Origin of the sequence: Vibrio rumoiensis (genome assembly GCF_002218045.2) — a bacterium.
GTDB classification, from domain to species: domain Bacteria; phylum Pseudomonadota; class Gammaproteobacteria; order Enterobacterales; family Vibrionaceae; genus Vibrio; species Vibrio rumoiensis.
The window spans coordinates 860,809-918,479 of record NZ_AP018685.1; the positions used below are offsets into that span (position 1 = coordinate 860,809).

Genomic DNA, 57,671 nt, shown 5'->3' on the forward strand with positions numbered 1-57,671 from the left:
TTGCTCATACCGTGATGGTACTGCCGAATAAGATGAATCAAATATTAACGAGAGAACTTATTTACACTGGTGTGACGCGCGCCAAATCGCGTTTGGATTTATTTGCCAATCCAGCGGTTTTGGCGCAAGGTGTTCAAATAAAGACCCTACGTTCTAGCGGGTTAAGTGATAAACTGATGCAAGGTTGATCGGCCACTCGGCCTGAGTAATGAAAAATAATAACAAAAAGGTGAGATATGTTTTTTGGCAACGTTGAGCGCTTGGAGTGGAGTTCTATACTTCCGGAATCATTTTTAAGTTATATCCGCCAAGCGATTCTGATCGCTCAGGATAACGAAGAAAATGGTCGTTACGAGATTGATGGTGATAACGTTTTTTGTGTATTGATGACACCAGAAACGGAATATAAAGAAGATCGAAAAACTGAGATTCACCGTGACTACTTAGATATTCAAATCATTTTAGACGGCGAAGAAACTTTTGGTTATTCAATAGAGACACCACAAGCTTTGCTTGATAAGCCAGATTATACCAATGATGTACTGCTGTTTAATGAAGTGAGTAACGAAAGCTTTATTTCGCTGAGAAAGGGTGATTTTATTATCTTCTATCCAGGTGAATCACACCGCCCACAATGTGCGACTCGTGAACCTATGATGGTAAGAAAGGCGGTTGTGAAAGTGCATAGGGATTTGATATAAATTAGTTCCTAGTTCCTAGTTCCTAGTTCCTAGTTCCTAGGGGCGAGTTTCGAGGACACTACGTTCGGGAGCCGAAGAGCTTAATACTTTAAGTGATACGTATTGCTTGTAAGCTCTTTTCGCAACACGAAGCGAAGCGCTCCCGGATCTCGCAACCTTTCTCTTTGCCTTTCCTAGCAGCGCAGCGAATCTAGGGACTAGCCCCTAGAAACCTATTTATATCTTCAACACCAATATCTTCGACTTGCGCTGGTAGTTATACAAACCACGTTTTTCCATTGGCAGTGAATCCACGCCCACTTCTTCAAAACCTTGTTCACGAAACCAATGCAAACTGTGAGTCGTTAAGACAAACAGCTTATTGATTCCCATATTTTTGGCTTCTTGACTCATATGCTTTAATAATACGACGCCTCGATCGCCATCTCGGTAGTCTGGATGGACTGCCACGCAAGCCATTTCTGCCATTTTATCGTCGATATAAGGATAGAGCGCCGCACAACCAATGATTAAGCGGTCTTTTTCAATAATGGTGAATTTGTGGATCTCTTGTTCGAGTTGCTCTCGTGAGCGACGAACTAAGATTCCTTGCTCTTCTAAAGGATGAATTAAATCGAGAATACCGCCAATATCATGGATTTGAGCATGACGAGTTTGCTCGGCACTGGCCATCACGATTTGTGTGCCTATACCATCAAAAGAAAACAGTTCCTGCAGTAGTGCGCCATCTTCTTTGTAGCTAACGAGATGACAGCGAGGGACGCCAGCACGGCAAGCGGCTAATGCGCCACGTAAAAAGCGGAAAGTACCACTGGTATAGCCGCTTTGGGTGTCTTGTTCTTGCTCTATATCTTGTAATAATTTTTCCGCACAAGTCGGGAATAGTTCCGGTATGACTCGGCCATCTTGCGCTAAGATGCCTTGCTCAGAACAAAATCCAATCAATTTATACGCTTTTAAACGAATCGCAGTTTGTGTCGCCACATCTTCATACATCAAGTTAAAGCTTTCACCTGTTACTGAGCTTGCTATTGGGCCAACCACGACGATTGATCCCATATCAAGCATGCGATTAATGGCATCACTGTCGATACGTCTGACTTTGCCACTGTGACAATAATCCACACCATCATCGACTCCTAGTGGTTGGGCGATGACAAAATTACCACTGACGACGTTCAGTTGAGTCCCTTGCATTGGCGTATTATTTAAGCTCATAGAAAGGCGAGCGGTTAAGGCAAGTTGCAACCGACCAGCGGCTTGCATAGCAAGGTTTAAAGCCGATTCGTTGGTGATCCGAATACCTTTATGATATTGAGATTCACAATGGTTAGTTTCTAAGTTGTGGTTGATTTGTGGTCGAGCGCCATAAACCAACACAATGCGGACGCCTAAGCTGTGTAATAAAGCAATATCATTAATGATGTTATCGAAATTGGCATCGGTAAAGACTTCTCCGCCAAGCATGAATACCATGGTTTTGCCACGGTGAGCATTTAGGTAGGGGGCAGATTGACGAAATCCTTTTACTAAAGCTGTACTACGTAGTTTCACAACACCGACTCCTTGGTTTATTATGCTGAAATAATGACTAATAATTCACTTTATGGCAATAGCTATTTACTTAATGTTATCGCTAAATCGATTCTCTTGATTAATGACCGGGAATTTGTTGAAAAGCTGACAATTATTCTTGTCTCATCGGTATGCTGTTTGCTTGGTGATTTTTCTATTGAAGTCTTTATGTTGAAAGATGTTTCAATAGGTGGTTTTTGACTTGTATGGCATGATGATCTTTGTCATTCTTCGGTCGTTTCTTTCTATGTTAATTGGTGATTTTTCGTGTCTAACTCGCTTGCTGTTTTTCGTTCATTTTCTTCTTTTCAAGCTAAGCTCATTGTTACTCGAGCTTTAATGCTGGCATCGGCATTGATTTTATTTGGTTGTGCCCAGCCGACCGAACGAGGACAACAATATTTAGACGGCAAACTTGAAACGACACTAGAGCGCACCGATCATATCGAAACGGATGCCCCACGAGATTTTAATACTTTTTCAGCACAAGCCGAAAAGGTAGAAGAAACGTCACCATCACTGAAAGCTAAGTACCAAAACTTATATGCACAATTAAAAGTTTGGGCACAAGAAAGTGGTAATCCGAGTGAATTAGCTAAATATGGGGTGAATGTTGAACAATTAGCCGGCGCCGATCAAAAAGGCAATATCCTGTTTACGGGGTACTTTTCTCCGGTAATTGAAATGCGTCATACTCCTGACCATCTATTCAAATATCCTGTTTATGCAAAACCTCAATGTGGTGCAGTGTGTCCAACTCGCGCACAAATCTATGATGGTGCATTAAAAGGGAAAGGCTTAGAGCTCGGTTATGCATCGAACATGATCGACCCATTTTTGATGGAAGTACAAGGAAGCGGTTTTGTTCATTATGCTGATAACGATGAATTAGATTACTTTGCGTATGCAGGAAAAAATAACCACCCTTATGTCAGTATCGGGCGAATTCTGATTGAGCGTGGTCTTATTCCTAAAGAAAAAATGTCGATGAAAGCGATCAAAGAATGGGTGGCGGAAAATGATAGTGCAACAGTACAAGAAGTATTAGAGCAAAACCCTTCTTATGTTTTCTTTGAAAGCCAACCGGGCGCAGATGTCGTCGGGGCGGCGGGTATTCCATTATTACCTATGGCTGCGGTGGCGGGAGATAGAAGTATTTTCCCAATGGGGACACCAATTTTAGCCGAAGTACCTTTATTGGATGCCAATGGAAAATGGACCGGCGTGCATGTTCTTAAGTTATTGATTGTGCTTGATACTGGTGGTGCAGTAAAAGGTGGCCACTTAGATTTGTATCATGGCATGGGCGCACGTTCTGGTATTGCCGCAGGTCACTATCGTCACTTTGGTCGTGTATGGAAGTTAGATTTGACTGCGCCACCATTGCAGATTCCAGCGAATTAAGAGCGAAGCTCGGGCGTTTCACTGCTCGTTGCTCGACAACGGTAACGGGCGTGCTTTATTCTTTTTCGAGAAACGAGAAACGAGAAACGAGAAACGAGAAACGAGAAACGAGAAACGAGAAACGAGAAACGAAGCGCTCTAGCTCCGCGTATCCTTATCCTCTATAATGCGCGCTCTTTTTGATTGCGTTAATTAAGGTTCACCATGAATACTCTTCCTCCTGCTTCTGATAGCTACAACCAACGTTTTGGCGGTACTCGCCGTTTGTATGGTAATAGTGAAGTAGATATCTTACGTGCCGCTCATGTGTGCGTAGTCGGTATTGGCGGGGTAGGGTCATGGGCGGTAGAAGCGCTTGCTCGTACTGGTGTTGGTGAGCTGACCTTGATTGATATGGATGATGTGTGTGTCACCAATATTAACCGTCAAATCCATGCGTTAAATGGCACGGTTGGGCAGAGTAAAATTGAAGTGATGGCTGAGCGTGTCGCGCTGATTAACCCTGAATGTAAAGTTAACTTAGTCGACGACTTCATTACTCCGGATAATGTGAATCAGTACATCAGTAAAGATTTTGATTATGTGTTAGATGCGATTGATAGTATCAAACCGAAAGCGGCTCTGTTGGCGTATTGTCGTAGTAATAAGATAAAGGTAATCACCACCGGTGGCGCGGGCGGACAGACCGATCCAACCCAAATTCAAATTGCTGATTTGACCAAAACGATTCAAGATCCATTAGCCAAGAAATTAAAAGATACTTTGCGCCGTCATCATAATTTCAGTAAAAATCCACAACGTAAATTCGGCATTGATTGCGTGTTTTCCACCGAGCATCTCAAATACCCTCAAGCTGATGGTAGTGTCTGTGCGACCAAATCGACCGCGGAAGGTCCAAAGCGTATGGATTGTGCCAGTGGGTTTGGCGCGGCTACCGTCGTCACTGCAACCTTTGGTTTTGTGGCGGTATCAAGGATTGTTGAGAAGTTGATTCAGAAGTATAAAATAGTTCCTAGTTCCTAGGAGATCGACTCTCGTGGCTCGGGCGCTTCGCTTCTCGTATATCGAAAAAGCGGTCTGTGGTAGTTGACAGGTTAGCTAATCACATTAAAAATCACCTCGAGCAACGAGCAACGAGCAACGAGCAACGAGCAACGAGCAACGAGCAACGAGCAACGAGCAACGAGCAACGAGCAACGAGCAACGAGATCCCATTATGACTCACCCATTTGGCACCACCATGACCACTGAGCACATCATAGAAACCATGTCTGGCTTTTCGAGCTGGGAAGACCGTTATCGTCAAGTGATCATGTGGGGCAAGTTATTGCCTAAAATGGATGAAGCATTAAAGCAAGATCAGCTTCTTGTTTCGGGGTGTGAGAGCAAAGTATGGTTAGTGTCGGGGTTTGATGGTGAGTATTGGAGTTTTCATATTGATTCTGATGCGAGAATCGTGCGCGGTTTAATTGCTTTGGTGTTGGCGGCTTTTCATCACCAAACGACAGAGGCGATTAAAGCGTTTGATACTGAAGCGTATTTTGCACAACTAGGACTGATTGATCATTTAAGCCCATCACGTGGTAATGGGCTTAAAGCGATTGTGGATCAAATTCAGCAATTGGTTAAGTAAGAAAATCGACCTATTCAATCTCTGTTTTTCAAATCTTCTTACTTCAAACAAAATGATCCGAATTAAAGCAGGTCTATCGCTTTATTCAAAGCAGCTAAAAACGCTTCAATATCTTGCTCATTATTATAGATACCCAGCGACACCCTTACTGTCCCATTAATTCCTAGCGCATCCATTAAAGGGTGCGCGCAATGATGTCCCGAGCGTACGGCAATGCCTTGTTGATCCAGTAACGTTGCAATATCGTTATGGTGGATAGCTTCACCTTCTAAGTTCAAAGTGAAACTGACGACACTGGTATCAGGTTGTAATCCAATGATCTGAATACCTTCAATGTGATTGAGCCCATCAACTAACTTATCGAGAAGTTTTTTATAATGGGATTCAAGCTCATTCTTTTCGAAGCCTTGTAACCATTGAATAGCGGTTGCTAATGCCAGTGCCCCAGCAACGTTTGGGGTGCCGGCTTCAAATTTCCCTGGCAGGCCAGAAAATGAAGTGTGTTCAAAGCTGACTTTTTCGACCATTTTGCCACCGCCGTGCCATACCGGCATGAGGTTTAAAATCGCCTCTTTGCCATATAACACACCGATTCCGGCGGGAGCATACAATTTATGACCAGAGAAAATATAAAAATCACAATCTAGAGATTGAACGTCGACAGTTTCATGCACGATACCTTGCGCACCATCAATCACCGCGACAGCGCCTGCTTGATGGGCGCGGGTAATAATCTCTTCAATTGGCTGACGAGTCGCGGTGACATTAGTCATGTGTGCCGCGGCAACAATTTTGGTCTTCTCACTTAAAAGCGCTTGATAGGCTTGCATATCCCATTGGCAATCGGCGGTCATTGGTACCTTGATCACTTTAGCCCCGGTTTGCTGTGCGACGATCTGCCACGGTACGATATTGGCATGGTGCTCCATTTCGCCAACCAAAATTTCATCGCCCGATTGAAGGGTATCACGTGCATAGGTTTGAGCGATTAAGTTGATCGCTTCGGTTGCCCCTCGTGTCCAGATAACTTCTTTATTTGATGATGCATTGATAAAACGCTGTACGCATTCTCGTGCTTGTTCAAATTGGGTTGTCGCTTGGGCGGTAAGGCTGTGGCTACCACGGTGCACATTAGCATTTTGTTTGCCGTAATAGTGACTGATCGTATCAATGACGCATTGAGGTTTTTGCGTTGTGGCAGCACTATCAAGATACACCACGGAGCTATCGCCGTTCAGAAAAGGAAATTGTTGGCGAACTGCTTGAATGTCAAAAGTCGTTTGAGAAGACATTAAATAAACCTTGGTGCGTCAATGAAGTGGGCGAAGTATAGACCATATTAGAACGTGCTTAAACTCTCTCGTTTATACCTAAATAAACGATTCTTCTAATTGTTTTATTTTCTGGTAGAGCGCTTGATGATGCGGACAAGCAATTTGGTGTTGAGTCGATTTTTGTAATAAGAAGCCAGTGATGAAGTCAATTTCAGTAGTGCGTTGGTGGTGAATATCTTGATGCATGGATGAAAAATTATCGCCAGTGGCAAGCATCACTTGTTTAATGGTGGAGGATAATTCGCTTAACGATTGGTTTTGTCCAGCCGCTTGCATTACCTGATGGCACTCATTAATTAAGTTATCGACTTCTGTTTGGTATTGAGATTGCAGTAATTCACCGTTCTTGCAGTGGTAGATCGCGGTCATAGGGTTAATAACACAATTGATGGCTAACTTTTGCCATAGCGCGTCATTAATCTGCTTGTGCCAAACCACTTTAGGCAGGGCAGAATCTAACACTTGAATGATCGAGTCTAGTTGAGGTGTTAACTTCGTTTTTCGGTATGTTCCAATTAAGGTTTGCCCAATACCGGTATGTTTTACTTGTTGCTTGTTTGGCTTAAAAGCCGCATGAGTCGTCGTGGCTAAATATAAAGAATGTTGATTCCATTGCTCGCCAAGTTGGTCAAGCGCGCCCATTCCATTGTGAAGAAAGATAAGTGGTATGTTGGAGGGTAAGTATTCAAACAAAGGCTCTATGGCTTGTTTTACCTGAGTTGATTTCACTGTAATGATGATAGCTTGGCAACTGCTGAGTTGAGTAAAGTCATTGGCTGGAATCTCAAACTTTGCTTGCTGATCAAGTGTAATCGAAATGGATCGCTGTGAGTGATCACGGGTGATCGCGAGTACATCATGACCCGCTTGCCGTAGTTTAGTTGCCCACAATGAACCTAGTGCACCAATGCCAACAATACCAATCTTCATTTGTTTTCCATTTCTATTTGCTCTATCCGAAGCTTATACCCAAAGTAATTGGACTTGCAGTGAGGCGACAAGTGAATGAACGCTGTCAACAAAACTGCAGCTTCAAGTACGAAGGGTATAGTTTATCGTAAATAACAAAATGGCGCAGACTGAATATTCAATCTGCGCCATTAGCGTTTACTTATCATTCTAACTTATGCAACGTCAGCGTTGCGCTCGATTAGAACTTGTAAGTTACGTCGAAGTAGTGTGCAAAGCCACTTGATTGAAGCTCATCACCACCACCGATATCTAGGTTGTCTTTAATACCGTAAACGTTGTAGTAAGCTTTTAAACCGTAACCGACAGCAAAGTGTTCACTGTGCCAGTAGATACCGTTGAACATAGCACCACCATTGCTTGCAGTTGAGCCAGCTGATTCTTTCATACCAAATTGGTAATCGATGTAACCTTGGTAAGAAATAAAGGTACCATTACCAAAAGTGTAGAAAGGTTTAAACCAGTTAGTCGAGATTTGACCACCGTTCCACTCATTTGCATTTGAATCGTAAGTAGCGTATAGGTTTAAGCCCATTTTGCCAAACCAAGGCATATTGATATCAGAACCAAGGCCGACTTTTTGAGTATTAACACCACCGATACCGCCGTCCCACTCCATTAGAGTCGCAACATAAAGCTCTTGTACTGGACCAAATGATAAATCTTTACCTGTTAAAGCATCGATAGAAACGCGAGGGGCAAATTTCATAAAGATTTTTTGCGTTTCGCCATCTTTCTTATCATTTTCATCATTGTCATTACTTGTTAGGTTGAAGACATCAACGTAACCGTAAAGATCAAAAATTCCAGAACGACCACCAAATTCCATTTCTAAGTAATCATGACCTGAGTTACCCGCAGACTTTGGTTGTGGTTTCTCGTTTAATGCATACATTAGATTGAAGTTTACAAACTTATAGTCATTCTTATGAATGTCATCTGAATAGTCCGCAGCTAAAACAGGCGCTGAAGCAGCAACAAGACTAAGAGCTAAAAGTGTTTTACGCATGAGTGGGGGCTCTCTTTTTAATCTAAGTTAAATTTATAGGTACACCGATTAATGGTGTGGGCATTTCAAGTGGCGCAGATAATATCTGTTTCGCTCTCATTTGTAAGTGATAAAAGCTGCAAACTTGAATATTTATTGTGATTGTTATCACGTAAATGGGATCTTGGATGGAACTTGTTATTAAAATCTGTGCAGATTTCTGAATTTAGAACGAAAAACAGCCAAGGCAACCGCTTGCCTTGGCTGTTTTCTATTCGTGTTTTTATAGGGTTCTATTGTTGGTTTCGTGCTTTTTCAAGTAAGTCGTGAAAATAATGGCGTAATACATACAGCATAATCAGACTTGGGATCACCATGACAGCCGTGATAATGAAGAACAGTGGCCAGCTATTTAAGCTATCGGCGAGTTCACCACTAAACGATGACAGAGTGGTACGGCCGAAGTTACCTAATGATGCTAATAATGCATATTGAGTCGCTGAGAATGCTTGGCCAGTCAATACCGTTAAGAATGAGACAAATGCCACGGTTGAAAAGGCGGTGGTAAAGTTATCGACTAATACGGTAGCTAAAAGTAAATGTTCATTAGGTCCAACCGATGCAATCCAAGCAAACATTAAGTTACTGCTTGCCATGGCAATGCCGCCGATCATAAGCCCTTTAACAATACCAAATCGGACGTTGAACATGCTACCTACAAAGGTAAATAACATGGTTGCTCCCCATCCAATCAATTTAGAGTATTCGCCAATTTGTTCGTTGCTAAAGCCAATTTCTTTGTAAAACACAATCGACATTCGACCCAGAAAAGCTTCACCAATTTTAAATAGGAAGACAAACAACAATAAAGTAATGGCAACGCCAATACCATTGCGACGGAAGAAATCAAGGAAAGGCTCAACGACCGTTACCGTTAGCCAAGCGGCAACTTTTGAGTTAACCACTTTTTCGTGGCGTTTTTCGGCTTGATGTTGCAGTTCGTCTCGCTGAGTTTTTGGCTCGCCTGTGAGTAGTGTAAATAACATTAATAAGGCGATAACGAGCGTCATGCCGTAATACACGTTGTTCCAACCATAAGCATCAGCATTGGAAAAGGCTAGGTAACCTGGAAGTGAATAACCGGTCCACCAACCAATGACGGCCATGGCTGACGCCTGCGGCAGTTTACTGTTATTACTTTTAGGGAAGCTATCAATGCGGAAAGCATCAATCGCGATATCTTGAGTTGCAGAAGCGGTTGAAATAGCTAATGCAAACGCGGAGATTAAAATTAAGTTATTGGTTGGATTTAATTCAGCTAAGAAGAAAGTGCAGACTAGCATGATCGCTTGGCACAATAATATCCAGCTTCTTCGTTGGCCAAGCCATGAATGCAGTAGCGGAATTTTGACTCGGTCAATCAAAGGAGCCCACAAAAAATTGATAGCATACACCGCAAATACCGCCCCAAAATAGCCAATGGTTGAGCGATTTAAACCAGCATCACTTAGCCAACCCGACATATTGGAGCCAATTAGTACCCAAGGAAAGCCACTCGAACAACCTAACATGAAGACCCATAATAGACGCTTATCTAAGTAGGTTTGTATGGTTGCCTTCCAGGTCATAGAAGCCATGTTTTTCTCCTTGGTTACATAGGCTATGCAAAAAAAAGCTGCATAGAAAAGTCAGCCATCAAATTAAGATGGCTGCAATAAATATTATAAGTTGAAGTGGTAATCTAGACGGTAAGAGATTACTTCACCGTGACTTTGGTAATCATGATTGGCGTGACTGGAACATCTTGCATCGACCCCATAGAACGAGTCGGCTTTTGCGCCATCGCTCTGACAACATCAAAGCCTTTCGTTACTTTACCAAATACGGCGTAACCGGCAGAACTCCGTGAGTAGTTTAAAAAGTCATTGTCTTTTAAGTTAATAAAAAACTGGCGAGTTGCGGAGTTTGGATTGCTAGTACGGGCCATTGCGACGGTCGCGGTTAAATTTTCTAAACCATTGGTTGCTTCATTGCGGATAGGGGCATAAGAAGAACGTTCGTTCATGTCTTTATCAAAACCGCCACCTTGGGCCATGAAACCTGGGATCACACGATGAAATTGAGTGCCAACATAGCTCCCATCGTTGACATACTTTAGGAAGTTCTTCACGGTAATAGGCGCTTGCTGCTGGTTTAATTCAATCGTGAAATTACCAATAGAGGTTTCAAACTCAACCGTTGGGGCTGCAAAACTTGAAACGCTAAATAGCATCAGCAGCCCAAATAAGATTTTTTTCATTAAAAGTTATCCTTCATATATTTTGTTAATTCTGAATCTTTGGCAATGGTGGTTAACACTCGGCTTGATACGCGGTTAATCACTTCTTCTACATCGGTTTTATCGGCTGTGAATGAGCCTGATTTTGTGCCTGAGCCGGTGTAAGTTCTGACAAATTTGCCATTGGGGGTTTCAGCAGTGATTTTTAAGGTGACTTTACCTTCAATTCCGTATTTAACAGGCCCTTGGTTAACGGTTGCTAAGGCATCGACAACTTGAATATTCACAATATTGTTGCTGTTTTTAGTCATCGTAAAGCCTTGAGAGAAAAACTGCTGGTAAACCGCTGCTTCATAAGCTTTACGAACGTTTTGTTTCGCATGCATTGGTTGAACTTGTTCTTCATCATCACGTTTAATGACGGCAATGAATTGCGCACTACGAACATCTTGGCTAGTCAGAGTGAAAGCTAAGCCATCGACAGCCTTACTCGAGCTTAGGGTGGACGACGGAGTAAGGTTAATTAAATCGGTTTGAGAAACGCTGGCACAAGCCGTTAATACCAAAGCCGCGCATAACATAATCAGCTTCTTCATTTTTATATCCTTATTTAGTCTTTTTATTTAAGTCATTGTTTTTGATTGCTTCAATAATGACGAATTTATTATTTTCCGCCACAATTGTCACTTGTTGCTGACCAAACAAGCGAGATAACTTGGTTGGATACTCTAAGTGTCGATTTCCTACGACCAGCAATTTGCCATTATGGTTCAATGCATCTTTTGCATCGCAGAACATTTGCCAAGCGATGTGATCGGTAATAGTGTTGTTTTGATGAAAAGGGGGGTTACACAATACCAAATACGTACTGTTGTCTTTCATACCATCTAAGCAGTTATTGGCAATAACTTGAATATTTCTATCCGAACCCAGGTTTTTTTCTAAATTCTTTTGTGCCGAAGCGACAGCCATAAAGCTTTCATCGATACTGGTGATTCGAGCTTGAGGGTTTAATTGTCCTGCTTTAATTGATAGCACGCCATTACCACACCCTAGGTCAATGATGTGTCTTAATTCTTCATCTACTGGAATGTAATCAAGCATAAACCTTGCGCCCAGATCTAAGCTTTCACCTGAGTAAACATTGGCATAGTTGGATAAAGTGATATTCTGACCATCAACTTGCCATTCACATTCTGCTGGCACTGGAATGATCGGCTGACAATTGGCTTGTGAGAACACGAGACGATGTTTTTTCCAAGCTAATGAGGTTTTAGTTTCGCCTAGGTGCTTTTCAAATAAAGTAAGAGTAGATGTGTGGATTTCTTTGGCTTTATTTACGCCAATGATTGGGCACGTTTCGGAGAGTGATTCACGTAGTTTAGAAAGCTGCCAAGTAAGTAAGCGATTACTTTTTGGTAGTTGCATTAATACAAGATCAATGTGCTTAGGCATCTCTTGCAAGCAATTCAAAAATTGAATTTTAGGGCATTTATTACGCTGTAAATTTTTCAATGTACCTTTGTGAGAAATAAATGAATCGCTCATCATTGTGACGCTATGTTTTTCTGAGAACCAACATGAAAGCGCACCAAAATGGTCATTGAGAATCAGGATGTTTCGGCCTGAAGGGAGATCCATTTCTTCTACATGATTAATCAAATATTCATCACCCGCATCCCAAGCTTGTAATGTTTCATTGGCGCGTTTAGGGAAACGAGATAATGTTAAGGTGCGATCATATAAGGTTAGTTCAGTCTTCATATTTATCTTTTATCTGCATATTGAAGTCACTTGGACGTACATTGTCGCAGAAGGTGTTTGAACAAGATAGTAGAAACTCTGTGTTTAAATGTCATGATTTCAACGTATAAATTCAATTGAGTTTATTGCCGTTTTCATGGCATCTTGGTGGGATACTTAGAAGGTGAGCATTATGATTCAAGATTTAATCGAAAGAAAATTACAAGCCGAATTCAACCCTATCCATTTAGAGGTTCAGAATGAAAGTTACATGCATAACGTTCCGCCCGGTTCTGAAAGTCATTTTAAAGTGATTGTGGTGAGTGAGCAATTCGATGATAAAAGGCTGATTGCTCGTCATCGATCTATTAATGCAATCCTTAATGATGAGCTGGAAAACCATATTCATGCTTTATCTATCCATGCTTATACCGAATTGGAATGGCAAGAAGCGAATGGAGTGGCTCCTGCTTCGCCTAAATGTGCGGGTGGCGGAAAGTAATTCAGTGTTCAATCATGTCAATGTCAATTTTAACAAAATCAGGCTTAATACCACTTAAATAGTAAGGTTAATCGGTTACTTGGTTTGTTTCTTCCATATAAAATGGATTTTGATAATTGTGGTGTGCATCAAATATATACATTTTTGTATTTAATGGCGTTAACTTAGCTGCAAAAAAATAGCCGAATACTCCTAATGAGAATGGCAAGATATTCATAAAAGATGTTAGAATACGCGACCTAGAAGAGCTTATTGATAAAATTAGGCCTTTTTATACGGATGTTGCGATTCTGGTTTTTTTTACAAAATCAGAGCCGGACACAAAAAAGTCGTGTCTTTAAGTTACGCAATTAAAAGAATCTTATTTCCCTAAATAAAGTAGTGCAAGTGCGTATGATTACAATAAAAAAGGGCTTGGATCTTCCTATTGCTGGAGTTCCTGCTCAGGTGATTAATGATGGCAAGTCCATCAAAACAGTCGCCTTGCTTGGCGAAGAGTACGTGGGTATGCGTCCAACTATGCATGTTCGCGTTGATGATGAAGTGAAAAAAGGCCAAATTCTTTTTGTAGATAAAAAGAATCCTGGCGTTAAGTACACTTCACCTGCAAGCGGTAAAGTTATCGAAGTAAATCGTGGTGCAAAACGTGTTCTTCAATCGGTTGTGATTGAAGTATCAGGTGATGACCAAGTGACTTTCGAAAGCTACGCTGCCGATCAATTAGCAAAACTTGACCGTGAAGCGGTGAAGAATCAGCTAATTGAATCTGGTATGTGGACTGCATTGCGAACTCGTCCGTTCAGCAAGGTTCCAGCAATCGATTCGACCACTCAGGCGATCTTTGTGACAGCAATGGATACTAATCCATTAGCGGCAGATCCTGCTGTGATTATTAATGAACAAGCAGAAGCATTTACGGCTGGCTTAGATCTTTTATCTGTTCTAACAGATGGCAAGGTCTATGTATGTAAAGCCTCTACAACATTGCCACAATCTTCTCAATCTAATGTAGAAGAACATGTGTTTGCAGGTGTACACCCAGCTGGTTTGGCGGGGACTCACATGCATCACTTGTACCCAGTGAGCTTAGAAAATGTTGCTTGGAGCTTGAACTACCAAGACGTTATTGCATTTGGTCAGCTATTCCTTACTGGTGAAATTTACACAGATCGTGTGGTTTCATTAGCGGGTCCTGCAATCAAAGAGCCTCGTTTAGTTCGCACTTGTATTGGTGCAAATCTTGATGATTTAACTGAAGGTGAGATTCTACCGGGCGAAGCTCGCGTAATATCTGGCTCAGTATTGTCTGGTACCACGGCTTCAGGTCCTCACGCTTATCTTGGTCGTTACCATGCACAAGTGTCGGTTCTTCATGAAGGTCGTGAAAAAGAGTTTCTTGGTTGGGCTATGCCTGGCGCGCACAAGTTCTCTGTAACTCGTTCTTTCTTAAGCCACTTATTCCCAAGTCGTGTATTCAACATGACCACTACAACAAATGGTAGTGATCGTTCAATGGTGCCAATCGGTAACTATGAGCGTGTGATGCCATTAGATATCGAACCAACATTGTTGCTTCGTGATATCTGTGCTGGGGATTCTGATAGCGCACAACGTTTAGGCGTTTTAGAGCTGGATGAAGAAGATTTGGCGTTATGTACCTTTGTATGTCCTGGTAAATATGAATATGGCGATTTACTTCGCGATTGCCTAGACAAGATCGAGAAGGAAGGTTAATTCATGGGCCTTAAGAAATTTATAGAAGATATTGAACCGCATTTTGAACCTGGCGGGAAACATGAGCGTTGGTTTGCTTTGTATGAAGCTGCGGCGACTCTATTCTACACGCCGGGTACGGTAACAAAGCGCAGTTCTCATGTTCGTGATAGTGTTGATTTAAAACGTATCATGATCATGGTTTGGTTAGCGGTATTCCCAGCAATGTTTTGGGGGATGTATAACACTGGCCATCAAGCCATTGTTGCACTTAACCACATGTACTCTGGTGACCAACTTGCTTCAATCATTTCTGGTGATTGGCACTACTGGTTAACAGAAATGCTTGGTGGAACGCTTTCTGACCAAGCGGGTTGGGGCAGTATGATGCTGCTTGGTGCAACTTACTTCCTGCCTATCTACGCAGTTGTTTTCGCCGTAGGTGGTTTCTGGGAAGTATTGTTCTGTATGATTCGTAAGCATGAAGTTAACGAAGGTTTCTTTGTAACTTCTATCTTGTTTGCGTTAATCGTTCCGCCAACACTACCGCTATGGCAAGCCGCTTTAGGTATCACTTTCGGTGTGGTTGTCGCTAAAGAAATCTTTGGTGGTACAGGTCGTAACTTCCTAAACCCTGCATTAGCCGGTCGTGCTTTCTTGTTCTTTGCTTACCCAGCACAAATTTCTGGTGATGCAGTTTGGACAGCGGCAGATGGATTCTCTGGTGCTACGGCGCTTAGCCAGTGGGCTCAAGGTGGTCACGGTTCATTAGTGAATACGGTAACGGGTCATTCAATTTCTTGGATGGACGCTTTCATTGGTAATATCCCAGGCTCTATGGGTGAGGTTTCAACCTTAGCTCTAATCCTTGGTGGTCTAATGATCGTTTACATGCGAATTGCTTCATGGCGTATCATTGCAGGTGTAATGATTGGTATGGCGGCAGTATCAACCATGTTTAACCTTATCGGTTCAGACACTAACCCAATGTTTGCTATGCCTTGGTACTGGCACATGGTTCTAGGTGGTTTTGCATTCGGTATGATCTTCATGGCGACCGATCCAGTATCGGCTTCATTTACCAATAAAGGTAAGTGGGCGTACGGTGCTTTAATCGGTGTGATGTGTGTACTTATCCGTGTGGTTAACCCAGCCTATCCAGAAGGTATGATGCTAGCGATTCTATTCGCTAACCTCTTCGCTCCGTTGTTCGATTACTTTGTCGTTGAGAAGAACGTCAAAAGGAGACTAGCTCGCTATGGCAAATAAAGATTCCATTAAAGGTACGCTAGTTACCGTTGTCGCGCTGAGCCTTGTGTGTTCGGTAGTGGTATCAACGGCGGCTGTACTATTAAAACCAAAACAAGTAGCCAATGCTAAACTTGATGTTCAAAGTAACATCGTAGCGGTTGCTGGTTTTGATGCGAAAAATCCGCAAGAGATTCAATCTATCTATAAAGAAAGTATTGAACCTCGTTTGATTGACTTCAATACGGGTGAGTTTGTCGAAGGTGATGCGAGCAAGTACGATATGCGTGCTGCGTCAAAAGATCCTTCTCAATCCATTAAATTAACGCCAGAGCAAGATCTTGCTAAGATCTTACGTCGTCCAAACAAAGGGATCGTTTACCTTGTTAAAGACGGTGAGAACGTTAAGGAAGTAATTCTTCCAATTAACGGTACTGGTCTATGGTCAATGATGTATGCATTTGTTGCGGTACAAACTGACGGTAATACAGTAAACGGTATTACTTATTATGAACAAGGTGAAACCCCTGGACTTGGTGGTGAAGTTGAGAACCCTAAATGGAAAGCTCAATTTGAAGGTAAAAAATTGTTTGATGAAAACAATAAACCTGCAATCAAGATTGTTAAAGGTGGTGCACCGCAAGGTTCTGAGCATGGTGTCGACGGTCTTTCTGGCGCAACCTTAACGAGTAATGGTGTTCAGCATCAATTTGATTTTTGGTTAGGCGACATGGGTTATGGACCATTCCTTGCAAAAGTACGTGCAGGAGAACTTAACTAATGGCTAGCGTAAAAGAGTTTAAGAAAGCGGTTATTGGGCCTGTTTTTGACAATAACCCAATCGCGCTGCAAGTTTTAGGTGTATGTTCTGCTCTAGCAGTAACAACAAAGTTAGAAACCGCATTTGTAATGACATTAGCGGTAATGTTTGTAACAGCATTTTCTAACTTTTTCGTATCTTTGATGCGTAACCTCATTCCTAGCAGTGTTCGTATTATTGTACAAATGGCGATCATTGCATCGTTAGTAATCGTGGTAGACCAAGTACTTCGTGCTTACTTCTACGATATTTCAAAACAACTTTCTGTATTCGTTGGTTTGATTATTACTAACTGTATCGTAATGGGTCGTGCAGAAGCTTTCGCGATGAAAGAAGCACCAGTACCGTCTTTTATTGATGGTATTGTAAATGGTTTAGGCTATGGCTTTGTTCTTATCGTAGTAGGCTTCTTCCGTGAATTACTTGGTTCAGGTCGATTATTTGGTATGCAAGTTTTACCACTAATCTCTGACGGTGGTTGGTACCAACCAAATGGCTTAATGCTATTGGCACCATCTGCATTCTTCTTGATTGGTTTCTTGATTTGGATTCTTCGTACCTTGAAGCCTGAACAAATCGAAGCGAAGGAGTAATTGACGTGGAACATTATATTAGCTTACTAGTTCGTTCGATTTTCATTGAGAATATGGCACTGTCTTTCTTCTTGGGCATGTGTACGTTTCTAGCGGTATCGAAAAAAGTAAAAACCTCAATCGGCCTTGGTGTTGCGGTTGTTGTGGTATTGACGTTGTCAGTGCCAATTAACAACTTGGTGTATACCTACGTGTTAAAAGAGGGCGCATTAGTTGAAGGTGTGGATTTAAGTTTCCTAAACTTCATCACTTTCATCGGTGTTATTGCCGCTCTAGTACAAATCTTGGAAATGGTGCTTGACCGCTTTTTCCCACCTTTGTACAACGCACTGGGTATTTTCCTACCGTTGATTACGGTTAACTGTGCCATCTTTGGTGGTGTGTCGTTCATGGTTCAACGTGACTATAACTTCACAGAGTCAATCGTATACGGCTTCGGTTCAGGTTTAGGTTGGATGTTAGCTATCGTTGCGTTAGCAGGTATCCGTGAGAAGATGAAATATTCAGATGTACCTCCAGGTCTTCGTGGTCTAGGTATTACTTTCATCACCGCGGGTCTTATGGCGTTAGGCTTTATGTCTTTCTCTGGTATTCAACTTTAAGGGTAAACGCCCAATAAATAAGGAATAGTCAATGGACATTATTCTTCTTGGCGTCGTGATGTTTACTCTGATCGTTCTAGCTTTAGTTTTAGTGATTCTTTTCGCTAAATCTAAGCTGGTTCCAGAAGGTGATATTACGATTTCCGTTAATGGCGATCCTGAGAAAGCCATTACAACAAGCGCAGGTAGCAAGCTACTTGGTGCACTATCAAGCTCTGGCATTTTCGTGTCTTCAGCTTGTGGTGGCGGTGGTTCTTGTGGCCAATGTCGCGTTAAAATCAAATCTGGTGGTGGCGATATTCTACCAACAGAATTGGATCATATTTCGAAAGGTGAAGCTCGTGAAGGTGAACGTTTAGCTTGTCAAGTTAACGTGAAAACCGACATGGAAATTGAATTACCTGAAGAAATCTTTGGTGTGAAAAAATGGGAATGTGAAGTTATTTCTAATAATAACGAAGCAACCTTCATCAAAGAATTCAAGATTGCGATCCCTGATGGTGAGTCTGTACCTTTCCGTGCAGGTGGTTATATTCAAATTGAAGCGCCAGCGCACCATATCAAATACTCTGACTTTGATATTCCTCAGGAATATCGTGAAGACTGGGAAAAATTCAACTTGTTCCGCTATGAATCAAAAGTGGAAGAAGAGACCATCCGTGCATACTCGATGGCGAACTATCCAGACGAAGAAGGTATTATTATGCTGAACGTGCGTATCGCTACGCCGCCACCTAATAATCCTGATGTACCACCGGGTATCATGTCTTCTTACATTTGGTCTCTGAAACCAGGCGACAAGTGTACGATTTCAGGTCCATTTGGTGAGTTCTTCGCGAAAGATACGGATGCGGAAATGGTGTTTGTCGGTGGTGGTGCTGGTATGGCGCCAATGCGTTCACATATTTTCGATCAGCTTAAGCGCCTGAAGTCTAAGCGTAAGATGAGCTTCTGGTATGGTGCTCGTTCTAAGCGTGAAATGTTCTACGTAGAAGACTTTGATGGTCTAGCGGCTGAGAATGATAACTTTGAATGGCACTGTGCATTGTCTGATCCACTTCCAGAAGATAACTGGGAAGGTAAGACTGGCTTTATCCACAATGTTCTATACGAAAGCTACCTGAAAGATCATGAAGCTCCAGAAGATTGTGAATACTACATGTGTGGTCCACCAATGATGAACGCAGCCGTTATTGGCTTGCTGAAAGATCTTGGTGTGGAAGACGAAAACATTCTATTGGATGATTTCGGCGGCTAATCATTAAGCCTTTGATAATAATGGCTGACTTATCTAAGTCGGCCATTCTTTTTTAGAATAATTAGAAATGGCGATCTCACTTAGATTAGATAGCATCAATTTCTAATTATTTTATTGTTACCTTTTGAAAGGAGTAAGCAAGTGAAATTACGAACTATTCAACTTGCTAAGTCGGTACACGCTTGGCTTTTGGTTGTTCTCTCTGTGATATTATTAACCGGTTGTTCAAAACCAACAGAGCAAGTACACCTATCTGGTCCAACAATGGGAACGGGTTATAATGTAAAATACATTGTTCAAGATGAGCAGCCTAAGCCTGAAGTATTACAAAAAGAAATCGACAAAGTACTCGAGAAAGTGAATGATGAAATGTCGACTTATCGACCTGATTCCGAGCTTAGTCGCTTTAATCAACATACGAACAGCGAACCTTTTTCGGTTTCTAGTGATACTGCAGCAGTAGTTCGCGAAGCATTGCGCATTAATAAGCTCACAGAAGGGGCAATGGACGTGACGGTTGGTCCTATTGTGAACTTATGGGGGTTTGGGCCAGAAGATCGTCCTGATGTCGTTCCTACACCAGAAATGTTATCAGAGCGTCGTCAAATTACTGGAATTCAGCATTTAAGTGAAACCGGTGATGCGTTAATTAAAGATATTCCAGAGTTGTATGTTGATCTTTCAAGTATTGCGAAAGGCCGTGGTACTGATGAAGTAGCAGATTACTTAGAATCTGTTGGTATTCATAACTACATGGTTGAAGTGGGTGGCGAAATTCGCGTTAAAGGTAAAAACCGTGATGGTGTGCCTTGGCGTATCGCGGTAGAAAAACCCGTTGTTAACCAACGTTCTGTCGAAAATATTATTGAACCGGGTGATATGGCGATAGCGACTTCAGGTGATTATCGTAATTATTTTGAAGAAGATGGAATACGTTATTCTCATATCATTAATCCGAAAACAGGTAAGCCGATTAATAATAAAGTGGTTTCGGTGACAGTTCTTAATCCGTCGTGTATGACGGCAGATGGTTTATCGACAGGCTTGATGGTACTGGGTGAGACAGAAGGTTTGCGCATTGCCAACCAGAATAATATTCCGGTTTTGTATATCGTCAAAACAGATGACGGTTTTAAAGAATTTAGTTCAAATGCGTTTAAGCCGTATTTGAAAGACACACAATAGACGAGGTGCTCCATGGCAACTTATGGTATTACATTTTTTATTTTCTTAGCTGTGATCGCGGCAATGTCTGTGGGCTATATCTTTCAGAAGAAAGTGGTAAAAGGCAGTTGTGGCGGATTAGGGGCGGTAGGTGTTGATAAAGTCTGCAACTGTCCTGAACCATGTGATGCACGTAAGAAGCGTGAAGCTAAAGCTGCGCTACGAGCACAGAAATTAGCCGAGTGGGATAATAAACGCATCATGTAAATCTACGATAATAATTGCTTGATTAGAATGCCTCAACTTTATGAAGTTGGGGCATTTTTATTTCTTGGTATTCGTAGAATTTAGCGCTATCATTTAACTGTGTTTTTATACAGTATCTTGTGGTGTATCGGTGAATATCGAGCGTAAAATCATTCATATTGATATGGACTGTTTCTTTGCGGCAGTGGAAATGCGAGATTTTCCACAGTACCGTGATATACCTTTAGCCGTTGGCGGCAGCAGTAAGCAACGTGGTGTGATCAGCACTTGTAATTATATTGCGCGTCAATATGGTGTGCGATCGGCTTTGTCCACCGCAAAAGCCTATCAGTTATGCCCTCATCTCACTTTAGTACACGGTCGGATGGATGTGTATAAGCAAGTCTCAAAGCAGATTCGTGCGATATTCTCCCGTTATACGCCTCTTATCGAGCCATTATCGCTTGATGAAGCGTATTTGGATGTGACCGACAGTAAAATGTTGCACGGCTCAGCCACCTTGATTGCCGAAGCGATTCGGGCTGATATTGAACGTGAATTAAATCTAACTGCTTCGGCAGGTGTTGCTCCTCTCAAGTTTTTAGCTAAGATTGCTTCTGATCTTAATAAGCCAAATGGAATAGCTGTAATTCCCCCTGAGAAGGTGCAATCAACAATAGACCAATTACCATTAGAGAAGATTCCTGGTGTGGGTAAGGTAAGTATCGAGAAGCTTCATCAAGCCGGTCTGTACACTTGCTTAGATGTGCGGCAATCAAACTATCGTGATGTATTAGGGCAATTTGGTTTACTTGGCGCTTCTCTATGGAAGAAAAGTCATGGTATCGATAACCGAGAAGTAGTGGTTGAGCGAAACCGTAAATCGGTTGGGGTAGAAAGAACCTTTAGTGAAAATATATCCACCTTTGAACAGTGTTGGCAAGTTATTGAGCAAAAGCTCTACCCTGAGTTAGATGCAAGGTTACTGAAAGCATCACCATCAAAGGCGATAACCAAGCAAGGTATTAAAGTGAAGTTTGCTGATTTCCAACAGACGACCATTGAGCATAATGCGCAGATATTTACTTTAGAAGATTATAAAGAATTGCTACAAGAAGTCCTGACGCGTCAAAAGGGACGTGAAATACGTTTGCTCGGAGTGAGTGTGATGTTGAAGCCTGAGGAAATGGAAAGGCAGCTGTGTTTGATATGACTAAGCTCGATTTTTGAATCTCGTTTCTCGAGTTGGGATCGAGAAACGAGAGACGCTAACCGAACAACGTATTTATGCTTTTTCGGGAATATTTTCCAAGATGGCGATCATTTGTTCCCAATAAAGTGCCACGCTGGCTATCTCTACTTTTTCATCTGGAGAGTGTGGGAACTTGATAGTAGGGCCAAACGAAATCATATCCATATTCGGGTAGGGTTTCTTAAATAGACCACATTCAAGGCCAGCATGAATCACCATGATATTCGGTTTTTTACCATAAATACCTTCATAAACATCGCGGAAGATATGCATGATTTGTGAGTCTGGATCCGGTTTCCAGCCAGGATAAGCCCCATCAAATTGAATTTTTGCTCCTGCAAGCTCAGCTAGAGAAGCCAAAGTGCCTTCAACCATTTCACGTCCAGAATCAATCAATGAGCGGACTAAGCAAAGAATGGTGATTTTATTTTCTTCAGTAGTAATTACGCCAACATTCAACGATGTTTCAACCACACCTTCAATGTTGTCATCCATGCGAATCACCCCATTTGGGCAGCTATTTAATGCGGCAATAAAGCGTGATTGCACCGCTGGAGTCAACGGTGAAAATTGACTACTTGCTTCTGTAATTTGGCTAGTGAGTGCAGTTTCAATTTGTCCTAGTTCTTGTTGAACTAAGGCTGTGTATTGATTGAACGCGTCTGTGAGCTCAGCTTGTTTTGAATTTGGTACCGCGATAATTGCTGCGGCTTCACGTGGGATGGCATTACGAAGGCTACCCCCTTGGAATTCAATCACACGTAAATCTAAGTTTTTAGCGTGGTTGGCTAAGAAACGAGCAAGGAATTTATTGGCATTACCGCGGCCAGTGTGAATATCACAACCAGAGTGGCCACCTTTTAAGCCTTTAACCGCAAGCTTTAGGACCGTATGGTCAGTTGGTATTACTTCACGTTCTAGGTCAAAAATGATAGAGGCGTTTACACCACCAGCACAACCCATGTAGATTTCGCCTTCTTGCTCAGAATCGGTGTTCAACAGAATCTCAGCATCAAGCCAACCTTCTTTTAGCGCGAAAGCACCTGTCATGCCAGCTTCTTCGTCAATAGTGAGTAAGACTTCTAATGGGCCGTGTTTAATATCGCTCGAAGCTAATACAGCCAAGCATGAAGCCATACCCATACCGTTGTCAGCGCCAAGCGTTGTACCTTTAGCCGTCACCCATTCACCATCAATATAAGGTTGAATTGGATCTTGAGCGAAATCATGAGCGGTATCTTCATTTTTTTGTGGCACCATATCAATATGAGCCTGAAGAACGACCTTCTTTTTATTTTCCATACCTGCCGTTGCAGGTTTAGTAATAAATACGTTGCCGGCTTCATCGCGTTTTACTGGTAAGTTTTGAGACGTTGCCCATTCGACGATGTATTGAGCAAGAGCCTCTTCATGCTTCGATGGGTGAGGTATCGAACAGATTTTATCGAAGAATTGCCAAACAGGTTGGGGTGAAAGTTGACTGATTTCAGAATGTTGATTCGACACAAAAGACTCCTAATTGGAATACATCTATCTACACTGAGTAAATAGAATAGTGGAAATAAGTTGTTTATAGGTTATGTGTAGAATAATGCTACTTGAAAGGCCCGATGTACAGCATAGAGATAAGATTAATGAATAAGATTGGTACTTTCAACATTATAAATGAGGCTGTGAGAGTGGTTTTTACTCAGTATAGTTATTTTATTACTTTAATTTGTGATCTTACTCGTTTTTTATAGGTAACCCGTCTTTAAGTAAAAAATAAATTGTAATTAAATTACCATTTGTGTACTATCTCACCACTTCTTTAATGGTAGTAAGAACGGAGTGATTACTATCTTAGATGTGAACAAAGATTGAATGATAAATGGCAGTAATTACCTTTCTATCTAAAGGTGCTACGATCGGATGTGTTCAGTGTTTGTTTTTCATTACCCCCTATTATTCAGAATAGATGGATCGCTAAGATTTCAGAATTCTATCGCCACCTAATATTTAGGTGGCTTTTTTTTATCTAAAGACCTTCTAGATTGCTTATATTCTGGGCTCTAATCGATTAAAAGTGAGATTCCGATTGCTTTCATTATCAATATTTGGAAAACTACACGCCTTTTCACTCAATCGATTGCGCAATCGTTTAAAATTGCTGCTATGCACACTCTAGGGATACAACATGTTAGAAAAGTTATTTAAGTTATCGGAATACGGCACGAACGTAAAAACCGAAATCTTAGCCGGCGTTACGACGTTTTTGACGATGGCTTATATCATTTTTGTTAACCCTGCTATTTTATCACAAGCAGGCATGGATCACGGTTCGGTCTTTGTTGCAACTTGTCTTGCTGCCGCTATTGGTTGTTTCATTATGGGTTTCTACGCTAACTACCCAATTGCTCAAGCTCCGGGGATGGGCTTAAATGCCTTCTTTACCTACACCGTAGTATTAGGAATGGGGCATACGTGGCAAGTGGCTTTAGCAGCAGTATTTTGCTCAGGTATCCTCTTCATTTTATTGAGCTTGTTTAAGATTCGTGAGTTGATTATTAATTCGATTCCGATGTCTTTACGTTTAGGGATCTCTGCTGGTATTGGTCTATTCTTAGCGTTAATTGCACTGAAGAATGCTGGTATCGTCGTAGGTAGCCCTGCAACCTTGGTTACGGTAGGCGATCTTACATCCATCCCTGCCATTTTAGGTGCACTAGGCTTTGTATTAACGATTGTTTTGGTTCATCGCGGATTTAAAGCCGCGGTAATGATTGCTATTTTGGTGATTACTGCAATTGGTGTGATCTTAGGTGATGTGGCTTATGGTGGCATTATGTCTATGCCTCCAAGTATGGCTCCAACTTTCTTGCAGCTTGATTTCTCAGCTATTTTAGATGTCGGTATGATTTCAGTTGTGTTTGCTTTCTTGTTTGTCGATTTATTTGATACTGCAGGCACTCTCGTTGGCGTAGCCAATAAAGCAGGTTTTATTGGTAAGGATGGAAAAATTCCTCGCTTGAATAAAGCATTATTATCAGATTCAACTGCCACTTCTATCGGGGCATTACTCGGTACTTCAAATACGACTTCATTTGTTGAAAGTACGGCTGGTGTTGCTGTTGGTGGTCGTACAGGTTTAACTGCAGTTGTTGTTGGTATTTTATTCCTTCTTGCTTTATTCTTCTCGCCATTAGCGGGAATGGTTCCAGCGTATGCGACAACGGGCGCATTATTTTATGTGGCTATTTTGATGTTATCAGGCCTTGTAAACATCGAATGGGATGATTTAAGTGAAGCAGCACCAGTTGCCGTCGTTTGCCTATTGATGCCTTTGACCTTCTCGATTGCTGAAGGCATCGCGATGGGGTTTGTCACTTATGCAGCGATTAAACTATTAAGCGGTAAAGCGCGTGAAGTGAACGTTGGCGTTTGGATTCTCGCCTTAATATTCTTGTTAAAATTCATTTTTACAGGTGCTTAATCGCATCTTAGAAACACAAACAAAGCAGGTTTTATATTATGAGTAATAAATTCATTATCACTTGGGACAATATGCAAATGTATTGTCGTCAGTTAGCGGCTAAGCAAATGCCAGCTGAGCAGTGGAAAGGTATTGTTGGCGTTAGCCGTGGTGGTTTAGTTCCTGCTGCTATTTTGGCTCGTGAGCTGGGGATTCGTTATGTTGATACGATTTGTATCTCTAGCTACGACCATGACCATCAGCGCGAAATGAAAGTATTAAAAACGATTGAAGGTGATGGTGAAGGTTTCCTTATCGTGGATGATTTAGTGGATAGTGGTGATACTGCTCGCCATATTCGCGAAATGTATCCTAAAGCTAAGCTCATTACAGTCTGTGCTAAGCCTGCTGGGCAAGATCTTGTTGATGATTATATTGTCGATATTGCTCAAGACACATGGATTGAACAGCCTTGGGATATGACACTTCAGTTTGAAGAGCCGGTTAATCGCAAGCAAAAATAATTCAAAGTCATTTATTGAATGAAGAAACAAACCCTGCACTACGGTGTGGGGTTTTTTGTTTGTTTTGCGATGAATTGATTGGCATAACCTAGGGGGAAAGCGTTATCCTAAGGTGGTATTTTATCAAGAGGGTTTAGACTATGGCGCCATTTAAACATGACAAGCAAAAGCAGCGTTATGAAGTCGAAGTTGCACCAGGTTACTGGGCACATTTAGATTATCTTGATCATAACGGCGCTTTAACGATTACTCATACTTTTGTGCCTGATGAACTGCGTGGGCAAGGTTGTGGCAAAATCTTAATGGAAACAGTGTTAACGGACGTTGATGCTCAAAATCTCAATGTTCGACCAGTTTGTAGTTATGCCGTTGTATATCTAGAACGTCATGCTCAATGGCAGCATTTGCTGGCGAAATAATGATTGAAAGAACATGTGGAGATGTACCTTGGAACCAAGTAATAAGAATTTATCTGAATCACTGTTCAACAAGCATCAGCATGCCAAAGAAACGTCGAGTTTTATCAGCTATTTATCGGATAGTCAGGCCTTATTAGATGCCAACCAAAAGCGTAGTAAAAGTGCCTGGTACCGAGCTTTACGTCGCATGCAGTGGATATGGCAAGGTTTAGATCCTATTGAGATTGAATCGGTTTTTGCTCGCATTGCTAGCTCAGGTAATAAGCATAATCACCCTGATTGGCTTGATACTGTGGCTGGATATCGCCCAGGAAATTGGGCATATGAATGGTCGCAACAAGGTGCGTTTCATCAGAAAAAGGCCGTTCAACTGAGTGGTGAAGCCGCTTCGAATGAATATTTCATTGCTAGCTTGTGTTTTAGTGTTGCCAGTTATCCGCACCTTAAAGGGGATAATTTGTCTATTCAAGCACAAGTCCTTGCCAATAAGGCTTATGCTGATGCGATGGAGCATAGTCCTTATGTCACTAAAGCGTTGAAGATTCCGTATAAAAATAAAAAGATCATGGCTAACCTTCATTTGCCACATACTGAAAAGCCACTTCCTATTGTAATGGTCAGTGCCGGGATCGATAGTTTACAGACCGATATGTGGCGCTTGTTTCGAGATTTTCTTGCGCAACATGAAATAGGTATGCTTACGGTTGATATGCCCGGTGTTGGAGCGAATATTCATTGGTCAATGACAGAAGACTCAAGTTGTTTGCATCAAGCGGTACTCAACGAGCTACCAAATATTCCTTGGGTCGATCATTATAAAGTTGGGCTATTAGGTTTTCGCTTTGCGGGTAATGTGATGGCCAGATTGTCATTTATCGAGCAAGAAAAAGTAAGTGCATGTGTTGCTTTGGGTGCACCAATTCATGAGTTGTTATCCGATGCGAATAAATTCGGTATGATGCCTAAGATGTACCTAGATACACTCGCTTCTCGCGTTGGAAAAAATGCGGTCGATATAGCCAGCTTTTCTCAACAAGTCCGAGCTTGGTCACTAAAATCTCAAGGTTTACTTGCTGGCAGAAAAACGACGGTACCAATTTTAGCACTAGGGTTAGAAGGTGACCCGGTTGGTTCTAAGTTGGATAACCAAAGTCTGGCTACTTTCAGTCAAGGTGGTAAAGCGGTTGAATTGAGAACCAAGTCAATTTCACAAGGGTATGATCAAGCGCTCAATTCTGCCGTCGATTGGCTTAAAATTGCGCTCAAAAAGTGACATTTGTGAGCGAATAGTGAACTATAGACAAGGAGGTCAATGGATTATTGATCTTCTTAAATTATAATAATGTATGGAGAATTCAATGACTGACGCTTCTGCACCAACTCACTATCGTTTAATGACAGCCTTGAAAGCTATTGGTCCTTATTTACGTGAAGGTGAATGCGAGTCTGGTACTTATCTATTTGATTGCTTATCGGTCTGCGTGGATGATAAAAAGTCACCAGAATTAAGAGAGTTTTGGGGCTGGTGGCTAGAATTAAACAAACAGGAAGATAATTTTGTCGCCAATTATACGTTGGGTAAATACGATGAAACTGGCGATTGGATTGATGTTGCGCTCCCTAAAAAATCACAACTTGAAGTAGAAAGAACGTTAGAAGAGTTCCATAAAAAGCTCGTTGCTGTGCTATCTGGAGATTACAATTACACCGTTAGTCTTCATAAAAACTCCTTTGATACGGTGTAACTAGCCGCAAGATTATCCGAATAGAGAATATTGCAAGGCGTGTTTGTGGATTATCCGCAACACGCCTTATCTTTTACTTGTGAAATGCCGCTTGTATTGATACAACATTATACTCAAGTGACTTCAAGATGCAGAATTCAGAGCTCTCATCCGAATCTTTAGATAAGGAAGATTGGCGAATGTAGGTAAGTACCTTTCAAACCAATCTGACGCAGCCTAAAGTTTGTTTTATTCTTGCTGAAACTCGCACCTTGAAGTCACTTGGGTATACCCTTTTATTATTTTCATTTTTGACAGGAAACACATGTCAACTCAAGCCTCTTCAAATCAAAGTGGAAACAACAAACTGGAATCTCAAACCATCGTGGTAAAATTGGGAACTAGTGTGCTGACTGGCGGTACCTTAGAAATTAATAAAGCTCGTATGGTTGACCTTGTTCGTCAATGTGCTGAGTTAAAAAATCAAGGTCATCAAATTGTTATTGTCTCTTCTGGCGCCATCGCAGCAGGGAGAGAACATCTTGGCTACCCCGCATTACCCAACTCAATGGCCAGTAAGCAATTGTTAGCTGCGGTTGGGCAAAGCCGCTTGATTCAAGTTTGGGAATCCTTATTTGAATTGTACGGCATTAAAATTGGCCAAATGCTGCTCACGCGTGCCGATTTGAAAGACCGTGAACGCTTCCTGAATGCGCGAGATACCATTAATGCGTTGATTGAGCACGGTATTGTGCCTGTTGTGAATGAAAATGATGCGGTTGCTACCACCGAAATTAAAGTCGGTGATAACGATAACCTTTCAGCCTTGGTTGGCATTTTGTGTGGTGCGGATAAGTTGCTTTTATTGACCGACCAATCCGGTTTATTTACTGCTGATCCTCGAAAAGATCCGAGCGCGGAGTTGATTCGTGAGGTGAAAACCATCGATGAGACATTGCGTAAAATTGCGGGTGGCAGTGGAACAACACTGGGTACCGGTGGCATGGCGACTAAACTACAAGCCGCTGATATCGCACGCCGTACTGGTATTGAAGTGGTGATAGCGGCAGGCAGTAGTCCAAATGTGATTGTAGATACATTAAGTGATAAGCCACAAGGCACACGTTTTCTTGCTCTGGAAGAGTCGCTAGAAAATCGTAAACGTTGGATTCTGGCGGGCCCAGCTTCCGTCGGAGACTTGGTGTTAGATGATGGTGCAGCGAAGGCGGTTATTGAGCGAGGCAGTAGTTTATTAGCTAAAGGCATCATTCAAGCAAAAGGCACTTTTTCACGCGGTGATGTGGTGCGTTTACGTGATCAACACGGGCAACTACTCGCGAAAGGTATTGTTAGCTATTCAGATACTGAATTAGAGTTGCTGATTGGAAAGCATAGTACTGAGATTGAAGCGACATTAGGTTATGCGTATGGCGCCACTATTATTCATCGCGATGATTTGGTTATTATTCAAGAGTAATCAGCTAAAAAGAATGTAAGGAAAATATTGTGGATTTAACACTAATGGGTCAAGCGGCAAAGCAAGCCGCATTTCAATTAGCGACAGCGTCAACCGCTCAAAAAAATAAAGCACTCTCCATCATTGCTGATGAGCTTGAATCCAACGCCAAGACTATTTTAGCGGCCAATGAGAAAGATATTGAACTAGGTCGAGAAGCTGGGTTAACCGATGCATTGTTAGACCGCTTGCTCTTAAACCAGTCTCGCTTAGAGGGTATTGCTGCTGATGTTCGTAATGTGATTAACCTGAATGATCCTGTTGGTAGTGAGATTGACAGTAAAGTGTTAGAAAACGGTATGACATTGGCGCGTCGTCGCGTTCCTTTGGGTGTTGTAGGTGTCATTTACGAAGCTCGTCCAAATGTGACGATTGATATTGCAGCTTTGTGTTTGAAAACCGGTAATGCCAGCATTTTGCGTGGCGGAAAAGAGACTTTCTTTTCTAATATGGAGCTGGTCAAAGTCATTCAGATAGCGCTTGAGAAAGCTGGTTTACCTGCTGCTGCTGTGCAATACATCGAAAAACCGGATCGTGAACTCGTTTCACAGTTGCTGAAACTGGATGATTATGTCGACATGATCATTCCTCGTGGTGGTGCTGGTCTACATAAAATGTGTAAGGAAAACAGCACAATTCCGGTGATCATTGGTGGATTTGGGATCAGTCATATTTTTGTCGATGAAACGGCCGATTTAGCGAAATCTATCGATGTCATTGAAAATGCAAAAGTACAACGTCCATCGGCTTGTAACTCTCTTGATACGTTATTGGTGCATGAAAACGTTGCCGCTCAATTTTTGCCTAAACTGGCGAAACAGTTAGGTGAGAAAGTGGCTTTAGTCGCGGAACCGAAAGCGAAAGCTTTATTAGGGGATTTACCACAGTTGCGTGAGGTGCAAGAAGGGGACTTCGATACGGAATGGCTGAGCTATACCTTAGGGGTAAAAGTTGTTAGCGATATTGCGGAGGCGATTGACCACATGCAGGTGCATAATGCGAGTCACTCAGATGCCATCATGACAGAATCCATTCGTAATGCTGAATTATTTATTAACTCAGCAGGTTCGGCAGCAGTATACGTGAATGCTTCTACACGCTTCACTGATGGCGCTCAATTTGGCTTGGGGGCGGAAGTGGCGGTCTCTACTCAAAAGCTGCATGCACGCGGCCCTATGGGCTTAGAAGAGCTGACTAGTTATAAGTGGGTGGGTAAAGCGGATTATCTAATTCGACAATAAACAGTCGAATCTCGTGACTCGGAAGCTCGTTTCTCGACGCTGTCTTTTCGAACTATGAAGTTACTAGAAACAAAAAAGATCGCGATTTAAATCGCGATCTTTTTTATGTTTATCTTGAAGCTAGAAACTCAAAAATTGACTTTTCTTTTTCGAGCTACTAGGAGCGAAGCGCCCGCATACCGAGCTTCGTTGTTTATTTTATTTCAATCCCTTGCGCTTGCATATCAGCATGGTACGAAGAACGTACGAATGGACCACATGCTGCATGGGTAAAGCCGAGTTCTAGAGCGATTTCTTTTAGTTCATCAAACTCAGAAGGCGGTACATACCGTTCAACCGGTAAGTGGTGACGGCTTGGAGCTAAGTATTGTCCTAGTGTCAGCATCGTCACGCCGTGAGCACGTAGATCTTTCAGTACTTCGACAATCTCTTCTTTGGTTTCACCTAAGCCCATCATTAAGCCAGACTTAGTTGGAATATGTGGGTGCTGCTCTTTAAATTTCTGCAGGAGTTGTAAAGACCATTTGTAATTCGCGCCAGGACGAGCTCGACGATATAGGCGAGGTGCAGTTTCCAGGTTGTGGTTGAACACATCGGGTGGATTGTCTTTCATTAACTCCAGTGCCACGTCCATGCGACCACGGAAATCCGGCACTAAAGTTTCAATTTTAATGTTTGGATTTTTTTCACGAATCGCTTTATTACATTCAGCAAAATGTTGTGCACCACCGTCTCGTAGATCATCACGGTCAACCGAGGTGATGACTACATATTTTAGTTTCATATCTTGAATGGTTTGAGCCAGTTTTTGAGGCTCATTGGCTTCTGGTGCATTTGGGCGGCCGTGGGCTACATCACAGAAAGGGCAGCGACGAGTACAAATTGCGCCTAAGATCATAAATGTCGCTGTACCATGGTTAAAACATTCAGCTAAGTTAGGGCAAGAAGCTTCTTCACAAACTGAATGAAGGTCATTTTTGCGCATAGCGGCTTTGATGTCTTGAATTCGTTGGCTATCAGAAGGCAGTTTTATTTTCATCCATTCCGGCTTGCGTAAGATCTCAGTCTTTTCTACCGCCACCGTTTTGGTTGGAATTAATGCCATTTTATCAGCGTCGCGATATTTAACGCCTTTTTCCATTTGAATTGGTTTACTCATAACTTCCTACTTTTTAAAGCTGTCGCGTATATTTTCAGCGGCTTTCTGTCGTAACGTCAACTTGAGTATATTCAAGTTGGTGAGTGATTTTTTCGATTAATACGGATTCGACACTTGAAACAGAGTTTGGACCGTTGACGTCTTTAACCTGTATCATTTCCATACCAGCGTAGCCACAAGGGTTGATACGAAGAAATGGAGATAGGTCCATATTGACGTTTAGCGCTAGGCCGTGAAAAGAACAACCTTTGCGGATACGTAAACCTAAAGAACAAATCTTTCGTTGTTCGACATAAACGCCAGGTGCATCTGAACGTGATGCCGAGGAGATGCCAAACTCTTTGAGTGTCGCTATGACGATATTTTCAATATGAGTGACCAGTTCACGCACACCAATATTCTTGCGGCGTAAATTTATCATAAAGTAAGCGACGATTTGTCCTGGACCGTGATAAGTCACTTGTCCACCTCGGTCACTCTGCACGACAGGAATATCCCCAGTATTTAATAGGTGTTCAACTTTACCCGCTTGTCCTTGGGTAAAAACCGGGTTGTGTTCCACTAGCCACACTTCATCAACCGTTTGAATATCTCGCTCATCGGTAAAGCGATGCATTGCTTCCCAAACAGGAAGGTAATCTTGTCGGCCAAGTTGTCTGACGACGACATGGTTGGGTGAAGCTGTAGGGAGTTCTACTATAGTGGCTTGATCTGAGTGGCTATCCATGTACAAAATCCTAACGCAGAGTGATGTGTCAATGAAGGGATGTCCTACAACACTGGATCAGCTAAATATTATAAACCTCTTTAGTGCCGCTAACTACTCATAAGCAGTAAGGGTATATGAGTTTGTTTCGGTATTTTGAGCTGATCCAAATAATATCGTATTGATTATAAAACCATGCGTACGATTTCAATCTCACCAAGTTCTTTATATAAAGTTTCAACTTGTTCAATCGAGGTCGCGGTGATGGTTATTGAAACGGAATTATAAGTCCCTTTTCCACTAGGTTTAATACTTGGAGAATAATCACCTGGGGCGTGCTTTTGAATAACACTCAATACAAGATCGGGTAACTCTGGTTTCGCGTAGCCCATTACTTTATAGGTAAATTGACATGGGAATTCGAGTAAGTCTTTTAGTTTTGGTTGCTCTTGCATACCGTGCTCCTGAGGGGAAAGGGGGCGATAAAGCGTGAATAGTAATGCGATTGAAGTAGGATCTCAACCACCGTGGGCTATCCATATAGTATAGATTATGCACTTTTGTTTTTAGCGTGAGTGTTACTGATAAAGAATATAAACAAAATGAATGCGTTATCGCACAGAGGTTCTTATTATCTAAAAACAAAAAAGCCGCATAATCAGCGGCTTTTGTTGTTAGTTAATGGTGATGTGCTTTATCGCAAGCTACTTAGAACCAGCTTTTAAATAGTAAAACAATGTAGTCAATTAAGCGGCTAAAGATACCACCTTCTTTGACATCTTCTTGAGCAACCAGTGGGTACTCTGCAACATCTTTACCATTTAGTTGGTAAAATAATTTACCAACCACTTCGCCTTTGTTGATAGGCGCTTTAAGCTCTTTATCTAGAACGAAGCTAGCTGAAAGGTTTTTTGCTTGGCCACGAGGTACCGTTACAAACGTATTTTCTTGTACACCTAAAGAGATTTCACTCTTATCGCCCATCCAGATTTTTTCTTTAACAAACTCTTCTCCCGCTTTGTGTGGAGCAACAGTTTCAAAGAAGCGGAAGCCGAAGTTTAGTAATTTTTTGCTCTCTGCTTTACGAGCATTTTCACTCTTAGTACCCATTACTACAGAGACTAAACGCATGTCGCCTTCAGTTGCAGAAGTCACAAGGTTGTAGCCCGCACCACTTGTATGGCCAGTTTTAATACCATCAACGTGCATGCTCTTATCCCACAATAGACCGTTACGGTTGTATTGAGTGATGCCATTGTAAGTGAATGATTTTTGAGCGTAGATTTTGTATTCATCTGGTACATCACGAACGAGTGCAGCGCCTAAAATAGCAAGGTCGTGAGCGGTAGAGTAGTGCTCGTCGTTATCTAGGCCATGAACGTTAACAAAGTGAGAGTTCACCATGCCAATTTTTTGTGCCCATTGATTCATTAAATCAACAAATGAATCTTCAGAACCGGCAATGTGTTCAGCCATCGCGACACAAGCATCGTTACCAGAATCCACGATGATGCCTTGGTTTAGCTCATCAACAGTAACGGTTTTGCCTACTTCGATGAACATTTTAGATGAATCTGGGAAATTTTTTGCCCAAGCATTTTCACTAACCACGACTTCATCAGAGCGAGAAATGCTGCCTGATTTGATTTCTTGGCCAATCACGTAGCTGGTTAACATTTTAGTCAAACTAGCTGGGTGGCGGCGCTCATCCATATTTTTTTCAGCTAAGATTTTTCCTGAATGGTAATCCATTAACACAAAGCTTTGCGCTGCAATTTCTGGAGCGTTAGGCACTACGATAGGATCGGATGCAGAAGCATTCAATGAAATCAAAGATGCTGAAAGTGCCAATGAAGGTATTAGCAAAGATGTTAGATATTTAGCTGTATTTTTCATGTGATAAATGCAATCAATATTTTAGGTGAACGTATATTTTTCGTATTCTAACAGAAACTTTTCTAGAAATCAGATATGGTTCAAAAGTCTACGAAAACTGACAATATCGTTTAACCGCAAGACGATAAAGAGCTACTTTTTGTTGTATTACTTACGAGTCTGGTGCTTCATAAAGGCTGATTGATAGCCACTTTGCTGAAGCTTAATCAAGACTTGATTGGCATCGCTTTGATCTTTCCATGGCCCAAGCATAATGCGATTGATGCTGCTTGTACTGTCAACACTATATTGTGATGAATACTTTTGACCAAGGTTTACCGCTAAAGTTCGGGCTTTTTCAGCATCAGAAACAGCGGCAACTTGAATGAGGTATTCTTGCTTTGAATAAGCATGGTCCACTTTATTTTTTGGCACCGTAATATAATCTATTTTTACAGGGGCGGTACCGGCTTGGTAGACACCTAGTTTGTAGGCGGCGGCGTAGCTTAAATCAATAATACGACCATCATGAAAAGGCCCGCGGTCGTTGATTCTAACGATTGCAGTTTTGCCGTTTGCAGTATTAGTTACTTTGACATAACTTGGGATTGGTAGTGTCTTATGAGCCGCTGACATGGAATACATATCATACACTTCACCATTAGACGTTAAGTGGCCATGAAACTTTTTACCATACCAAGAGGCGTAACCAGATTGAGTAAAGTTTTTAGTATCTTTGACGATTTTATAATCTTTACCGCGTAGGCTGTAATCACGATTTCCACCACGACTAAAGGGTTCGTAGCGTGGGTGAGCATCTTCGATATTGGCTACAGAGATTGGGTCTTCTGGAGCAACATCATCCGACAATTTATATCGGTCACTTTGAGACGATGAGCAACCGGTTAAAATTACGAAGACCATCCATAGGCCATAACGGCAATATTTTTTCATCAATTTAATTCGCCTTTGAAAGCATTTTTCTATGAGTGTGAATTGACATTAAAATACCAAACCCTGCCAGCAAGGTTATCATCGAGGTACCACCGTAGCTAATTAGTGGCAAAGGTACACCTACCACAGGTAAAATGCCACTTACCATGCCAATATTTACAAATACATACACAAAAAAGCTCAGTACGATACTACCGCCCATCATTCGGCCAAATGCCGTTTGTGCTTGTGTTGCTAAGTAAAGCCCACGAGCAATAATGAATAAGTAAACTGAAAGCAATAATGTTACGCCGATAATACCCCATTCTTCGGCGATGACTGCAAAGATAAAGTCAGTATGTCGCTCTGGGACAAATTCAAGTTGAGATTGAGTGCCGTGCAACCAGCCTTTACCGGTTAAGCCTCCGGAACCAATGGCAATTTTACTTTGAATAATATGATAACCAGCCCCTAGTGGGTCAGACTCTGGATTGAAGAGCGTTCTTACTCGTGTTTTCTGATATTCATGCATCAAGAAGAACCAAAGAACGGGAATAAATCCGCCAATCGCTACACCTGCAGCGATAATGATTCGCCAACTGATCCCGGCTAAGAAAATAACAAAGATGCCTGATGCGGCAATCAAAATAGAGGTTCCGAGATCAGGTTGTTTTGCAATTAAAATTGTGGGTAAGCAAACTAAAATTAGCGAAGCGGCCAAGGTTCTAAGAGTTGGCGGAAGAGGTTGCTTACCAATGTATCTTGCTACCATAAGAGGCACTGCGAGTTTGAGTAACTCTGAAGGTTGAAATCGAACAAATCCAAGGTTTAACCAGCGTTGAGCACCTTTAGAGCTTTCACCAAAAAACAATACGCCGAGTAATAAACAGACTCCAACGACATATAAGATAGGTGCGAGTGATTCCATGGTTCGTGGTTTTATTTGGGCTAGAAAGAACATCACCCCTAAAGCCATTAGCATTCTCATCGCTTGTTTATCCATCATTTCATAGCTTTGCCCACTGGCGCTGTACATGATGACAAGACCAATGGCCATTAATAATAAAATGCCAAGTAGTAGAGGGAGGTCAATATGAAGGCGCTCAAAAAAAGAACGATTTTGCCCAGTGGCAGGATCCATTTTCATACTAGTTTTTATCCTCTTTATTTGAGCTATCCGTTGAATCAACCAGTACATGATCAAAAATTTGACGGGCAATTGGACCGCCGACACCAGAGCCACCCCCCGCATTTTCAAGTACCATGGCAACGATGATTTTTGGATCTTTTAATGGAGCAAAGCCCATCAATAATGCGTGATCGCGAAGGTGTTCTGCGACTTCACTCGCGTTATATTTCTCACCTTCTTTCAGACCATAAACCTGTGCTGTTCCTGATTTTACCGCTGCTTCATATTTAGCACCATAGAATGCACGACGAGCCGTACCACGAGATCCTGTTGCGACTAAGTGCATACCTTCTTCGGCTAATTCCCAATAAGAGTCTTTAACACCTTCAATCGAAGGAAACGTCTTAATTGGGCTAAGAACCGGTTTTTGAGTTGATTCAGTCTTATCTATCGTGGCTCGTAATAGATGAGGGGCTCTCACTTTTCCGTGTGAAACGAGAACGGATAGAGCTTTCGCTATCTGCATTGGTGTCGCGGTCCAATAGCCCTGTCCAATACCGACGGGAATGGTGTCACCTTGATACCAAGGAGTGCGATGGCGTGACATTTTCCAATCGCGGGTTGGCATGTTTGCGCTGCTTTCTTCGTGCAGATCAATACCGGTATATTCACCAAACCCAAATTTATTCATCCAAGTCGATAAACGATCAATGCCTAAATCGAAAGCCACTTGATAGAAGAAAGTATCGACAGACTCTTCCAATGCTTTTTTGACATCGACAACACCATGGCCCCAACGACTCCAATCACGGTAACCTTTATGGCTTCGTGCATGCGGAATATACCAAATACCAGGGTCATTTCGAGTGGTATTAGGCGTGATGACTCCTTCCGTTAATGCTGAGACGGCAATAAAGGGTTTTACGGTAGAGGCAGGAGGGTAGATCCCTAGTGTTGCTCGGTTCACTAATGGACGGTTTGGATCATTCAATAATTTACTATAGGCTTTGCCGCTGATCCCGTGTACAAACGCATTCGGATCGTAGCTAGGGCTCGACACCATGGCTAGTACGCCATTATCTTCAGGGTCGAGGATAATGATTGAACCACGACGATGGTCCATTAACTTAAACGCGTATTGTTGTAGGTTGATGTCTAAATTGAGAACAATGTCTTTACCTGGTACAGGCGGGACATATTTTAAAGTACGAATGACTCGGCCTCGGCTATTCACCTCAACCTCTTGGTAGCCTGAAGTGCCGTGTAAAACATCTTCATAATAGCGTTCAATACCTAGCTTGCCGATATCTCGGGTCGCTTGATAATTGGACACTTTATCTTCTTCAGTTAAGCGTAATATATCTCTATCATTAATTCTCGAGACGTAACCTAATACGTGGGTTAATACCGAGCCATAAGGGTAGTAACGCTTTAACGCTGCTGTGATTTCAACACCTGGGAATTTGTATTGATTAACCGAAAACTTGGCCACTTGCTCATTGGTTAATTGGGTGAGCAAAGGGACAGGTTTATAGTGTCTAATATGTAAACGTTCTTTTTGAAAAGCGGCAATTTGCTCATCGGTAATTGGCAATATTTGACGTAGTGACTCGATGGTCTTTGCGACGTCAGGCACTTTCTCGGGAGTGATTTCTAAGCTGTAAACTGGGCGATTTGAGGCTAATAATTTCCCATTACGATCATAAATAAGACCACGATTAGGTGCGATAGGAACCACCTTTATTCGGTTGTCATTTGAGCGTGTTTTGTAGTCTTGGTATTGATCAACCTGAATGTAATAAAGGTTGGCCAGCAAAATGCCAACCAACATAATGATACCCATAAACGCAACGATAGAGCGTCGCGCAAACAATTTAGCTTCGGCAGTGTAATCGCGTATTTGGCTACGTTTACGTCTCATTCTTTATTATTCTCGGTGGTACGGGTGATTAGCGGTAACGCTCCAGGCTCGGTATAGGCTTTCAGCCATAATGACCCGAACCATTGGATGTGGCAAAGTAAGTGGTGATAAGGACCAACTTTGGTCAGCCGCCGCTTTACAAGCTGGCGCGAGACCTTCAGGGCCACCAATTAGAATAGACACATCGCGCCCATCTAATTTCCAAGCATCTAATTGAGAAGCCAGTTGGCTTGTATCCCAGCGTTTACCTGGAATATCCAATGTTATAATGCGATTACCTTTAGGTACAGCCGCCAGCATAGCTTCGCCTTCTTTTTGCAAAATCCTTGCAATGTCGGCATTTTTTCCACGTTTTCCGGCGGTAATTTCGACTAAATCGAATGGCATATCACTTGGAAAGCGGCGCTGATATTCGTAAAAACCATCTTCGACCCATTTCGGCATCTTGGTTCCAACAGCAATAAGTTGAATTTTCACCTAATACTCCCGTTACAGATAAGGCGTATTTAAAATTAATAAGAGGTGACTATCCCCAAAGTTTTTCTAATTGGTATAGGTCACGATGTGCTTCTTGCATGATATGAACCATGACAGAACCCATATCGACCACCACCCATTCACCTTCTTGTTCACCATCAATGCCTAAAGGGTCAATGCCTGCGATTTTTGCTTCTTTGGCTACATTATCAGCAATAGAGGCTACGTGACGCTTAGATGTACCCGTACATACGATCATGTAGTCGGTAACACTAGATTTGCCTTGAACATTAAGGGTAATGATGTTTTCAGCTTTCATATCATCTGCTTTATCAGCAAGAAAATCTTTTAACTCGTTTAGTTGCAAAGTATTGCCTCATTAATATCGTTTTTTGGTATTTCTTAATGGTAAGGGGAAATACCGGGTTTGGAAAGAAACCACTAAGTGAGAGATCTACACTCGGTCGTTAAATAGGTTGCTCTAGGCGAGATAGTTGGGTCGTTGGTTGACATAACTCGATAGACAGCTGGCTTAGCTTTGGCCATGGGTCTTGATCAAAGGTGGTTTTGACCGATAACTCTAATTGGCATAGAAGGTGAACTTGCCTTTGTAGAAACGTCAAGTTTAATCGCTGTAATGCTGACGTGTATAAAGGTCGCTTGTTTTGCCAGATTCGGTGTTGGTCAAAAATTTTGCCAAGTCCAGAACCATGATCAAAAGATTGTCTCATTTCAATTAATAAGAAGAGTTCTTTTTGAATGGTTCTAAGGATAATGATCGCTTCCTGACCTTCCGCTTGTAGTTGACGCAAGATACGTTGAGCGCGCTTAGCTTGTCCTGCCAGCAGCGCATCGGTCCATTGAAATGGCGTAAAATGGTTATGTCGGCTAAGTGCGGATTCTACTCTTGGCATCGTCAATTTTCCATCTGGATACAAGAGAGCTAATTTTTCTAGGCTTTGAGCAAGAGCAAGTAAATTGCCTTCATGCCATTGAGCGAGCATTTGAATCGCTTCAGCGTCAGGCGTTAATTTTAATTTTCGACACCGTTGCTGCACAAATTGTGGCAGTTGACGTAATTCTGGGCTGTTGCAACTGACAAGTAAGCCATGTTGATGTAGCGCTTTAAACCATTTGGTATTTTCTTGAGCGCGAGAAAGTTTGTTTCCCACAATCACAAGTAAAATATCTGGATTTAACATTCCAACTAGATTGATTAACTCTTTTGCTCCCGCAGCGGTGACGCCTGATTCAGGAATTTCGAGTTCTATGATTTGCTGATTAGAAAATAGACTAAGCGCTTGGCAACAATCAAAAATAAGATTCCAATCTAGTTGCTTGTCCAAGGTAAATCGCTGTTTATCTAAAAAGCCTTTATCTTTAGCATGTTGGTAGAGCAGATCTTTGCTCTCTTGTAGCAGCAAAGGCTCGTTACCCATTAATAAATAAATAGGAAACGATTTACGCTCTAGATTTTCAGCGAGTTTATCAGCAAATATACGCATTGTTTTTATGGCGTCTCTGGCTGAGAGTCATCAATTACGACATCGTTACTGTCATCAGAAGCTTCACTGGTTGATATGGTTTGTTGAACACCTTCATCAATAGTGACGGTTTGTGATTGTTGAGTATCATCATTAGTGCTTGTCGGGAAGTCTTGTAATTCATCGCTTCCTGCTGGAGTAACGATTAATTGAGCTTTTAAACGCGCCATTTGACGGACAATTTGTTCTGCTGCTTGTTCGCGCATTTCTTTTAAGGTCATGTCTCGTTCTACCGATTTCGCTAATGCGGCTAACGGGTTGTCGAGATAACTTCGAGTCACATTTACGTTGAATGTTTTTTTATCGTATCCAGGGACTGAAACTTGGTAAGACACTCGATAAGATAATTCATATTCAGCAGCCCGTGAGTTTTGATACAAGGATAATGTGCGGCCATTATCACTAGTGTCATTATCACTTTCATTGATTAGGTGTAAATTTGGAACACCTGAGCCTGGTGAGACAACGTCAACACCATTTAATCGTAATTGATTTTTCACATTACGAGTGATTTGGTTGTATGAATCAAAGCTAGTGACAGAAATGGTCGATACTTCATCCGGCAAAAGATAGTTGCCTCTAAAATGGAAACCACAGGCTGTGGTCATCATTGCTAGGCCTATAATGGCGAGAAGACGAACATGAGTACGAGAAAACAAATGTGCCACTACGGAATACCTCTAGTCGATATAGTTTTATAGCCTTTCATACTTGAAGTCGCAGTTTTGTTGACGGCGTTCGTTCAATGGTCGCCTTGCTGCAACTTCAATTACTTTGGATATATACGGTGCTTATCTTATAAATTCTTTTGCTAAAAACCTATAAGATAAGCGTAAATGAACGAGATGCTCATTTACGCTTGATTATCATTTTAAACTTTAATGATTACGCTAAAATTAGTTAGCGACGATATTCAGTAGTTTACCGGGTACATAAATTACTTTACGAATGGTTAAACCATCAGTGAACTTAATGACATGCTCGTCATTTAAGCCCATCGTTTCAATATCATCTTTACTGATGTCAGCAGGGACGGTCAGTTTTGCACGTAGTTTACCGTTTACTTGTACGATGATCAGCTTTTCATCTTCCACTAATGCTTTTTCATCAAAAGTCGGCCACTCACAACTATCGACATTCGATTCGCCCAAAGCGTTCCATAATTCATGACAAATATGTGGAGTGATAGGGTAAAGCATGCGAACAACAGCTTTGAGTGCTTCATCAAGAATGGCACGATCTTGCGCGTTATCTTGTGGGGCTTTACCGAGCTTGTTCATTAATTCCATGATCGCGGCAATCGCGGTGTTGAAAGTCTGACGACGGCCAACATCATCACTGACTTTCGCAATGGTTTTATGAACGTCACGGCGTAGCGCTTTTTGATCGCCAGTTAGAGCAGAAACATCTAACGCTTCTACGTCACCTTGTGATGTGTGTTCACCAACCAGTTTCCATACACGACGTAAGAAACGGTTCGCACCTTCAACGCCAGATTCTTGCCATTCCAGCGTCATATCAGCCGGAGAAGCAAACATCATAAACAGACGAACAGTATCTGCACCGTACTTATCAACCATTTCTTGCGGATCAATACCGTTGTTTTTCGACTTAGACATTTTGATCATGCCAGAGTGCTCAACGTTACGCCCTTGATTATCGACGGCTTTTTCAATGCGGCCTTTACCATCACGCTCAACGGTTACGTCAGTAGGTGCAACCCATTCTTTCGTGCCTTTTTCATTAGTGTGGTAGAAAGCATCGGCTAGTACCATACCTTGACAAAGCAGTTGCTTGAACGGCTCATCAGAAGTCACGTAACCTGCATCACGTAATAATTTATGGAAGAAGCGTGAGTACAATAGGTGCATACAAGCGTGCTCAATACCACCCACATATTGATCGACTGGTAACCAGTAATTCGCTTTTTCTGGGTCTAGAATATCGTCAGCTTGTGGAGAACAGTAACGTGCATAGTACCAAGAAGATTCCATGAAGGTATCGAAGGTATCGGTTTCACGTAGCGCATGCTCACCATTGAACGTCGTTTCAGCCCAAGCTTTATCAGCTTTAATTGGACTAGTGACGCCATCCATAACCACATCTTCAGGAAGAATCACTGGAAGTTGGTCTGCAGGCACTGGATGCACTTCACCATCATCCGTGGTGACCATTGGAATTGGTGCGCCCCAGTAACGTTGACGAGATACACCCCAATCACGCAGACGGAAGTTAACGGTTTTCTTGCCTTTCGCTTCAGATTCTAATTTGGCAGCAATGGCATCAAACGCAGCTTGGAAATCAAGTCCATCGAATTCGCCTGAATTAAATAGCTTACCTTTTTCTGTGTAGGCGGCTTCAGAAACGTCAGGTTGGTTACCGTCTTCATCAAGAATAACGGCTTCAATATTTAGACCGTATTTGGTAGCGAATTCGAAGTCACGTTGATCGTGAGCAGGAACCGCCATTACTGCACCTGTGCCGTAATCCATTAATACGAAGTTAGCCACATACACCGGTACTTCTTTGCCGTTTAATGGGTGAATCGCAGTCAGGCCAGTATCCATGCCTTTCTTTTCCATAGTGGCTAATTCTGCTTCAGCAACTTTGGTGTTTTTACACTCTTCACAGAAAGCTGCAAGCTCTGGGTTATTTTTTGCAGCAATTGTCGCAAGAGGGTGGCCGGCTGCGATGCCAACATAAGTTACACCCATCAGCGTGTCAGGACGTGTGGTATAAACTTCAAGATCAGTTTGACCGTTTACTTTGAAAGTGAGCTCAACACCTTCAGAGCGACCAATCCAGTTGCGCTGCATGGTTTTTACCATTTCAGGCCAACCGTCTAGGTTATCAAGATCATCCAATAACTCTTGTGCGTACTCAGTAATTTTAATAAACCACTGTGGAATTTCTTTTTGTTCTACTGGTGTGTCACAACGCCAGCAGCAACCGTCTTCTACTTGCTCGTTGGCAAGTACGGTCATATCATTAGGGCACCAGTTTACGGAAGAGGTCTTTTTATAAACCAAGCCTTTTTCATACAATTTAGTGAAAAACTCTTGTTCCCAACGGTAGTATTCTGGCGTACAAGTGGCAAATTCACGTTTCCAATCATAACCAAAGCCTAATAGTTTAAGTTGGTTTTTCATGTATTCGATATTTTCGTAAGTCCAAGGCGCTGGTGCGGTTTTATTTTTTACCGCGGCATTTTCAGCAGGTAGACCAAACGCATCCCAACCAATAGGTTGCATGACGTTTTTACCTTGTAGACGTTGATAACGAGAAACCACATCACCGATAGTGTAATTACGAACGTGCCCCATGTGCAGTCGGCCACTTGGGTATGGGAACATAGACAAACAGTAGAATTTCTCTTTGTTTGGATCTTCTGTTACTTCAAACGTTTTGTTGTCATCCCAGTGTTGTTGAACCTTTGGCTCAATATCTTGAGGGGTATATTGTTCTGCTAATTTCACTTTATGCTCTTGCATCGATGATATCCGGTTATCGTAGATTTGTGAGATCGGTTAAATCCGATAATACTTGATCAGCATAGAATACCTTAAAGGGGTTGCGCACAACAATAGGCAATGTGACCCTGTATACTCAAGTAACTTCAAGATAGGAGTTTCAGCAAGAATACAACAAGCTCTAGGCAAGGCAAATTGAATATCTTTATAGTCTATCTCTGTTCAATTTAACGCCGCATAAAGCTTGTTTTAACTTGCCGTTCTGGTGCTTCATCCAAGCCTTTATGCTGTGTTAGCTTGGTTTGAAAGGTACTTACATTCTTACGCCAATCATCTTTGTCTAAAGGTTTGGATGATAGCTCTGAATTTTGCATCTTGAAGTTACTTGGGTATAACTAACGAGTTGTAAGGAGAATCAAATATGACAAAGCGCAATCAAGATTATAAAAAAGTACTCGATCAGATTATAGAAAGTATAAAACATACGCCGGAGGAGCTCGATAAAGCACTGGATACACCTAAAAAAATGTGGGAAGCCACCAAAGATATGACGAAAGATGAGTACGCGCTGATTTCTCGTTATGTGAAGTCGGATTTAAAGGAGTTCTCTGAAAACTATAAAAGAGATAAAGAAGCGATTGCCAATGATCCATTTAGAGATGTGATTGCAGAATCTATTTGGCAGAAGTTGTTAGACATTACCGATAGAACCCAAATTGAATGGATGGAAGTGTTTCAAGATATTGAGCATAAAGGCCTCTATGAGGTTGGAGATGTGATTGGGCTTGGCGCTTTAGTGTGTGAAAAGTGTGGTCATAGGCAAGAATATAGTCACCCTTGTGAAATAACACCTTGCGTTCAATGTGGAAATGATGCTTTCACTCGCGTGCCTTTAAAGCCTTAAACTTATCATTGAGATACTTTTCATGCGATAAATCAATAAAACCACGTTGAGGCACCTAAATTCAGCGCTACAAGCTTAAAAATTGATAGAGATTAATATTTGTTGCAATGCCTTTTGGTAATTTCTTGCCATCAAAATTACTAAAAATTTGAAATGTTCGATGAACAATTCCTAAAAAAAGGCAAACATCTATGTTAGAACTATTAGTCGGTCTTGTTGTGACCATTGCTGTAGGCTATTTTATTGTAAAGGGTTACAAGCCTACCGGAGTATTATTAACTGCGGGTACGGTGCTACTGTTATTAGCAGCGCCTCTTGGCCATTCAGTGTTACCTGCGGGAGTAGAATCAACCGGTAACTTTTTTACTGATGCATTATTTTTCTTGAAAAACACCTTACAAAAGTACAACGGTGGCTTAGGTTTACAAATTATGTTGTTGTGTGGTTTTGCGTCTTACATGACTCATATCGGTGCCAACAACATTGTTGTGAAGCAATTTTCTAAACCATTATCTTTTATTAAGTCGCCTTACGTTCTTTTGGTGGCGGCTTACATCGTTGCCTGTTTGATGTCTTTAGCGGTAAGTTCAGCGACTGGACTTGGTGTATTGTTAATGGCGACATTATTCCCAATGATGACTGCAATGGGGATCTCTCGTCCTGCGGCAGTCGCGGTATGTGCCTCTCCAGCGGCAATTATCTTGTCTCCAACTTCTGGTGATGTGGTTATCGCGGCACAAAAATCTGGTATTCCTCTACACGTTTTTGCGGTTGAAACGGTACTTCCTGTTTCTATTTCAGCAATCATCGTGATGGCCGTTGCTGCTTTTTTCTGGAACAAATACCTAGATAAGAAAGACAATACGCCAATGGAAAAAGTCGATATCTCCCATATTGATACTAGCGCACCGGCTTATTATTCGATTCTGCCATTCTTGCCAATTGTTGGGGTGTTCTTATTTAATGGCGAAACCATCCCAGGTATGACGTTAGATATTTATACTATCGTGGTGCTTTCTATCTTTATTGGCGCCGTGGTTCATTATGTATCTAATCGTTTTGATGGTAAGAAAGCGGTAGAAGATTTAGAAGTCTGCTATCAAGGTATGGCCGATGCGTTTAAAGGCGTGGTAATGCTATTAGTTGGTGCGGGTTTGTTTGCTCAAGGCTTAATGTCGGTAGGTGCGATTGATACGCTATTAGGCCTTGCCGATAACGCAGGCGCTGGTGCTGTGGCATTGATGTTACTTCTTACCGCTATTACGGTTGCCGCTTCAATCGCAACTGGTTCAGGTAATGCCTCTTTCTATGCGTTTGTTGAATTAGCGCCGTCACTTGCCGCAAAAATGGGTATCAACCCAGCGTTCTTGATTATTCCAATGCTACAAGCTTCAAATTTAGGTCGTACAATTTCACCGGTTTCGGGAGTTATTGTGGCGACTTCAGGTATGGGGCAAGTCAGCCCATTTGATGTGGTGAAACGTACGTTTGTACCTGTGATTTGTGGCCTTGCAACCGTGATTATTGGCACCGTTTTCTTAGTGCCAATGATGGCTTAATTTTTCATGAAGTAATCGTAAAGCTCACCAGTGACGGTGGGCTTTTATTTTTTTAGGAGTCTATTATGCCTCAAAAGTTTGATTTACCGACTTACATTAAACAACTCGAAACCTTAGTGAATGTAGATTGCGGTACTCGTACTCCTCAAGGTGTCGCTAAAATTGCCGATATTCTTACTCCAATGTTTGAACAAATTGGTTTCACAGTGACACGTCATCAGATAAGTGATGAAGCAGGTCCATGTTTAGAAATAACCAACAAGCCGGATGCTGAGCAATACGATGTGATGTTAAGTGGCCACATGGATACGGTTTTCCCTGAAGGAACGGTAGCGAAAAGACCGTTAACGTTTGATGATGAGAAAATTTATGGTCCGGGTACGTCAGATATGAAATCTGGCATTTTGAGTGCTTGGTATGCATTGCAACAACTTAGCGATGAAGAAAAAGATAAGCTAGCCATATTAGTGGCGTTAAATTGCGACGAAGAAATAGGCTCAATGTATTCTCGTCCATGGATTGAAGCGATGGCGAAAAAGAGCAAGCGTGTTTTAGTGTGCGAAGCTTCTCGTGTTAGCGGGAATTTAATTCGTTCACGCAAAGGTAATGCCAAATATGAATTAGTGTTCAAAGGCGTTGCCTCTCACGCAGGTTCGGCATTACAAGAAGGTGTGTCCGCGATTTATGAATTAAGTCACTGGTCGCTTGCGATAAAGGATCTGGTAAACCTTGAAACTGGCACCACGATGAATGTAGGGATTATCGAAGGTGGCCTTGCGGTGAACGTCGTGCCTGATTACGCTAAAGCGACGGTCGACCTTCGTTTCTGGAATAATGAAGAAGCAGAAGCGATTGATACTAAGTTACGAGAAATGGCGAAAACACCGTTTGAAAAAGGCGCAAGTGTTGAAGTCAATCGCTTAGCCTTTAAACCCTCGATGCAGCCAACTGATGATACCGAAGAGATGATTAAGCTCGTCAGTAAAAAAGCGGATGAACTCGGTATTCAATATGGTTGGGAAGATGCGGGTGGCGGCTCAGATGGTAACTTTACTGCCAATGTTGGTACGCCAACCCTAGATGGATTTGGTCCAATGGGCGCAGGCTTTCATTCTGATAAAGAATACTTATTAATTGACTCGATTAAGCCACGTATTGACTTATTGACACAGGTTTTGAAAAGCTTTTAAAGTTCAAAATTCGGTTAAATATTATAGATATGGACGTATTTGCGTCCATTTTTTGTTTAAAATTAATAACGTGCAATAGACGAGCGAGTTGAATAATGGTAAGTATGTGCCCCCATTTTTAAGTTGAGTTATACATGGACTTCATTAAATCTTTACTAACGGTTTTCTTTCCTATCGTTGCCACATTTGTTTGTGGAATTATATTACTGACTCTATCTCGAATTAGTTTATGTTTGTGGCAACGTGAAAGGGTACGAAACGCACGGGGTGTCCGTCCCATATTGGTATCTGGATTACGCATGGATGTGGTTACTATGTGTTATTTATTGATCTTACCAAGCTTACTGACGAGTCTATTTACCGGTATTGAACCGATTAATGACATATGGCTTATTTTCTTGCGTGTCTGGATTGTCGCAGGCTTATGGTTGTTAGTGTATATGGAAATAGCAACCCCAACTTTTATTAATGAATATGACGTACGTCCAAACCGTTTCTTTGTTGAATATCTTATTTATCCTAAAGAAGTGATGAGTATGCTATGGACTGGTTACAAGGTAGAGTTGTTCTTAGGCGGCGTAATTTCAATTTTTACCGTATATGTAGGTTGGGTATTTAGTGGTTTGGTTGTATCCAACTTACCATCGTTAGAATGGTATTGGCGTGTACCTTTTGGGCTTCTTACGGTCGCGTTATGTGTTTTAGGCGCCCGATCAAGTTTTGGTCATCGAGGTATTAATCCTTCTATGATTGCATTTTCGAATGATAATTTGATGAATGATTTGGCACTCAATTCAACTTATTCTGTCATTTATGCGATGAAGCTGATGCGAAAAGAACAGGATTCAGCGAAATTTTATCCGAAGATGAGCCAAGAAAAAGTCATTGAATTGATACAAGACTCTACTCATGTCTCAACAGGTGCTTATACCCATCCCAAACTACCGACACTCATACGCCGACCAGCGAGTTATAAAGGAAAACCTAAAAACTTGGTTATTCTATTACAAGAAAGTTTAGGGTCGCGATTTGTTGGTGGGCTTGGAGGGCTACCGCTTACTCCAAATCTTGATGCTATCTTGGAAGAAAGTTGGTATTTCACGCGTATGTATGCGACAGGTACTCGTTCTATCCGAGGAATTGAAGCTGTTACTAGTGGTTTTTCTCCTACTCCAGCAAACGCGATTGTGAAGCTACCAAAAGGTCAACAAAACTTTTATACCATCGCGCAGACCTTGTCTTATCACGGGTACCATACTCAGTTTATCTATGGCGGAGAAAGCCATTTTGATAACATGAAAGGCTACTGTTTAGGGAATGGATTTTGTGACATTCAAGATCTTCCAACTTTTATTAATCCTCAATTCGTAGGTTCTTGGGGAGTTTGTGATGAAGATCTTTATGATAAAACACATCAACAACTGACAGAGCGTCACGCAACTGGCCAGCCGTTTTTTAGTTTTGTATTCACGACGACCAACCATTCACCTTTTGAGTACCCAGAAGGTAAAATTGAACCGTATAATTCTCCTGCGGCAACTCGTGAAAATACGGTGAAATATTCAGACTTTGCCTTTGGTGAGTTTATCAAAAAGGCTAAAGCTTCAGATTATTGGGATGAGACGGTATTTATCGTAGTCGCAGACCATGATTCCCGAGTTTATGGCGATCAGGCTATTCCGGTTAATTATTTTAATATTCCAGCCATTATTTTCGGTGGTGGTATTGAACCGAAAAAAGATGACCGTATTGCGAGCCAGATAGATATTCCACCGACATTATTATCTCTAATTGGCATTGATAATTATGGCCCGATGATAGGTCATGATATGACGCAAGATATACCAAACGAAAAATTGCGTGCGATTATGCAATATCACAATACTTTTGGTTGGATGAATAACGATAATCAAGCGGTAATATTTCAGGCGGATAAACCAATAGAAACCTATCAGTATGATAATCAAACACATAAACTGCACTCAGTTGAGTTACCTCAAAAGATGATTGATACTGCCAATGCTAATGCTTTGTGGGGGAGCCTAGCTTACAAGCAAGATTATTATCATTGGGGTGAAGTTAAAGCTATGTTGGACTCGTAAGAAGACATTACTGCACAGTATTACTCCAATAAAAAAGCCGCGTAAGTCATGACTTACGCGGCTTTTTGTTTCAATCAAGTAGATGGTTATTCTTTTGAGCGTTTCTGTCTAACTTTTTCTCTTTTGAAACCAAACACTGAATAGGCCTAGTGCACACCACACATATAATAACCAAGACCCTAAATGTGTATAAGGCGTATTACCCGATGTCGATGTCACTTCGGCTTTTAACACTTCTGTCTGGAATTGCGGTACTTGTTTCGTGATGCGACCTTTATAATCGGTTACAGCAGTGACGCCGTTATTGGTTGCACGGATGAGTGGTTTACCCAGCTCTAAGGCGCGCATACGAGCAATTTCCATGTGTTGGAGTGGTCCAATAGAATGACCAAACCATGCATCATTAGAAAGCGTTAATATGAAATTCGTATCTGGCGTGACATTTTGGCGAACTTGTTCACTAAAAATAATCTCATAACACAACGCCGCTAGTAGGTGACGCCCATTTGCGACTAAGTTAGGTTGAATGAACTCTCCACGTTGGAATGATGACATTGGCAAATTGAAAAGCGGTGCAATAGGGCGCAACAAGTCACCAAATGGCACAAACTCACCAAACGGCAACAAATGATGCTTGCTATAGCGTTTAGCCGTATCGTAATCATATGGACCTTGACCATTTTGACCTAAAGTGAGCACATTGTTATAAAAACGTCCCATATCATCTTGAGATAATACACCGGTAATTAAGGCGCTATTATTGGCTTTCGCTGCGGTATCTAAGTTATGTAAAAAGGCCGGCAAGTCAGATTCCAGTGCCGGAATTGCCGCTTCAGGCCAAATAATAATATCGGTTCCCCAATTATCTCGGCTGATATCGGTGTATTTCATTAAGGTCGGCCAGCGATGGCTCGGCACCCACTTCATTTTTTGATCGATATTGCCTTGGATAAGTGCAAATGAGGTTTTAGTCGAGGGATCTGGTGTTACCCATGAAACTTGGTTTAGAGCAAAACCACCCGCGAAGATCATGATGGGAATAGACAGATATTGCCACTTTCTTGCCAGTGAGGCCAAGGCCAAACTTCCCGCGATTAGCCATAACATCAGAGTGATGGCTTCCACACCTGAAATTGGTGCATAAGCATTGAGTGGGCTATCAATTTGACTATATCCCAACCATAACCAAGGAAACCCAGTCATAACCCAACCACGTAGCCAATCGGTAACGAGCCAAATAATAGGGGCCGCAATTACTAGGCGCTGGGCATTAGTTTTAGGAAAGAAGCGATTAAGCAAAGTACCAAACAGGGCAGGGTAGAGCGCTAAATAGCTGACCAGTAAACTCATTAAAGTGACACTGGCCACTTTTGGCATTCCACCAAAAGTATCAATGCTCACGTGTACCCAGTTTATGCCCGTTCCAAATTGACCTAAACCCCAAGCAAATGCGATCCAAAAGCCTGCTTTGGTCGACTGATTATTGAGAAGGAGTAATAGAATGAAAGGGCTTAATATAGCGACTGGCCAGTAAGAAAATGGCGCAAAGGCAAGAGTTGTTATCGCGCCAACAAAAGCGGCCAATAAAGGCCGCCCTATGCGCTGAATCCAAATTGTTTTCATAGGTTAATTAGGGTTCACTGCTAGTAAATTATACCAAAACGCTAACTATTACGATTAGACGTATCGCTGTTTTCAGGTTCGATGTTGGTTTCTGAGTTTGTTGGGATCGTGACTTGTAGCTGAACGACTTTTCGATTATCCGCAGCGGTCACTTTGAAGGTATATCCATCTAATTCGACCATTTCACCACGTTCGGGTAAATGACCAAATGTTAAAGTGACAAGGCCACCAATAGTATCTACTTCTTCATCACTAAAATTGGTGTTGAAGGCATCGTTAAAGTCATCAATATCCGTTAAAGCACGAACTGAAAAAGTGTGCTTACTCAGTTGGCGAATATCAGCCGCTTCTTCATCATCGAATTCATCTTCGATTTCACCGACGATTTCTTCTAAAATATCTTCGATAGTGACTAGGCCTGAAACGCCACCAAACTCATCGACAACGATAGCCATATGGTAGCGTTCTTCACGAAATTCTTTTAATAAACGATCAACCCGCTTACTTTCCGGGACAACAACAGCAGGGCGTACCACTTCACTGAGTATGAATTCAGTACTGTCCGACACTAAGTAACGTAATAAATCTTTAGCAAGTAAAATGCCTTCGATATGGTCTTTATCTTCGTTAATCACAGGGTAGCGCGAGTGAGTGGCTTCAATGATTAATGTCGCTAAAGAATCTAGGTCATAGTCACGGTTGATAGTGACCATTTGCGAGCGTGGGATCATAATATCACGCACTCGCATTTCCGATATTTCCATCACTCCTTCAAGCATATCTCGTGTATCAGGATCGATAAGATCGTTTTCTTCTGAATCACGAAATACTTCGACTAGCTCTTGGCGATCTTTCGGATCACCTTGAAATAGATGCGCTAGGCGTTCGAAGAAGGATTTTCTACTGGGACCGTCAGATTTATCATTATTGCCTTCATTATGTGAAGGCGAGGTACTGTCGTTCATGTCTACTCTTTCGTTAACGCTACCAAAAGCGGGTAGCTCGCACATCAGGTCGCTTGTTAGATAAAGCGACTGTCATTATTCTTTTTCTGAAATGTATGGATCTTCAAATCCAAGTTTTTGCATGATTTCTGTTTCAATGCTTTCCATTTCATCGGCTTCATCATCGTCAATATGATCATAACCTAGCAGATGAAGACTACCGTGTACAACCATATGTGCCCAATGTGCTGACAGCGATTTATTTTGCTCTTTTGCTTCCGCTTCAACCACTTGCTTACAAATGATGAGATCACCAAGCAAGTCTATCTCGATACCAGGAGGTGCTTCAAAAGGGAATGATAGCACGTTAGTCGGCTTATCTTTACCTCTATAATCACGGTTCAATTGTTGGCTTTCTTCATTTTCAACAATACGAATTGTGATTTCCGCTTGAGGTTGAAACAAAGTAATGGTTGATTCTAACCATTGCTGTAATTGCACCTCAGTGGGAAGGTCTGTTGTATCTTCGACTGCAATTTGGAGGTCGAGTTCAATGGTCATAATTTGCCTTATTCCACATCTTGATTTTGGTGTTCAGATGGGCTGCTGTCTTGCTGAATATTTTGATTATGCTGAGGATTAGCGGCAGAAAATAATGCTGCTGCTTGAGCCTCACGTTGTTCTCTTTCTTCTCGGCGACGTTTTTCTATCGCTTTCTTTTCTTTTTGATCTTGTGCTTCCCACTTTTCATAGGCATTAACAATGCGAGCCACGACAGGGTGACGAACCACATCATCAGCTAGGAAGAAGTTAAAGCTAATATCTTCTACTTCGGATAGCACTTCAATAGCATGACGCAGGCCTGAACGAGCCCCACGAGGTAAATCGATTTGGGTTACGTCACCAGTGATGACTGCGCGCGAGTTAAAGCCGATACGGGTTAGGAACATTTTCATTTGTTCAACCGTGGTATTTTGGCTTTCATCAAGAATGATAAAGGCGTCATTTAACGTACGACCCCGCATATAAGCAAGTGGAGCCACCTCTATGACGTTACGTTCAATTAACTTTTCAACGCGCTCAAACCCAAGCATTTCAAATAAAGCGTCATAAAGTGGACGCAAATATGGGTCCACTTTCTGGCTTAAATCACCAGGCAAGAAACCGAGTTTTTCACCCGCTTCTACGGCTGGGCGAGTCAATAGAATGCGACGAATTTCTTGGCGCTCTAATGCATCAACAGCAGCGGCTACCGCAAGGTAGGTTTTACCTGTACCCGCGGGCCCAATACCAAAGGTAATATCATGGGTCACCATGTTGACTAAGTATTGGCCCTGATTGGGAGTGCGCGGTTTAATCACACCTTTTTTGGTTTTGATAAAGACTTCTTTTCCGTATTCCATTGGTTGTTCTTGATGTTGCTCAAGAATGCCAGATTCTTTTACCGCTAAATGAATTTGTTCTGGATCTAAATCGGGAATTTCTCCACGTACAGGCGCGGTATCAACATATAGATCTTTGATAATATCTAAGGCCGCAGCGGCAGTGTGAGGCTTACCTGTAATGGTAAAGAAATTGCTGCGGTGGTTAATTTCAACGCCCAAGCGACGTTCAAGGTGTTTGATATTGTCATCAAAAGGACCACATAGGCTAGACAGTCTGTGGTTATCGGAAGGTTCTAGGTTTACTTCAAGCGTTACGATTTTATTGCTCACGTTTTCCCTCGCAAAAAGCGGTTCGAGCCTTTTATATTAGCCAGACGAACCGCCTTATTTAACTTATCTTACTATTAAGATGGTGTTAGGGTGTGAAAGTAACAACCCCTAATTTATCTTCTTTACGTGTTTTTTTCATCATTTCAGCCGGAGATAGCGCTGAACGTAAGCCCATCTCAGCTTCCGTACGGACTAAAGTACCACGAAGCGAGTTAGGGTGAACTTCAGTAATATGAACGTCAACAAATTGACCAATTAAGTCTGCCGAACCTTCAAAGTTCACTACTCGGCTGTTCTCTGTACGGCCGCGTAATTCCATCAAGTTTCTTTTTGATGGACCTTCAACAAGGATACGTTGTTCTGTATTTAGCATTAAGCGAGAGTATCGCATAGCTTGCGCATTGATTTGTTGTTGAAGTTCATACAATCTTTCTTTCTTCTCAGATTCTGGTACATCGCATGGATAATCAGCTGCAGGTGTACCAGGGCGAGGTGAGAAGATGAAACTAAAGCTCATATCAAAATCGACATCTTTAATCAGTTTCATGGTGTCTTCGAAGTCTTTCTTGGACTCACCAGGGAAACCAACAATAAAGTCCGAGCTGATTTGAATATCAGGGCGAGCTTTACGTAGCTTACGGATGATAGATTTGTATTCTAGGCCAGTATGTGGGCGCTTCATCATTGTTAGAATACGGTCTGAACCACTTTGAACTGGCAGGTGCAAGAAGCTTACAAGTTCTGGTGTATCTTCGTAAACGGCAATGATGTCATCGCCAAACTCTAATGGATGACTTGTGGTGAAGCGAATGCGGTCAATACCATCAATTGAGGCAACTAAACGCAATAATTCAGCAAAGGTGCAGATCTCACCATCATGCATAGGGCCACGGTAAGCATTTACGTTTTGGCCAAGTAAGTTAACTTCACGAACACCTTGGTCAGCAAGCTGGGCGATTTCAAATAGTACATCATCCATAGGTCGGCTAACTTCTTCACCACGAGTATAAGGTACAACGCAGTAAGTACAGTATTTCGAGCAGCCTTCCATGATAGAAACGAAAGCCGTTACGCCATCAGCACGAGGTTCTGGCAGGCTATCGAATTTTTCAATTTCTGGGAATGAAATATCCATCACAGGCCCTGTTTTAGCTTGTGATTGCTTAATCATCTCCGGTAGGCGATGAAGGGTTTGTGGGCCAAAGATAACATCAACAAATGGCGCACGTTGACGAATATGGTCACCTTCTTGAGTCGCGACACAGCCACCCACACCAATGACAACCCCTTCTTTTTTATCTTTTAGTGTTTTCCAACGACCAAGCTGGTGGAACACTTTTTCTTGTGCTTTTTCACGAATCGAACATGTATTGAGTAATAATACATCTGCTTCCGCTGGATCTTCGGTTAATTCATATCCATTTGCGGCATTAAGGAGGTCGGCCATTTTCGATGAATCGTATTCGTTCATCTGACAGCCCCAAGTTTTAATTAGCAGTTTCTTACTCATTTCACATTCGCTCGTATTAAATCAATGTTGGGTTGAGCTTTTGCTCATCGTTTTGCTGTTTGGCCAATCTAAAATCAGGCACAACTCTAGCAAGCCGCGTATTGTACTGGTTTAAATCCAAGCTGACTAGAGCTTAGAGGACACAAAGCTTTGTTTGTATTATAGGCATAATTTTAGTGAGGGTTTGTTTAATATGAAACTTGAAGAATTTGAATAGCATGGCTGAAAAATATTGGTATTGCGGTAGAATGGCATTGATATTTTTTACTGGGGTTCAATATGTCCAAGTTTGATGTAGTCATCATTGGTGGCGGAATGGTTGGGGCGGCGTTAGCGATAGGTCTTGCGAAGCAAAAAAAATCAGTGGCATTAATTGAAGGTAAAGCGCCACTTGCATTTGATGCATCGCAACCTATGGATTTACGTGTATCGGCTATCTCAAAATCTTCCGTTGAACTTTTAACCCAACTGGGGGCTTGGCACTCGATTGAAGAAAAACGAGTAACTCCATATTTAGGGCTTGAAACATGGGAACATCCGGAATGTCGGACGTGTTTTCATGCCGATGATCTCAATCTCGATAAACTTGGTTATATGGTTGAAAACAGGCTGCTTCAATTAGGCTTATGGGAGCAATTTGACAGCTACCCAAACCTAATGGTGATGTGTCCAGATAGCTTAAATCATCTTGAGTTTGATGAGAATGCTACAAAAGTACATTTAGATTCAGGCCAATGTTTAGAAGCGCAATGGGTGGTTGGTGCTGATGGCGCAAATTCTAAAGTGCGTCAGCAAGCCAATATAGGGATCACCGCGTGGGATTACCGTCAGCGTTGTATGTTGATTAATGTTGCGATGCCAAGCTTAGCTGATGAACAAAAGCGAGATATTACTTGGCAATGGTTTACGCCTAACGGGCCTCGTTCGTTTTTACCGCTGGCGACCACTACAGATGGCACACACCAAGGCTCATTAGTCTGGTATGACAGCCCTAAACGCATTAAACAATTACAATCATTATCTTCAGCAGCATTACGGCAAGAAGTCTTAGAGCACTTCCCTAAAGAGTTAGGTGATATCACTGTATTGCAAGCGGGGTCTTTCCCATTAACTCGCCGTCATGCGCAAAAGTATTATGCGAATCGCTGTGTGTTGGTTGGTGATTCTGCTCATACGATTAATCCGTTAGCCGGGCAGGGCGTAAACTTAGGTTTTAAAGATGTTGCCGTTTTGCTTGATACTATTGCAGATAAAGGACTAGATACTGAGCAAGCTTTTGTGGATTATCAAAAACAAAGACGTACTGATAATCTATTGATGCAAACTGGAATGGACTTTTTTTATAAGACGTTTAGCAATGATATTCCACCACTAAAACTATTAAGAAACATGGCATTAAAAGCGGCAGAGCATTCGGGTGAAATTAAGAAACAAGTTTTGAAATACGCGTTAGGATTATAAACCAATAAGATACCGCTTAGTTTGCCACTAAGCGGTATCGCTAACTTTGATATTGTTTAAATAAACTTCACACATACAGGCGATGGCACTTCGTGTCGATAACCAGTATCTTCAAGCTCTCCGCTAGTTATATCTCTTCGATAAGTGGCTAAGTTATGGCTATTTTGATTCGCAGTCACAAGCCATTGCCCACAAGGTGAAATGGCAAAATCACGCGGAAAATCACCACCACAATCTATCGAATATTGATAAACGACGTCTCCTGAATCTTGGTTAAAAGCAAAACAAGCAATGAGATTCTGTCTTCTTCCCGTGACATAAATAAAACGCTGATCTGGTGAGAATTTTATCGCGCCAGCCGCTTGCCCATTGTGCGTGCTCGGGAAGGCTGGTTGGCTAGACAGTATCACCCACTTATCATTTGGCTTATGTAGTGTAATCAGTTGTTCTGATATTTCACACAGAATGACTCCAAACCGCTCTTGCCTATCAAATATCATATGACGAGGCCCGCTGTCTTTCGGCAGGATTAGTGACTCATGTTGATTGAT

At 41.9% G+C, this 57,671-nt stretch carries 56 protein-coding genes (2 of these 56 only partly in view); 28 read left to right on the forward strand and 28 right to left on the reverse strand.

Annotation, left to right across the window (positions count from 1 at the left end; translation table 11 throughout):
• Together recD and VRUMOI_RS03925 are read left to right on the forward strand one after the other, a co-directional pair.
• A protein-coding gene (gene recD / locus VRUMOI_RS03920; protein WP_089137515.1) for an exodeoxyribonuclease V subunit alpha crosses the window boundary here: on the forward strand, window positions 1-188 show its 3' portion. 2,134 nt of this gene lie to the left of the window's left edge; only the last 188 of its 2,322 coding nucleotides appear in the window; its start codon lies beyond the left edge, outside the window; its stop codon occupies window positions 186-188.
• Between the two features lie 48 nt (window positions 189-236).
• Window positions 237-701: a YhcH/YjgK/YiaL family protein gene (locus VRUMOI_RS03925; RefSeq protein WP_089137514.1), complete on the forward strand. Its 465-nt coding sequence runs from the start codon at window positions 237-239 to the stop codon at window positions 699-701.
• Between the two features lie 216 nt (window positions 702-917).
• Here VRUMOI_RS03925 and argA read toward each other — a convergent pair whose 3' ends face one another.
• The gene (argA, locus tag VRUMOI_RS03930) at window positions 918-2,255 is read right to left on the reverse strand and encodes an amino-acid N-acetyltransferase (protein ID WP_089137513.1); all 1,338 of its coding nucleotides are present in this window, start codon (window positions 2,253-2,255) and stop codon (window positions 918-920) included.
• Window positions 2,256-2,288: 33 nt separating this feature from the next.
• On the opposite strand from argA, the gene VRUMOI_RS03935 reads away from it, so the two are divergent.
• From VRUMOI_RS03935 to csdE, 4 genes are all read left to right on the forward strand, one after another.
• The gene (locus VRUMOI_RS03935) at window positions 2,289-2,477 is read left to right on the forward strand and encodes a hypothetical protein (protein WP_089137512.1); all 189 of its coding nucleotides are present in this window, start codon (window positions 2,289-2,291) and stop codon (window positions 2,475-2,477) included.
• A 120-nt stretch (window positions 2,478-2,597) separates the two neighbouring features.
• On the forward strand, window positions 2,598-3,680 hold the full coding sequence (gene mltA / locus VRUMOI_RS03940; RefSeq protein ID WP_089137626.1) for a murein transglycosylase A: 1,083 nt from the start codon (window positions 2,598-2,600) through the stop codon (window positions 3,678-3,680).
• Between the two features lie 204 nt (window positions 3,681-3,884).
• A complete protein-coding gene (tcdA, locus tag VRUMOI_RS03945; protein WP_089137511.1) occupies window positions 3,885-4,703 on the forward strand; it encodes a tRNA cyclic N6-threonylcarbamoyladenosine(37) synthase TcdA in 819 nt (272 codons plus the stop codon).
• Window positions 4,704-4,896: 193 nt separating this feature from the next.
• Window positions 4,897-5,313 (forward strand): cysteine desulfurase sulfur acceptor subunit CsdE, encoded by a 417-nt coding sequence (gene csdE / locus VRUMOI_RS03950; RefSeq protein WP_089137510.1) that lies wholly within the window; start codon window positions 4,897-4,899, stop codon window positions 5,311-5,313.
• 62 nt (window positions 5,314-5,375) lie between these two features.
• Here csdE and VRUMOI_RS03955 read toward each other — a convergent pair whose 3' ends face one another.
• The 7 genes from VRUMOI_RS03955 to VRUMOI_RS03985 form a co-directional block, all read right to left on the reverse strand.
• Window positions 5,376-6,605, reverse strand: a complete 1,230-nt coding sequence (locus VRUMOI_RS03955; RefSeq protein WP_089137509.1) for an aminotransferase class V-fold PLP-dependent enzyme — start codon at window positions 6,603-6,605, stop codon at window positions 5,376-5,378.
• Between the two features lie 78 nt (window positions 6,606-6,683).
• Window positions 6,684-7,577 (reverse strand): 2-dehydropantoate 2-reductase, encoded by an 894-nt coding sequence (locus VRUMOI_RS03960; protein WP_089137508.1) that lies wholly within the window; start codon window positions 7,575-7,577, stop codon window positions 6,684-6,686.
• Window positions 7,578-7,797: 220 nt separating this feature from the next.
• Window positions 7,798-8,625 carry a nucleoside-specific channel-forming Tsx family protein gene (locus tag VRUMOI_RS03965; protein WP_089137507.1) on the reverse strand — a complete coding sequence of 276 codons (828 nt, stop codon included), beginning with the start codon at window positions 8,623-8,625 and terminating at the stop codon, window positions 7,798-7,800.
• 272 nt (window positions 8,626-8,897) lie between these two features.
• A complete protein-coding gene (locus tag VRUMOI_RS03970; RefSeq protein ID WP_089137506.1) occupies window positions 8,898-10,241 on the reverse strand; it encodes an AmpG family muropeptide MFS transporter in 1,344 nt (447 codons plus the stop codon).
• 119 nt (window positions 10,242-10,360) lie between these two features.
• Complete coding sequence (locus VRUMOI_RS03975) at window positions 10,361-10,903, reverse strand: peptidylprolyl isomerase (RefSeq protein WP_089137505.1); 543 nt, start codon at window positions 10,901-10,903, stop codon at window positions 10,361-10,363.
• Window positions 10,903-11,478, reverse strand: coding sequence for a YajG family lipoprotein (locus VRUMOI_RS03980; RefSeq protein ID WP_089137504.1), 576 nt, complete (start codon window positions 11,476-11,478; stop codon window positions 10,903-10,905). The genes VRUMOI_RS03975 and VRUMOI_RS03980 overlap by 1 nt, the downstream gene beginning before the upstream one ends.
• Before the next feature lie 10 nt (window positions 11,479-11,488).
• Entirely contained in the window at window positions 11,489-12,646 is a 1,158-nt protein-coding gene (locus VRUMOI_RS03985; protein WP_089137503.1) for a methyltransferase, read from the reverse strand.
• Between the two features lie 172 nt (window positions 12,647-12,818).
• Between VRUMOI_RS03985 and bolA the strand changes: the two genes are divergently transcribed.
• The 10 genes from bolA to dinB all read left to right on the forward strand — a co-directional run bounded on the left by bolA (window position 12,819) and on the right by dinB (window position 21,984).
• Window positions 12,819-13,127 (forward strand): transcriptional regulator BolA, encoded by a 309-nt coding sequence (bolA, locus tag VRUMOI_RS03990; protein WP_089137502.1) that lies wholly within the window; start codon window positions 12,819-12,821, stop codon window positions 13,125-13,127.
• 393 nt (window positions 13,128-13,520) lie between these two features.
• The gene (locus VRUMOI_RS03995; RefSeq protein WP_089137625.1) at window positions 13,521-14,861 is read left to right on the forward strand and encodes a Na(+)-translocating NADH-quinone reductase subunit A; all 1,341 of its coding nucleotides are present in this window, start codon (window positions 13,521-13,523) and stop codon (window positions 14,859-14,861) included.
• A 3-nt stretch (window positions 14,862-14,864) separates the two neighbouring features.
• Window positions 14,865-16,109, forward strand: coding sequence for an NADH:ubiquinone reductase (Na(+)-transporting) subunit B (locus VRUMOI_RS04000; RefSeq protein ID WP_089137501.1), 1,245 nt, complete (start codon window positions 14,865-14,867; stop codon window positions 16,107-16,109).
• Window positions 16,099-16,869 carry a Na(+)-translocating NADH-quinone reductase subunit C gene (locus VRUMOI_RS04005; RefSeq protein ID WP_089137500.1) on the forward strand — a complete coding sequence of 257 codons (771 nt, stop codon included), beginning with the start codon at window positions 16,099-16,101 and terminating at the stop codon, window positions 16,867-16,869. Before VRUMOI_RS04000 ends, VRUMOI_RS04005 begins: the two co-directional genes overlap by 11 nt.
• A complete protein-coding gene (locus tag VRUMOI_RS04010) occupies window positions 16,869-17,501 on the forward strand; it encodes an NADH:ubiquinone reductase (Na(+)-transporting) subunit D (protein WP_089137499.1) in 633 nt (210 codons plus the stop codon). Before VRUMOI_RS04005 ends, VRUMOI_RS04010 begins: the two co-directional genes overlap by 1 nt.
• A 5-nt stretch (window positions 17,502-17,506) precedes the next feature.
• The gene (nqrE, locus tag VRUMOI_RS04015; protein ID WP_089137498.1) at window positions 17,507-18,103 is read left to right on the forward strand and encodes an NADH:ubiquinone reductase (Na(+)-transporting) subunit E; all 597 of its coding nucleotides are present in this window, start codon (window positions 17,507-17,509) and stop codon (window positions 18,101-18,103) included.
• Window positions 18,104-18,134: 31 nt separating this feature from the next.
• The gene (nqrF, locus tag VRUMOI_RS04020) at window positions 18,135-19,361 is read left to right on the forward strand and encodes an NADH:ubiquinone reductase (Na(+)-transporting) subunit F (RefSeq protein ID WP_089137497.1); all 1,227 of its coding nucleotides are present in this window, start codon (window positions 18,135-18,137) and stop codon (window positions 19,359-19,361) included.
• Between the two features lie 156 nt (window positions 19,362-19,517).
• Window positions 19,518-20,546, forward strand: a complete 1,029-nt coding sequence (locus VRUMOI_RS04025; protein ID WP_408646265.1) for an FAD:protein FMN transferase — start codon at window positions 19,518-19,520, stop codon at window positions 20,544-20,546.
• A 12-nt stretch (window positions 20,547-20,558) separates the two neighbouring features.
• Window positions 20,559-20,792, forward strand: a complete 234-nt coding sequence (gene nqrM, locus VRUMOI_RS04030) for a (Na+)-NQR maturation NqrM (RefSeq protein WP_089137495.1) — start codon at window positions 20,559-20,561, stop codon at window positions 20,790-20,792.
• A 130-nt stretch (window positions 20,793-20,922) separates the two neighbouring features.
• Complete coding sequence (gene dinB / locus VRUMOI_RS04035) at window positions 20,923-21,984, forward strand: DNA polymerase IV (RefSeq protein ID WP_269459976.1); 1,062 nt, start codon at window positions 20,923-20,925, stop codon at window positions 21,982-21,984.
• A gap of 72 nt (window positions 21,985-22,056) precedes the next feature.
• Here the strand turns inward: dinB and VRUMOI_RS04040 are convergent, their stop codons facing one another.
• Window positions 22,057-23,529: an aminoacyl-histidine dipeptidase gene (locus tag VRUMOI_RS04040; protein ID WP_089137494.1), complete on the reverse strand. Its 1,473-nt coding sequence runs from the start codon at window positions 23,527-23,529 to the stop codon at window positions 22,057-22,059.
• Window positions 23,530-24,199: 670 nt separating this feature from the next.
• Between VRUMOI_RS04040 and VRUMOI_RS04045 the strand changes: the two genes are divergently transcribed.
• The 7 genes from VRUMOI_RS04045 (at window position 24,200) to VRUMOI_RS04075 (ending at window position 30,898) form a co-directional block, all read left to right on the forward strand.
• Window positions 24,200-25,495: an NCS2 family permease gene (locus VRUMOI_RS04045; RefSeq protein ID WP_089137493.1), complete on the forward strand. Its 1,296-nt coding sequence runs from the start codon at window positions 24,200-24,202 to the stop codon at window positions 25,493-25,495.
• 38 nt (window positions 25,496-25,533) lie between these two features.
• Complete coding sequence (gpt, locus tag VRUMOI_RS04050; protein WP_089122491.1) at window positions 25,534-25,998, forward strand: xanthine phosphoribosyltransferase; 465 nt, start codon at window positions 25,534-25,536, stop codon at window positions 25,996-25,998.
• A gap of 140 nt (window positions 25,999-26,138) precedes the next feature.
• Window positions 26,139-26,417, forward strand: a complete 279-nt coding sequence (locus VRUMOI_RS04055; protein ID WP_089137492.1) for a GNAT family N-acetyltransferase — start codon at window positions 26,139-26,141, stop codon at window positions 26,415-26,417.
• A gap of 13 nt (window positions 26,418-26,430) precedes the next feature.
• On the forward strand, window positions 26,431-27,690 hold the full coding sequence (gene frsA / locus VRUMOI_RS04060; protein WP_089137491.1) for an esterase FrsA: 1,260 nt from the start codon (window positions 26,431-26,433) through the stop codon (window positions 27,688-27,690).
• A gap of 85 nt (window positions 27,691-27,775) precedes the next feature.
• Complete coding sequence (gene crl / locus VRUMOI_RS04065) at window positions 27,776-28,162, forward strand: sigma factor-binding protein Crl (RefSeq protein ID WP_089137490.1); 387 nt, start codon at window positions 27,776-27,778, stop codon at window positions 28,160-28,162.
• Between the two features lie 304 nt (window positions 28,163-28,466).
• Entirely contained in the window at window positions 28,467-29,618 is a 1,152-nt protein-coding gene (gene proB, locus VRUMOI_RS04070) for a glutamate 5-kinase (RefSeq protein ID WP_089137489.1), read from the forward strand.
• 29 nt (window positions 29,619-29,647) lie between these two features.
• On the forward strand, window positions 29,648-30,898 hold the full coding sequence (locus VRUMOI_RS04075) for a glutamate-5-semialdehyde dehydrogenase (protein WP_089137488.1): 1,251 nt from the start codon (window positions 29,648-29,650) through the stop codon (window positions 30,896-30,898).
• 193 nt (window positions 30,899-31,091) lie between these two features.
• Here VRUMOI_RS04075 and lipA read toward each other — a convergent pair whose 3' ends face one another.
• The 13 genes from lipA to VRUMOI_RS19205 form a co-directional block, all read right to left on the reverse strand.
• The gene (gene lipA / locus VRUMOI_RS04080; RefSeq protein WP_089137487.1) at window positions 31,092-32,057 is read right to left on the reverse strand and encodes a lipoyl synthase; all 966 of its coding nucleotides are present in this window, start codon (window positions 32,055-32,057) and stop codon (window positions 31,092-31,094) included.
• Between the two features lie 34 nt (window positions 32,058-32,091).
• Window positions 32,092-32,784: a lipoyl(octanoyl) transferase LipB gene (gene lipB, locus VRUMOI_RS04085; RefSeq protein WP_089137486.1), complete on the reverse strand. Its 693-nt coding sequence runs from the start codon at window positions 32,782-32,784 to the stop codon at window positions 32,092-32,094.
• Between the two features lie 164 nt (window positions 32,785-32,948).
• Window positions 32,949-33,218 (reverse strand): DUF493 family protein YbeD, encoded by a 270-nt coding sequence (gene ybeD / locus VRUMOI_RS04090; RefSeq protein ID WP_089137485.1) that lies wholly within the window; start codon window positions 33,216-33,218, stop codon window positions 32,949-32,951.
• A 253-nt stretch (window positions 33,219-33,471) separates the two neighbouring features.
• Window positions 33,472-34,659 carry a serine hydrolase gene (locus VRUMOI_RS04095; protein ID WP_089137484.1) on the reverse strand — a complete coding sequence of 396 codons (1,188 nt, stop codon included), beginning with the start codon at window positions 34,657-34,659 and terminating at the stop codon, window positions 33,472-33,474.
• A gap of 147 nt (window positions 34,660-34,806) precedes the next feature.
• On the reverse strand, window positions 34,807-35,592 hold the full coding sequence (locus tag VRUMOI_RS04100; RefSeq protein WP_089137483.1) for a septal ring lytic transglycosylase RlpA family protein: 786 nt from the start codon (window positions 35,590-35,592) through the stop codon (window positions 34,807-34,809).
• 4 nt (window positions 35,593-35,596) lie between these two features.
• On the reverse strand, window positions 35,597-36,718 hold the full coding sequence (gene rodA, locus VRUMOI_RS04105) for a rod shape-determining protein RodA (RefSeq protein WP_089137482.1): 1,122 nt from the start codon (window positions 36,716-36,718) through the stop codon (window positions 35,597-35,599).
• 1 nt (window position 36,719) lies between these two features.
• Complete coding sequence (gene mrdA, locus VRUMOI_RS04110; protein WP_089137481.1) at window positions 36,720-38,621, reverse strand: penicillin-binding protein 2; 1,902 nt, start codon at window positions 38,619-38,621, stop codon at window positions 36,720-36,722.
• 6 nt (window positions 38,622-38,627) lie between these two features.
• Window positions 38,628-39,098: a 23S rRNA (pseudouridine(1915)-N(3))-methyltransferase RlmH gene (gene rlmH / locus VRUMOI_RS04115; RefSeq protein WP_089137480.1), complete on the reverse strand. Its 471-nt coding sequence runs from the start codon at window positions 39,096-39,098 to the stop codon at window positions 38,628-38,630.
• Between the two features lie 49 nt (window positions 39,099-39,147).
• Window positions 39,148-39,465, reverse strand: a complete 318-nt coding sequence (gene rsfS / locus VRUMOI_RS04120) for a ribosome silencing factor (protein WP_089137479.1) — start codon at window positions 39,463-39,465, stop codon at window positions 39,148-39,150.
• Window positions 39,466-39,565: 100 nt separating this feature from the next.
• Window positions 39,566-40,603: a DNA polymerase III subunit delta gene (gene holA / locus VRUMOI_RS04125; RefSeq protein WP_089137478.1), complete on the reverse strand. Its 1,038-nt coding sequence runs from the start codon at window positions 40,601-40,603 to the stop codon at window positions 39,566-39,568.
• 5 nt (window positions 40,604-40,608) lie between these two features.
• Window positions 40,609-41,310, reverse strand: coding sequence for an LPS-assembly lipoprotein LptE (locus tag VRUMOI_RS04130; RefSeq protein WP_231897485.1), 702 nt, complete (start codon window positions 41,308-41,310; stop codon window positions 40,609-40,611).
• Window positions 41,311-41,538: 228 nt separating this feature from the next.
• Window positions 41,539-44,133, reverse strand: coding sequence for a leucine--tRNA ligase (gene leuS / locus VRUMOI_RS04135; protein WP_089137476.1), 2,595 nt, complete (start codon window positions 44,131-44,133; stop codon window positions 41,539-41,541).
• A 206-nt stretch (window positions 44,134-44,339) separates the two neighbouring features.
• Complete coding sequence (locus VRUMOI_RS19205; protein WP_162598334.1) at window positions 44,340-44,486, reverse strand: hypothetical protein; 147 nt, start codon at window positions 44,484-44,486, stop codon at window positions 44,340-44,342.
• Between the two features lie 47 nt (window positions 44,487-44,533).
• Here VRUMOI_RS19205 and VRUMOI_RS04140 point away from each other — a divergent pair, with 47 nt between their 5' ends.
• The 4 genes from VRUMOI_RS04140 (at window position 44,534) to VRUMOI_RS04155 (ending at window position 49,867) form a co-directional block, all read left to right on the forward strand.
• Entirely contained in the window at window positions 44,534-45,016 is a 483-nt protein-coding gene (locus tag VRUMOI_RS04140; RefSeq protein ID WP_089137475.1) for a zinc ribbon-containing protein, read from the forward strand.
• 191 nt (window positions 45,017-45,207) lie between these two features.
• Window positions 45,208-46,575, forward strand: a complete 1,368-nt coding sequence (gene dcuC, locus VRUMOI_RS04145) for an anaerobic C4-dicarboxylate transporter DcuC (RefSeq protein ID WP_089137474.1) — start codon at window positions 45,208-45,210, stop codon at window positions 46,573-46,575.
• Window positions 46,576-46,640: 65 nt separating this feature from the next.
• Window positions 46,641-47,765 carry a M20 family metallopeptidase gene (locus VRUMOI_RS04150; protein WP_089137473.1) on the forward strand — a complete coding sequence of 375 codons (1,125 nt, stop codon included), beginning with the start codon at window positions 46,641-46,643 and terminating at the stop codon, window positions 47,763-47,765.
• A 134-nt stretch (window positions 47,766-47,899) separates the two neighbouring features.
• Window positions 47,900-49,867: an LTA synthase family protein gene (locus VRUMOI_RS04155; RefSeq protein WP_089137472.1), complete on the forward strand. Its 1,968-nt coding sequence runs from the start codon at window positions 47,900-47,902 to the stop codon at window positions 49,865-49,867.
• A 108-nt stretch (window positions 49,868-49,975) separates the two neighbouring features.
• Here VRUMOI_RS04155 and lnt read toward each other — a convergent pair whose 3' ends face one another.
• The 5 genes from lnt to miaB all read right to left on the reverse strand — a co-directional run bounded on the left by lnt (window position 49,976) and on the right by miaB (window position 55,659).
• On the reverse strand, window positions 49,976-51,490 hold the full coding sequence (gene lnt / locus VRUMOI_RS04160; RefSeq protein ID WP_089137471.1) for an apolipoprotein N-acyltransferase: 1,515 nt from the start codon (window positions 51,488-51,490) through the stop codon (window positions 49,976-49,978).
• Between the two features lie 41 nt (window positions 51,491-51,531).
• Entirely contained in the window at window positions 51,532-52,455 is a 924-nt protein-coding gene (gene corC / locus VRUMOI_RS04165) for a CNNM family magnesium/cobalt transport protein CorC (protein WP_089137470.1), read from the reverse strand.
• 75 nt (window positions 52,456-52,530) lie between these two features.
• Window positions 52,531-52,995 (reverse strand): rRNA maturation RNase YbeY, encoded by a 465-nt coding sequence (ybeY, locus tag VRUMOI_RS04170; RefSeq protein WP_089137469.1) that lies wholly within the window; start codon window positions 52,993-52,995, stop codon window positions 52,531-52,533.
• Window positions 52,996-53,003: 8 nt separating this feature from the next.
• Window positions 53,004-54,149: a PhoH family protein gene (locus VRUMOI_RS04175; protein WP_089137468.1), complete on the reverse strand. Its 1,146-nt coding sequence runs from the start codon at window positions 54,147-54,149 to the stop codon at window positions 53,004-53,006.
• A gap of 85 nt (window positions 54,150-54,234) precedes the next feature.
• Complete coding sequence (miaB, locus tag VRUMOI_RS04180; protein ID WP_089137467.1) at window positions 54,235-55,659, reverse strand: tRNA (N6-isopentenyl adenosine(37)-C2)-methylthiotransferase MiaB; 1,425 nt, start codon at window positions 55,657-55,659, stop codon at window positions 54,235-54,237.
• Between the two features lie 279 nt (window positions 55,660-55,938).
• Between miaB and VRUMOI_RS04185 the strand changes: the two genes are divergently transcribed.
• On the forward strand, window positions 55,939-57,120 hold the full coding sequence (locus VRUMOI_RS04185) for a 2-octaprenyl-3-methyl-6-methoxy-1,4-benzoquinol hydroxylase (RefSeq protein ID WP_089137466.1): 1,182 nt from the start codon (window positions 55,939-55,941) through the stop codon (window positions 57,118-57,120).
• A 56-nt stretch (window positions 57,121-57,176) separates the two neighbouring features.
• Here VRUMOI_RS04185 and VRUMOI_RS04190 read toward each other — a convergent pair whose 3' ends face one another.
• On the reverse strand, window positions 57,177-57,671 hold the final stretch of the coding sequence (locus VRUMOI_RS04190) for a lactonase family protein (protein WP_089137465.1). The gene runs 561 nt beyond the window's last position; 495 of the gene's 1,056 nt are visible here — the last part of the coding sequence; its start codon lies off the right edge, out of view — the gene reads right to left on this strand; it ends in the stop codon at window positions 57,177-57,179.

Coding starts and splice junctions, on each gene's coding strand:
- frsA (WP_089137491.1), top strand. CDS start 26,431: ATGTGGAGATGTACCTTGGAACCAAGTAATAAGAATTTATCTGAATCA.
- csdE (WP_089137510.1), top strand. CDS start 4,897: ATGACTCACCCATTTGGCACCACCATGACCACTGAGCACATCATAGAA.
- VRUMOI_RS04100 (WP_089137483.1), bottom strand. CDS start 35,592: ATGAAAAAATATTGCCGTTATGGCCTATGGATGGTCTTCGTAATTTTA.
- ybeD (WP_089137485.1), bottom strand. CDS start 33,218: ATGCAAGAGCAACCAAAACTAAAAGACTTACTCGAATTCCCATGTCAA.
- lipB (WP_089137486.1), bottom strand. CDS start 32,784: ATGGATAGCCACTCAGATCAAGCCACTATAGTAGAACTCCCTACAGCT.
- bolA (WP_089137502.1), top strand. CDS start 12,819: ATGATTCAAGATTTAATCGAAAGAAAATTACAAGCCGAATTCAACCCT.
- VRUMOI_RS04185 (WP_089137466.1), top strand. CDS start 55,939: ATGTCCAAGTTTGATGTAGTCATCATTGGTGGCGGAATGGTTGGGGCG.
- VRUMOI_RS04055 (WP_089137492.1), top strand. CDS start 26,139: ATGGCGCCATTTAAACATGACAAGCAAAAGCAGCGTTATGAAGTCGAA.
- VRUMOI_RS03925 (WP_089137514.1), top strand. CDS start 237: ATGTTTTTTGGCAACGTTGAGCGCTTGGAGTGGAGTTCTATACTTCCG.
- nqrM (WP_089137495.1), top strand. CDS start 20,559: ATGGCAACTTATGGTATTACATTTTTTATTTTCTTAGCTGTGATCGCG.
- crl (WP_089137490.1), top strand. CDS start 27,776: ATGACTGACGCTTCTGCACCAACTCACTATCGTTTAATGACAGCCTTG.
- leuS (WP_089137476.1), bottom strand. CDS start 44,133: ATGCAAGAGCATAAAGTGAAATTAGCAGAACAATATACCCCTCAAGAT.
- VRUMOI_RS04140 (WP_089137475.1), top strand. CDS start 44,534: ATGACAAAGCGCAATCAAGATTATAAAAAAGTACTCGATCAGATTATA.
- VRUMOI_RS03955 (WP_089137509.1), bottom strand. CDS start 6,605: ATGTCTTCTCAAACGACTTTTGACATTCAAGCAGTTCGCCAACAATTT.
- proB (WP_089137489.1), top strand. CDS start 28,467: ATGTCAACTCAAGCCTCTTCAAATCAAAGTGGAAACAACAAACTGGAA.
- VRUMOI_RS03995 (WP_089137625.1), top strand. CDS start 13,521: ATGATTACAATAAAAAAGGGCTTGGATCTTCCTATTGCTGGAGTTCCT.
- VRUMOI_RS03965 (WP_089137507.1), bottom strand. CDS start 8,625: ATGCGTAAAACACTTTTAGCTCTTAGTCTTGTTGCTGCTTCAGCGCCT.
- VRUMOI_RS04155 (WP_089137472.1), top strand. CDS start 47,900: ATGGACTTCATTAAATCTTTACTAACGGTTTTCTTTCCTATCGTTGCC.
- VRUMOI_RS04150 (WP_089137473.1), top strand. CDS start 46,641: ATGCCTCAAAAGTTTGATTTACCGACTTACATTAAACAACTCGAAACC.
- holA (WP_089137478.1), bottom strand. CDS start 40,603: ATGCGTATATTTGCTGATAAACTCGCTGAAAATCTAGAGCGTAAATCG.
- VRUMOI_RS04095 (WP_089137484.1), bottom strand. CDS start 34,659: ATGAAAAATACAGCTAAATATCTAACATCTTTGCTAATACCTTCATTG.
- mrdA (WP_089137481.1), bottom strand. CDS start 38,621: ATGAGACGTAAACGTAGCCAAATACGCGATTACACTGCCGAAGCTAAA.
- lnt (WP_089137471.1), bottom strand. CDS start 51,490: ATGAAAACAATTTGGATTCAGCGCATAGGGCGGCCTTTATTGGCCGCT.
- VRUMOI_RS03980 (WP_089137504.1), bottom strand. CDS start 11,478: ATGAAGAAGCTGATTATGTTATGCGCGGCTTTGGTATTAACGGCTTGT.
- VRUMOI_RS03985 (WP_089137503.1), bottom strand. CDS start 12,646: ATGAAGACTGAACTAACCTTATATGATCGCACCTTAACATTATCTCGT.
- VRUMOI_RS04045 (WP_089137493.1), top strand. CDS start 24,200: ATGTTAGAAAAGTTATTTAAGTTATCGGAATACGGCACGAACGTAAAA.
- dcuC (WP_089137474.1), top strand. CDS start 45,208: ATGTTAGAACTATTAGTCGGTCTTGTTGTGACCATTGCTGTAGGCTAT.
- VRUMOI_RS04005 (WP_089137500.1), top strand. CDS start 16,099: ATGGCAAATAAAGATTCCATTAAAGGTACGCTAGTTACCGTTGTCGCG.
- VRUMOI_RS03970 (WP_089137506.1), bottom strand. CDS start 10,241: ATGGCTTCTATGACCTGGAAGGCAACCATACAAACCTACTTAGATAAG.
- rodA (WP_089137482.1), bottom strand. CDS start 36,718: ATGAAAATGGATCCTGCCACTGGGCAAAATCGTTCTTTTTTTGAGCGC.
- VRUMOI_RS04000 (WP_089137501.1), top strand. CDS start 14,865: ATGGGCCTTAAGAAATTTATAGAAGATATTGAACCGCATTTTGAACCT.
- VRUMOI_RS19205 (WP_162598334.1), bottom strand. CDS start 44,486: ATGCAAAATTCAGAGCTATCATCCAAACCTTTAGACAAAGATGATTGG.
- nqrF (WP_089137497.1), top strand. CDS start 18,135: ATGGACATTATTCTTCTTGGCGTCGTGATGTTTACTCTGATCGTTCTA.
- ybeY (WP_089137469.1), bottom strand. CDS start 52,995: ATGACCATTGAACTCGACCTCCAAATTGCAGTCGAAGATACAACAGAC.
- tcdA (WP_089137511.1), top strand. CDS start 3,885: ATGAATACTCTTCCTCCTGCTTCTGATAGCTACAACCAACGTTTTGGC.
- gpt (WP_089122491.1), top strand. CDS start 25,534: ATGAGTAATAAATTCATTATCACTTGGGACAATATGCAAATGTATTGT.
- VRUMOI_RS03960 (WP_089137508.1), bottom strand. CDS start 7,577: ATGAAGATTGGTATTGTTGGCATTGGTGCACTAGGTTCATTGTGGGCA.
- VRUMOI_RS04010 (WP_089137499.1), top strand. CDS start 16,869: ATGGCTAGCGTAAAAGAGTTTAAGAAAGCGGTTATTGGGCCTGTTTTT.
- VRUMOI_RS03935 (WP_089137512.1), top strand. CDS start 2,289: ATGACTAATAATTCACTTTATGGCAATAGCTATTTACTTAATGTTATC.
- corC (WP_089137470.1), bottom strand. CDS start 52,455: ATGAACGACAGTACCTCGCCTTCACATAATGAAGGCAATAATGATAAA.
- lipA (WP_089137487.1), bottom strand. CDS start 32,057: ATGAGTAAACCAATTCAAATGGAAAAAGGCGTTAAATATCGCGACGCT.
- VRUMOI_RS03975 (WP_089137505.1), bottom strand. CDS start 10,903: ATGAAAAAAATCTTATTTGGGCTGCTGATGCTATTTAGCGTTTCAAGT.
- miaB (WP_089137467.1), bottom strand. CDS start 55,659: ATGAGTAAGAAACTGCTAATTAAAACTTGGGGCTGTCAGATGAACGAA.